The 54,091-nt window shown below is 66.7% G+C and carries 56 protein-coding genes and 1 tRNA gene (2 of these 57 running past the window's edge); 25 read left to right on the forward strand and 32 right to left on the reverse strand.

The features are described from left to right. Nucleotides 1-291: the 5' end (the start) of a Bug family tripartite tricarboxylate transporter substrate binding protein gene (locus F9K07_RS12655; RefSeq protein WP_159593577.1), read on the reverse strand. The gene continues 678 nt to the left of window position 1, outside the view; only the first 291 of its 969 coding nucleotides appear in the window; its start codon is at nt 289-291; its stop codon lies off the left edge, out of view. Between the two features lie 207 nt (nt 292-498). On the opposite strand from F9K07_RS12655, the gene F9K07_RS12660 reads away from it, so the two are divergent. Then, the gene (locus F9K07_RS12660; RefSeq protein ID WP_159593579.1) at nt 499-1,038 is read left to right on the forward strand and encodes a carboxymuconolactone decarboxylase family protein; all 540 of its coding nucleotides are present in this window, start codon (nt 499-501) and stop codon (nt 1,036-1,038) included. Between the two features lie 91 nt (nt 1,039-1,129). Next, nucleotides 1,130-2,344, forward strand: a complete 1,215-nt coding sequence (locus F9K07_RS12665) for an HD-GYP domain-containing protein (RefSeq protein ID WP_159593581.1) — start codon at nt 1,130-1,132, stop codon at nt 2,342-2,344. A 24-nt stretch (nt 2,345-2,368) separates the two neighbouring features. On the opposite strand, the gene F9K07_RS12670 is transcribed toward F9K07_RS12665, so the two are convergent. From F9K07_RS12670 to F9K07_RS12710, 9 genes are all read right to left on the reverse strand, one after another. Next, nucleotides 2,369-2,842 (reverse strand): RidA family protein, encoded by a 474-nt coding sequence (locus F9K07_RS12670; protein WP_159593583.1) that lies wholly within the window; start codon nt 2,840-2,842, stop codon nt 2,369-2,371. 41 nt (nt 2,843-2,883) lie between these two features. After that, nucleotides 2,884-4,233 carry an FAD-binding oxidoreductase gene (locus F9K07_RS12675; protein WP_159593585.1) on the reverse strand — a complete coding sequence of 450 codons (1,350 nt, stop codon included), beginning with the start codon at nt 4,231-4,233 and terminating at the stop codon, nt 2,884-2,886. Nucleotides 4,234-4,241: 8 nt separating this feature from the next. Further along, the gene (locus tag F9K07_RS12680; protein WP_159593587.1) at nt 4,242-5,054 is read right to left on the reverse strand and encodes an ABC transporter permease; all 813 of its coding nucleotides are present in this window, start codon (nt 5,052-5,054) and stop codon (nt 4,242-4,244) included. Continuing rightward, complete coding sequence (locus F9K07_RS12685; protein ID WP_159593589.1) at nt 5,054-5,857, reverse strand: ABC transporter ATP-binding protein; 804 nt, start codon at nt 5,855-5,857, stop codon at nt 5,054-5,056. The genes F9K07_RS12680 and F9K07_RS12685 overlap by 1 nt, the downstream gene beginning before the upstream one ends. A 179-nt stretch (nt 5,858-6,036) precedes the next feature. Continuing rightward, a complete protein-coding gene (locus F9K07_RS12690; RefSeq protein ID WP_159593591.1) occupies nt 6,037-7,029 on the reverse strand; it encodes an ABC transporter substrate-binding protein in 993 nt (330 codons plus the stop codon). A gap of 66 nt (nt 7,030-7,095) precedes the next feature. Further along, nucleotides 7,096-7,953 (reverse strand): creatininase family protein, encoded by an 858-nt coding sequence (locus F9K07_RS12695; RefSeq protein ID WP_159593593.1) that lies wholly within the window; start codon nt 7,951-7,953, stop codon nt 7,096-7,098. Between the two features lie 22 nt (nt 7,954-7,975). Further along, nucleotides 7,976-9,238, reverse strand: a complete 1,263-nt coding sequence (locus F9K07_RS12700; protein ID WP_159593595.1) for an amidohydrolase family protein — start codon at nt 9,236-9,238, stop codon at nt 7,976-7,978. Between the two features lies 1 nt (nt 9,239). Then, complete coding sequence (locus tag F9K07_RS12705; RefSeq protein WP_159593597.1) at nt 9,240-10,271, reverse strand: PDR/VanB family oxidoreductase; 1,032 nt, start codon at nt 10,269-10,271, stop codon at nt 9,240-9,242. A gap of 314 nt (nt 10,272-10,585) precedes the next feature. Continuing rightward, on the reverse strand, nt 10,586-11,251 hold the full coding sequence (locus F9K07_RS12710; protein WP_159593599.1) for a TetR family transcriptional regulator C-terminal domain-containing protein: 666 nt from the start codon (nt 11,249-11,251) through the stop codon (nt 10,586-10,588). Here F9K07_RS12710 and F9K07_RS12715 point away from each other — a divergent pair. Then, complete coding sequence (locus F9K07_RS12715) at nt 11,250-11,474, forward strand: hypothetical protein (RefSeq protein WP_159593601.1); 225 nt, start codon at nt 11,250-11,252, stop codon at nt 11,472-11,474. The genes F9K07_RS12710 and F9K07_RS12715 overlap by 2 nt on opposite strands. Nucleotides 11,475-11,662: 188 nt before the next feature. On the opposite strand, the gene F9K07_RS12720 is transcribed toward F9K07_RS12715, so the two are convergent. From F9K07_RS12720 to F9K07_RS12740, 5 genes are read right to left on the reverse strand one after another with little or no spacing between them, the layout of a single operon-like run. Next, entirely contained in the window at nt 11,663-12,052 is a 390-nt protein-coding gene (locus tag F9K07_RS12720) for a RidA family protein (RefSeq protein WP_159593603.1), read from the reverse strand. A 1-nt stretch (nt 12,053) separates the two neighbouring features. After that, a complete protein-coding gene (locus tag F9K07_RS12725; RefSeq protein WP_159593605.1) occupies nt 12,054-13,034 on the reverse strand; it encodes a tripartite tricarboxylate transporter substrate binding protein in 981 nt (326 codons plus the stop codon). Nucleotides 13,035-13,047: 13 nt separating this feature from the next. Beyond that, nucleotides 13,048-14,649, reverse strand: a complete 1,602-nt coding sequence (locus F9K07_RS12730) for a hydantoinase B/oxoprolinase family protein (protein WP_159593607.1) — start codon at nt 14,647-14,649, stop codon at nt 13,048-13,050. Continuing rightward, the gene (locus F9K07_RS12735; protein WP_159593609.1) at nt 14,646-16,601 is read right to left on the reverse strand and encodes a hydantoinase/oxoprolinase family protein; all 1,956 of its coding nucleotides are present in this window, start codon (nt 16,599-16,601) and stop codon (nt 14,646-14,648) included. The genes F9K07_RS12730 and F9K07_RS12735 overlap by 4 nt, the downstream gene beginning before the upstream one ends. Nucleotides 16,602-16,610: 9 nt before the next feature. Further along, nucleotides 16,611-17,849, reverse strand: coding sequence for an NAD(P)/FAD-dependent oxidoreductase (locus F9K07_RS12740; RefSeq protein ID WP_159593611.1), 1,239 nt, complete (start codon nt 17,847-17,849; stop codon nt 16,611-16,613). A 154-nt stretch (nt 17,850-18,003) separates the two neighbouring features. On the opposite strand from F9K07_RS12740, the gene F9K07_RS12745 reads away from it, so the two are divergent. Then, nucleotides 18,004-18,906, forward strand: coding sequence for a LysR family transcriptional regulator (locus F9K07_RS12745; RefSeq protein WP_159593613.1), 903 nt, complete (start codon nt 18,004-18,006; stop codon nt 18,904-18,906). A 21-nt stretch (nt 18,907-18,927) separates the two neighbouring features. Here F9K07_RS12745 and F9K07_RS12750 read toward each other — a convergent pair whose 3' ends face one another. Next, on the reverse strand, nt 18,928-20,187 hold the full coding sequence (locus tag F9K07_RS12750) for a DEAD/DEAH box helicase (RefSeq protein ID WP_159593615.1): 1,260 nt from the start codon (nt 20,185-20,187) through the stop codon (nt 18,928-18,930). Nucleotides 20,188-20,229: 42 nt separating this feature from the next. Between F9K07_RS12750 and F9K07_RS12755 the strand changes: the two genes are divergently transcribed. Further along, nucleotides 20,230-20,595 (forward strand): translation initiation factor Sui1, encoded by a 366-nt coding sequence (locus tag F9K07_RS12755; RefSeq protein WP_159593617.1) that lies wholly within the window; start codon nt 20,230-20,232, stop codon nt 20,593-20,595. Between the two features lie 227 nt (nt 20,596-20,822). Continuing rightward, nucleotides 20,823-22,052 carry an iron-containing alcohol dehydrogenase gene (locus F9K07_RS12760; RefSeq protein ID WP_159593619.1) on the forward strand — a complete coding sequence of 410 codons (1,230 nt, stop codon included), beginning with the start codon at nt 20,823-20,825 and terminating at the stop codon, nt 22,050-22,052. Nucleotides 22,053-22,070: 18 nt separating this feature from the next. On the opposite strand, the gene gcvA is transcribed toward F9K07_RS12760, so the two are convergent. After that, nucleotides 22,071-22,967 (reverse strand): transcriptional regulator GcvA, encoded by an 897-nt coding sequence (gene gcvA / locus F9K07_RS12765; protein ID WP_159593621.1) that lies wholly within the window; start codon nt 22,965-22,967, stop codon nt 22,071-22,073. 190 nt (nt 22,968-23,157) lie between these two features. On the opposite strand from gcvA, the gene F9K07_RS12770 reads away from it, so the two are divergent. The 8 genes from F9K07_RS12770 to F9K07_RS12805 all read left to right on the forward strand — a co-directional run bounded on the left by F9K07_RS12770 (nt 23,158) and on the right by F9K07_RS12805 (nt 29,912). Further along, nucleotides 23,158-23,550, forward strand: coding sequence for a Zn-ribbon domain-containing OB-fold protein (locus F9K07_RS12770; protein ID WP_159593623.1), 393 nt, complete (start codon nt 23,158-23,160; stop codon nt 23,548-23,550). Continuing rightward, the gene (locus F9K07_RS12775) at nt 23,543-24,679 is read left to right on the forward strand and encodes a thiolase family protein (protein WP_159593625.1); all 1,137 of its coding nucleotides are present in this window, start codon (nt 23,543-23,545) and stop codon (nt 24,677-24,679) included. The genes F9K07_RS12770 and F9K07_RS12775 overlap by 8 nt, the downstream gene beginning before the upstream one ends. Before the next feature lie 11 nt (nt 24,680-24,690). Beyond that, nucleotides 24,691-25,482 (forward strand): SDR family NAD(P)-dependent oxidoreductase, encoded by a 792-nt coding sequence (locus tag F9K07_RS12780; protein WP_159593627.1) that lies wholly within the window; start codon nt 24,691-24,693, stop codon nt 25,480-25,482. A gap of 48 nt (nt 25,483-25,530) precedes the next feature. Further along, on the forward strand, nt 25,531-26,508 hold the full coding sequence (locus F9K07_RS12785; RefSeq protein ID WP_159593629.1) for a Bug family tripartite tricarboxylate transporter substrate binding protein: 978 nt from the start codon (nt 25,531-25,533) through the stop codon (nt 26,506-26,508). A 12-nt stretch (nt 26,509-26,520) separates the two neighbouring features. Next, nucleotides 26,521-27,717 carry a CaiB/BaiF CoA transferase family protein gene (locus F9K07_RS12790; RefSeq protein ID WP_159593631.1) on the forward strand — a complete coding sequence of 399 codons (1,197 nt, stop codon included), beginning with the start codon at nt 26,521-26,523 and terminating at the stop codon, nt 27,715-27,717. Between the two features lie 46 nt (nt 27,718-27,763). Beyond that, nucleotides 27,764-28,537: an enoyl-CoA hydratase/isomerase family protein gene (locus tag F9K07_RS12795; protein ID WP_159593633.1), complete on the forward strand. Its 774-nt coding sequence runs from the start codon at nt 27,764-27,766 to the stop codon at nt 28,535-28,537. A gap of 182 nt (nt 28,538-28,719) precedes the next feature. Beyond that, entirely contained in the window at nt 28,720-29,286 is a 567-nt protein-coding gene (locus tag F9K07_RS12800) for an AacA4 family aminoglycoside N(6')-acetyltransferase (protein ID WP_159593635.1), read from the forward strand. 89 nt (nt 29,287-29,375) lie between these two features. Continuing rightward, nucleotides 29,376-29,912, forward strand: coding sequence for an AAA family ATPase (locus tag F9K07_RS12805; RefSeq protein ID WP_159593637.1), 537 nt, complete (start codon nt 29,376-29,378; stop codon nt 29,910-29,912). A 106-nt stretch (nt 29,913-30,018) separates the two neighbouring features. Here the strand turns inward: F9K07_RS12805 and F9K07_RS12810 are convergent, their stop codons facing one another. From F9K07_RS12810 to mfd, 11 genes are all read right to left on the reverse strand, one after another. Next, nucleotides 30,019-30,471 carry an NYN domain-containing protein gene (locus tag F9K07_RS12810; protein WP_159593639.1) on the reverse strand — a complete coding sequence of 151 codons (453 nt, stop codon included), beginning with the start codon at nt 30,469-30,471 and terminating at the stop codon, nt 30,019-30,021. A gap of 256 nt (nt 30,472-30,727) precedes the next feature. Next, nucleotides 30,728-31,009 (reverse strand): hypothetical protein, encoded by a 282-nt coding sequence (locus F9K07_RS12815; protein WP_159593641.1) that lies wholly within the window; start codon nt 31,007-31,009, stop codon nt 30,728-30,730. Between the two features lie 88 nt (nt 31,010-31,097). Continuing rightward, nucleotides 31,098-31,304 carry a hypothetical protein gene (locus F9K07_RS31840; RefSeq protein ID WP_236581939.1) on the reverse strand — a complete coding sequence of 69 codons (207 nt, stop codon included), beginning with the start codon at nt 31,302-31,304 and terminating at the stop codon, nt 31,098-31,100. Next, nucleotides 31,304-31,615: a hypothetical protein gene (locus F9K07_RS31845; protein ID WP_236581940.1), complete on the reverse strand. Its 312-nt coding sequence runs from the start codon at nt 31,613-31,615 to the stop codon at nt 31,304-31,306. The genes F9K07_RS31840 and F9K07_RS31845 overlap by 1 nt, the downstream gene beginning before the upstream one ends. Then, nucleotides 31,593-32,048 (reverse strand): cyclic nucleotide-binding domain-containing protein, encoded by a 456-nt coding sequence (locus F9K07_RS31850; RefSeq protein ID WP_236581941.1) that lies wholly within the window; start codon nt 32,046-32,048, stop codon nt 31,593-31,595. Before F9K07_RS31850 ends, F9K07_RS31845 begins: the two co-directional genes overlap by 23 nt. Beyond that, on the reverse strand, nt 32,041-33,468 hold the full coding sequence (locus tag F9K07_RS12825; RefSeq protein WP_236581942.1) for a GTPase/DUF3482 domain-containing protein: 1,428 nt from the start codon (nt 33,466-33,468) through the stop codon (nt 32,041-32,043). The genes F9K07_RS31850 and F9K07_RS12825 overlap by 8 nt, the downstream gene beginning before the upstream one ends. After that, nucleotides 33,461-34,873 carry a DUF2868 domain-containing protein gene (locus F9K07_RS12830; protein ID WP_159593645.1) on the reverse strand — a complete coding sequence of 471 codons (1,413 nt, stop codon included), beginning with the start codon at nt 34,871-34,873 and terminating at the stop codon, nt 33,461-33,463. The genes F9K07_RS12825 and F9K07_RS12830 overlap by 8 nt, the downstream gene beginning before the upstream one ends. Continuing rightward, the gene (locus tag F9K07_RS12835; protein WP_159593647.1) at nt 34,873-35,430 is read right to left on the reverse strand and encodes a redoxin domain-containing protein; all 558 of its coding nucleotides are present in this window, start codon (nt 35,428-35,430) and stop codon (nt 34,873-34,875) included. Before F9K07_RS12835 ends, F9K07_RS12830 begins: the two co-directional genes overlap by 1 nt. A gap of 9 nt (nt 35,431-35,439) precedes the next feature. Then, a complete protein-coding gene (gene serB / locus F9K07_RS12840) occupies nt 35,440-36,183 on the reverse strand; it encodes a phosphoserine phosphatase SerB (protein WP_159593649.1) in 744 nt (247 codons plus the stop codon). A 43-nt stretch (nt 36,184-36,226) separates the two neighbouring features. Next, nucleotides 36,227-37,201, reverse strand: coding sequence for a Bug family tripartite tricarboxylate transporter substrate binding protein (locus tag F9K07_RS12845; protein ID WP_159593651.1), 975 nt, complete (start codon nt 37,199-37,201; stop codon nt 36,227-36,229). Between the two features lie 127 nt (nt 37,202-37,328). Then, on the reverse strand, nt 37,329-40,820 hold the full coding sequence (gene mfd, locus F9K07_RS12850; RefSeq protein WP_159593653.1) for a transcription-repair coupling factor: 3,492 nt from the start codon (nt 40,818-40,820) through the stop codon (nt 37,329-37,331). 80 nt (nt 40,821-40,900) lie between these two features. Here mfd and ispD point away from each other — a divergent pair, with 80 nt between their 5' ends. After that, nucleotides 40,901-41,617 (forward strand): 2-C-methyl-D-erythritol 4-phosphate cytidylyltransferase, encoded by a 717-nt coding sequence (gene ispD / locus F9K07_RS12855; RefSeq protein WP_159593655.1) that lies wholly within the window; start codon nt 40,901-40,903, stop codon nt 41,615-41,617. Further along, entirely contained in the window at nt 41,614-42,108 is a 495-nt protein-coding gene (gene ispF / locus F9K07_RS12860; RefSeq protein ID WP_159593657.1) for a 2-C-methyl-D-erythritol 2,4-cyclodiphosphate synthase, read from the forward strand. The genes ispD and ispF overlap by 4 nt, the downstream gene beginning before the upstream one ends. A gap of 17 nt (nt 42,109-42,125) precedes the next feature. Here the strand turns inward: ispF and F9K07_RS12865 are convergent, their stop codons facing one another. Both F9K07_RS12865 and ompR read right to left on the reverse strand, forming a co-directional pair. Then, nucleotides 42,126-43,529 carry a sensor histidine kinase gene (locus tag F9K07_RS12865; protein ID WP_159593659.1) on the reverse strand — a complete coding sequence of 468 codons (1,404 nt, stop codon included), beginning with the start codon at nt 43,527-43,529 and terminating at the stop codon, nt 42,126-42,128. Further along, entirely contained in the window at nt 43,529-44,260 is a 732-nt protein-coding gene (gene ompR, locus F9K07_RS12870; RefSeq protein WP_137918648.1) for an osmolarity response regulator transcription factor OmpR, read from the reverse strand. The genes F9K07_RS12865 and ompR overlap by 1 nt, the downstream gene beginning before the upstream one ends. Before the next feature lie 169 nt (nt 44,261-44,429). Between ompR and F9K07_RS12875 the strand changes: the two genes are divergently transcribed. Both F9K07_RS12875 and F9K07_RS12880 read left to right on the forward strand, forming a co-directional pair. After that, the gene (locus tag F9K07_RS12875) at nt 44,430-44,729 is read left to right on the forward strand and encodes a hypothetical protein (RefSeq protein WP_159593661.1); all 300 of its coding nucleotides are present in this window, start codon (nt 44,430-44,432) and stop codon (nt 44,727-44,729) included. After that, a complete protein-coding gene (locus F9K07_RS12880) occupies nt 44,726-45,475 on the forward strand; it encodes an SIMPL domain-containing protein (RefSeq protein WP_159593663.1) in 750 nt (249 codons plus the stop codon). Before F9K07_RS12875 ends, F9K07_RS12880 begins: the two co-directional genes overlap by 4 nt. A gap of 276 nt (nt 45,476-45,751) precedes the next feature. On the opposite strand, the gene F9K07_RS12885 is transcribed toward F9K07_RS12880, so the two are convergent. After that, nucleotides 45,752-46,522 (reverse strand): 3-hydroxybutyrate dehydrogenase, encoded by a 771-nt coding sequence (locus F9K07_RS12885; protein WP_159593665.1) that lies wholly within the window; start codon nt 46,520-46,522, stop codon nt 45,752-45,754. Nucleotides 46,523-46,614: 92 nt separating this feature from the next. Between F9K07_RS12885 and F9K07_RS12890 the strand changes: the two genes are divergently transcribed. The 5 genes from F9K07_RS12890 (at nt 46,615) to F9K07_RS12910 (ending at nt 51,599) form a co-directional block, all read left to right on the forward strand. After that, nucleotides 46,615-47,535 carry an alpha/beta fold hydrolase gene (locus F9K07_RS12890; protein WP_159593667.1) on the forward strand — a complete coding sequence of 307 codons (921 nt, stop codon included), beginning with the start codon at nt 46,615-46,617 and terminating at the stop codon, nt 47,533-47,535. 20 nt (nt 47,536-47,555) lie between these two features. After that, nucleotides 47,556-49,856: a RelA/SpoT family protein gene (locus F9K07_RS12895; RefSeq protein WP_159593669.1), complete on the forward strand. Its 2,301-nt coding sequence runs from the start codon at nt 47,556-47,558 to the stop codon at nt 49,854-49,856. A 61-nt stretch (nt 49,857-49,917) separates the two neighbouring features. Continuing rightward, nucleotides 49,918-49,994, forward strand: a tRNA-Val gene (locus F9K07_RS12900). A 152-nt stretch (nt 49,995-50,146) separates the two neighbouring features. Then, nucleotides 50,147-50,851, forward strand: coding sequence for an SOS response-associated peptidase (locus F9K07_RS12905; RefSeq protein WP_159593671.1), 705 nt, complete (start codon nt 50,147-50,149; stop codon nt 50,849-50,851). A gap of 496 nt (nt 50,852-51,347) precedes the next feature. Beyond that, a complete protein-coding gene (locus tag F9K07_RS12910) occupies nt 51,348-51,599 on the forward strand; it encodes a hypothetical protein (RefSeq protein WP_159593673.1) in 252 nt (83 codons plus the stop codon). 43 nt (nt 51,600-51,642) lie between these two features. On the opposite strand, the gene F9K07_RS12915 is transcribed toward F9K07_RS12910, so the two are convergent. Then, nucleotides 51,643-52,383: a GntR family transcriptional regulator gene (locus F9K07_RS12915; RefSeq protein ID WP_159593675.1), complete on the reverse strand. Its 741-nt coding sequence runs from the start codon at nt 52,381-52,383 to the stop codon at nt 51,643-51,645. A gap of 88 nt (nt 52,384-52,471) precedes the next feature. On the opposite strand from F9K07_RS12915, the gene F9K07_RS12920 reads away from it, so the two are divergent. After that, nucleotides 52,472-53,530, forward strand: a complete 1,059-nt coding sequence (locus tag F9K07_RS12920) for a MaoC/PaaZ C-terminal domain-containing protein (protein WP_159593677.1) — start codon at nt 52,472-52,474, stop codon at nt 53,528-53,530. 38 nt (nt 53,531-53,568) lie between these two features. Beyond that, nucleotides 53,569-54,091 carry the 5' portion of a tripartite tricarboxylate transporter substrate binding protein gene (locus F9K07_RS12925; RefSeq protein ID WP_159593679.1) on the forward strand. 461 nt of this gene lie beyond the right edge of the window, so only the first 523 of its 984 coding nucleotides appear in the window; the start codon lies at nt 53,569-53,571; its stop codon lies beyond the right edge, outside the window.

Below are 54,091 nucleotides of genomic sequence, written 5' to 3' on the forward strand. Positions count from 1 at the left end.
GGCGTAAGCGGTGGAGCTGATCAACACCGTGTAGCCGTCGGCAGGGGCTTTGGCGGCGTGCTGGATCGACAGCAGAGAACCTGCGCCCGCCCGGTTGTCCACCACGATCGGCTGGCCCCAGGTCTCGCCGATCTTCTGCGCGAAGATGCGGCCCACGACGTCCTGAGGGCTGCCGACCGAGGCCGTCACGAAGCGCACCGGCTTGGCCGGATAAGCCTGCGCCGCCGCGAGGAGGGGGGCGGACAGCGTCATCGCCAGAAAGAGGGCTCGGCCCGGGCGTGTCGGTTTCATGGTGTCTCCTGTTGGAATGGGGTCTGGCCATTCTTTCGGTCGCGCTCGGCGGGTCTTTGCTGGCTTGGCGCCGTTCGTTGACTGCGGCTGCGCACGCGCTTGGGGCATGGCGGCATCATGCGCGGTCAAGTCCTGTCGCGCACGTGGCACAGGCGGCGCGGCGGCGCGCGGCCTAATCGTTGTCCGCACCAGACGTTCATCTCGATCATGCAAGACCGCCTTCCTCCCATTCCCGAGTCGCAATGGAGCGACGAACAGCGGCGCAACGCGCAGGAGATCATCGACGGCCCTCGCGGCGCGCTGGTCTCGCCCTTCATCCCGCTCATGCGCAGCCCGGAACTGATGATGCACGCCCAGCGCATGGGCGAATTCCTGCGCTACCGCAGCGCCATCGGCCTGCGCCTGTCCGAGTTGGCCATTCTGGTGACGGCGCAACATTGGAGCCAGGCGGTCGAGTGGTCGATCCACGCGCCAATCGCCGCGCGCGAGGGCATCGCCGCCGAGGCGATCGAGGCGATCCGCACCGGCGCAGAGCCTGTGGACTTGCGCGAGGACGAGGCGGTGGTGTTCGCCTTCTGCCGCGAACTGCACCGCACCCAGGCCGTGAGCGACGCCACTTGGGCGCGCGCCATCGAGTGCTTCGGCGAACGCGCCACGGTCGACCTCGTGGGCATCAACGGCTACTACGCCTTCCTCGCCATGGTGATGAACGCGGCGCGCACACCGGTGCCCGAAGCAGGGAGGTGAAAGCACCGGCCCTGGCGAGTGCCCGAATTCGCCGGGTTTTCAGCCGGTATTCCCCGTTTCTCGCACTGCGAAGACGCGTAGATTCGCGGGGATGTACAAGCCGCTTCCTCTGGACGCCATCGCCCTGCAGCAGCCGGTGCCCGTGAACGTGTGGGACTCTAAGGGCGTGCTCCTGCTGCGCAAGGGCGAGGTGATCGCGTCCGAGCAGCACCGCGGCCTGCTCATGCTGCATGGCCCGGTGGTGCACGAGGCGGATTGGAAGGCCTGGTCGTACAGCTACACCACCGAACTCGACCGCATGGTGCGCGACGACGCGCCGATCAACCGCATTGCCGGTTTGACCCCGGCGCAGGCACCCGAGGTGCCGAACGCCGTGCGAAGGGAAGAGCGGGGGCTGGCCGAGCTCTGGACCGATATGCACGCATCGCTGGGCACGCTCCTGCACCAGGGGGCGGCCGCGCCGAATTTCGTGGAACGGCTCGAACGCCTGGTGGAAACCGTGCGGGAGCGGTGGCAGGCAGCGCCCGACGGCAGCTTTCTGGTGCTGGTGCAGCTTCTGTTCGATGTCCGCATGGGCTACAGCACCACGCACGCCTTGCTGTGCGGCGGTATGTGTGCGCTGGTCTCGCCGTCCACGGACCTCTCGCCGGCCGAACGCGGCGCGTTGCTGCGCGCAGCGTTGAGCATGAACGTCGGCATGACCCGAGCGCACGACGCGATGGCGCGGCAGACCGCGCCGCTGTCTGCGGCCCAGCGCGAGACCGTGCAAGCGCATCCGTTGGCGAGTGTGGCCGTCTTGCGCCAATTGGGCGTGAACGATCCGCTCTGGCTGAAACTGGTGGCGCAGCAGCACGAGCGGCCCGATGGCAGTGGGTACCCCCTGGGTGCCTGCACCACGGACCTGGCGTCGCGCCTGCTGCAGATGGCCGACATCTATGTGGCACGCCTGAGCCCCCGCGAAGGGCGTGGCGGCCTGCAGTCGCAGCAGTTGGCCCGAGAGCTTTTCATGGGCGCGGACCAGCGGCCCGATCCCCTGGGTGCCTTGTTCGTCAAGCACGTGGGCATCTACCCGCCCGGCAGTTATGTGCGCCTGGCCAATGACGAGGTAGCGGTGGTGGTGCGGCGTGGCGTGAAGGCCAACGCGCCGCAGGTGTTTGCCATCGTCGGGCGACAAGGCATGCCGTTGGGCGAACCGACCTGGCGCGATACGCAGGACCCGAACCACGAGATCAAGGCCGGTCTCACCCCCAGCGACGTGCGGGTGGTGGTGAACGTGCCACGGCTGCTGAGCCTGAGCCGACCCTGAGGAAGATCCTCTCGCGCGAGCCCCTCAGCCCAGCCCTCTGCGCAGAGGGTCGAGGTACATGGTAGCTTCTACTTCGACCAGCACCTCATCGCCGGGCAGGAAGCGCGAGACCTCCACCACCGTGCTCACCGGCGGTTCGCCCGGAAAGAACAGGCCGCGCACGCGGTTGAAATACGCGTAGTGCGGCAGTTGGCGGAAGTACTGCACCAGCTTGACCACATCGGCCATGTCGCCGCCGTGCTCACGCGCCAACTGCCGGATGCGGTTCAGCACGAACCAGCTCTGCGCCACGATGGGCGCTTCGAACACGTCCACCGACATCTGGCCCGTCACGTAGCCCAGCTGGCGCAGCTCGGGCAGCACGTCGGAGGGAATGTCCTCGTAGCTGTTCACCGCGCGGCGAATGCCCGGGTCTACTGCCACCACACCGCTCATGAAGACGAAGTCGCCCACGCGCCGCGCGGCGGCGTAGTGGGCCATGGGAGTGCCGGTGCTCATGAAGGGTCTCCTTGAAGGGTGGGGAGGAGGGAAGGACAAACTCAGGTCGGCAGCGCCCAGGCGCGCATCTTTCCCGGGTTCAGCAGGCCGGCCGGATCCATGCGCTGCTTCATGTCGATGACGTCCTGCGGCAGATCGCCACCGACCTTGCCTTCTTCGATGATGAAGGTGTGCGGGTTGTTCACGCGGATGCCGTTGTCGCGGAAGATCTGGATGATCTCGTTCAGGCGTTCTTCGGTGGTGAAGCGCACCAGCGGCAGCGAAGTGCAGGTGGTGAAGCCGTCGAAGCTGCGCAGGAATTCGACGTGCATCAACACTTCGTCGCCGAACAGTTCGCGGATGCGGCGCACCTGGTCCAGGTGCTTGCCCGGGGTGAAGGTGGTCTGCAGGTAGGTCAGGCTCTTGTCCACCTTGAGCGCGTTGAGCGTGGTGTGGTTCCAGCAGTACTCGGCCAAGGTGTGGTGCTGGGTGCGCGCTTCCTCGGAGGTCTTGCGGTAGGTGACGGTGCCGCCGTGGTTCGCGACCACTTGCAGCGCGGCCGCTTCCGAAAATTCGGCCACGAGCAGCAGCGCCGCATGGCAGCCTCTGGGCAAGTGCTCGGCGATCGGCGCCATGTACGCGGGGATCGGATCGGCCAGCACGGCGATGTTCTTCTTCACGATGCCCGGCGCGTGTGCCAGGGCGTTGCCGAAGTCCAGCGCGCGGTCGGCGTCGTCGAAGGTGACGATCATCTCCATCCATGCGTGGGCCGGGGCGAGCGCCATTTCCACTTCCAGCACGATCCCGTTGGTGCCCCACAGGTGGTGCAGCAGCAGCGCTTCGGGGCCGCGCAGTTCCACCACCTGCGGCTCGGCCTCCACGCTCATGGCGCGCACGCCCAGGATGTTGCCGGGCGCGCCGATGGGGCCGTAGTTGATCGAGCCCACGCCCCCGAAGCCGCCGCTGAACAGGCCGCCCAGGGAGGCGCTGCGGAAGGTGGAGGGCACGCAGCGCAGTTCCCAGCCCATGGGGCGGGCCGCGTTGTCGAACTCGGCCAGGCGGATGCCGGCCTGCGCGCGGCCCACGCCGGGTTGCGACCACAGGAACTGGTTGTAGGCGCTCATGTCCAGGATCACGCCGCCGTGCAACGGGGTGGACTGGCCGTAGTTGCCGGTGCCGCTGCCACGCAGCGTGAGCGGAATTTTGCGGCGCGCGCAGGCGCTCACCACCTGACGGACTTCGTCTTCCGTGCGCGGCTTGACCACGATGTCGCCGCGCTTGCCCAGCAACTGGCGCTTGAGCACCGGGCTGAACCAGGAGAAGTCTTGCGAGAGGCGGCCGATCTTGAGCGGATCGGTGATCCAGTCGAGTGCGGGCAGTTCTTGTTGGAGTTGTTCGATGGGAGGTGTCATAGGGGTTCTCAGGATTCGATTTCACTGGCGTGCCAGGAACCCAGACTGATCTTCGTCAGCCAGGCCATCAGCACGAACAGGAACACGCCGGCCAGCGAGATGAGCAGCAGCGCGGCGAACATGCGCGGGATGTCGAGCTGGTAACCGGCCATGAGGATCTGGTAGGCCAGGCCGGCGTTGGTGCCGCCGGTGCCGGCGACGAACTCGGCCACCACCGCGCCGATCAGCGCCAGGCCCGAGCTGATGCGCAGCCCGCCGAAGAAGTAGGGCAGCGCACTCGGAATGCGCAGGCGCCACAGCGTCTGGCCGCGCGTGGCGCGGTTCATCTTGAAGTAGCTCTGCAGGTCGGGGTCGATGCTGCGCAGGCCGAGCGTGGTGTTCGAAATGATGGGAAAGAGCGCCACCAGCGCCGCGCACACCACCAAAGAAGCGGTGGGTTGCTTCACCCAGATGATGATCAGCGGCGCGATCGCCACGATGGGCGTGACCTGCAGCAGCACCGCGTACGGGAACAGCGCGGTCTCGATCAAGCGGCTCTGCACGAACAGGAACGAGATCAACACGCCGATCACCACAGCGACCACGAAGGAGAGCACGGTGATCTTCATGGTGATCAGCAGCGAGCCGAAGAGCGTGTCCCAGTCCTTGAACAGGGTCTCCATCATCAAGCCGGGCGAGGGCACCAGGTACGGCGGCAGTTCGAGGCCGACCACGAGGGTGTGCCAGAGGGTGACCAGTGCAATAGCGACGAGGATCGGGTACAGCACGCGCTGCACGCGCGGCTGTTTCAGGAACGGGGTGTTGGGGTTGGCGGTGATCATCAATATGCGCTCTCGGTCGTGTCGCGGCTGGCGCGCAGCAGGCTGTCCTGCAGTTGCTTGGCGTAGTGGCTGAATTCGGTGGAGACCATGAAGTCCGGCGTGCGCGGGTACGGCTGGTCGATGGCGAACTCTTCGACGATGCGGCCCGGGCGCGCGGCCATCATCACCACGCGGCTGGAGAGAAACACCGACTCGTGGATGGAGTGCGTGACGAAGACGACGGTGAGGTTTTTCTTCTGCCAGAGTTCGAGCAGATCGGCATCGAGCTTGTGGCGGGTGATTTCATCGAGCGCGCCGAAAGGTTCGTCCATCAGCAGCAGCGTAGGCTCGACCACCAGGCCGCGCGCGATCGACACGCGCATCTGCATGCCGCCCGACAGCGCGCGCGGCAAGGCCTTGGCGAACTTGGACAGGCCCACCAACGCCAGCGCGTCGGCCACCCGGGCATCGGCCTCGGCGCGCGGCACACCGGCCAGGTCCAGCGGCAGGCGCACGTTGGTCTGCACCGTGGCCCAGGGCATCAGCGTGGGCGCCTGGAACACGAAGGCCAGACGGTGTCCCGACGCCTCCAACTGGTTCACGCCCTGGCCCCAGAGTTTCAGGCTGCCGCTGGTGGGTTCGAGCAGGCCCGCCACCATCTTGAGCAAGGTGCTCTTGCCGCAGCCCGAGGGACCCAGCAGCGTGACGAACTCGCCCTCGCGCACCGTGAGGTCCACCGGCTGCAAGGCCACGGTGCCGTTGGGATAGGTTTTCTGGACGGCCTGGATGTCAATGGCCGTGGCGGACGGTGGGTCTGTCTTCATGGGGTTTGGGTTCAGTTTTTCATCGCGCCGAAGCGCGACCGGGACGCATGAAACAACGCCAACCAGGGGCGCCAAGGGTCCGGCTCTGCCGGCCCAAGGCGCCGTCCCCCCTCGAAGCGCCGAAGGCGCGCCACAGAGGGGGGAAGCCGCGCAGCGGCGCAGGGAGGTGTTTCACTTCTTCAGGGCAGGACTTTGGCGTCGCGCGCGATGTCGAAGCGGTAGGCCTGCTCGAAGTTGACCTTGGCCGGATCGATCATCTGGTTCTCGACCAGGAAGGCGTGTGTCTTCTGCAGGCGTTCGCGGGTGATCACGCCAATGCCTTGCTTGGCCGCGTCGCCGCTGGTGATGATGCCCATCTCCTTGAGCTTGGTGATGCCGTAGTTGAGCTGCTCGTCGGTCATGTTGGGGTTGTCCTTCTTGATCAGCGCGTTGGCGGGCGCCGGATCGGCCAGGTAGCTCTTGTAGCCCTCGGCGGTGGCTTTCACGAAGGCGGCCACGGTCTTCTCGCGTTCCTTCACGGTCTTCTCCATGCACGAGATCAGGTTGGCGTAGGGCGGGTAGCCCTGGTCGGCCAGCAGGAAGGTGTTGGCCTTCACGCCGGCCTTCTGGATCGCGAACGGCTCGGACGAGAGGAAGCCCATCTGCACCACGTTCTTGTCGGCCACGAAGGGCTGGATGTTGTAGGTGTAGGGGCGTGCTTGGGCGTCGGTGTAGCCGTACTTGCCCTTGAGCCAAGACCACATGCCGCGCATGGCGGTGGGCGCGATCAGGATGGTCTTGCCCTTCATGTCTTCGAAGGACTTCACGTCTTCGTGCGCGATCAGCACCTGCGGGTCCTTCTGGAAGATCGCGGCCACGTTGACGATGGGCAGGCCGTTGCCGCGCGCCACCATCATCTGCGTGTCGGTCGCGCCCATGATGCAGTCGGCCTGGCCGGCGGCCATGATCTGGATGATGTTGACTTGCGGACCGCCCATCTTGATGGTCACGTCCAGACCGGCTTTCTTGTAGATGCCGGTGGCGATCGCCTGGTAGTAGCCGCCGTGCTCGGCCTGCGCGTACCAGTTGGTCATGAAGGTGAATTTTTCCTGCGCGTGCACGGCGCTCAGGGTCAGGGTGCCGAGGGCGGCAGCGCCGAGGGCACGGCACAGGCGGTTCAAGGAGGAGGACATGGCAAGCCTTTCTGGTGAAGGATGTGGGTCGGAGGGGCAGGGAGGGAAGGGAACAGCGGGAAAAAATCAGCCCAGCGTTTGCTGGATGTGGCCGGTGTGGTGGCCGCGCTCCCAGGTCGCTTCCTCGCGGACGACCCAGCGCATGGTGAAGAGTTCGGTAATGGCCTTGACCCAGCTGTCGGCCAGGCTGTCGAGAATGGCTTCGCCTTGTTCGCGCGTGGCGGTGGTGGGGTCGCCGATCACGCCGCTGGGGCCGAAATCGCGCGCCACCCAGGCGCAGGCGGGGCGGCCGTCGGCCGAGAGCGTCTTGCTCGGGAAAGGCGGCGGGAAGTAGGCCGCGGCGCGCTCCATGTGCACGGTGTCGGGCGCCAGCGCGAGCATCAGCGCAGTCTCGGAATGGCCGGCGTGCATCGACAGTTTGCGTTCCTGCTCGCTGATGAACTGGCCCGAGACGTTGGGCACGCGCGAAACGCCGTAGGGCACGACCACGAAGTCGCCATGGCGCAGGCGCAGTTCGCGCGCAGCCATCTCCAGCACCTGCGGCTGGCCGCCGTGGCCGTTGGCGAACACCAGCTTGCGAAAGCCCGAGCGGTAGACCGACTCGCCCAGCTCGATCATGGTGGAGAGCAGCGTGGTGCCGGTAAGCGTCATGGTGCCGGCGAAGTGCAGGTGCTCTTCCGATTTGCCGTAGGTGATGGGCGGCAGGCCGAAGGCGCGGACCTCGGCCGGCAGGCGCTCGAACGCCTTGCCGATCACGCCAGCGGCAATGACGGTGTCGACCGAGCAGGGCAGGTGCGGGCCGTGTTGCTCGGTGGCGCCCACGGGCAACACGATGACGGTGTTCTCGCGGTCGGGCAGCGCCGTGATTTCCGTCCACGCCAGGTACGGCAGGAAGCGGTGCGGGGGAAAGTAGCCGTGCAGCATGGGGCGGTGTCCTTGTGAAGCGTCAGGGGGTGAGGGGGCGGCCATCGCGCAGCACCACGCGGGGCATGGTGCGCGAGGGCCAGGCGTGAGCGCCCGATGCCGTGAACACCACCAGGTCGGCGCGGGCGCCATCGAGCGTGGGGCGTTCGAGTGGCTGGCGTTGCAGCCAGTCGCCGCGGCACAGGGCGTCGGACCAGGTGTCGAACGGCGTGTCGAGTTGGCCCACCAGCGCAGCGGTCTGCATGGCCTCCAGCGGGTCCAGGCTGCCCGCGCGGCAGAACGGGTCTTGCACGTTGTCGCTGGCAAACAGCAGGGGAATGCCGCGCTCGCGCGCTTCCTTCACCAATGTGAGGCCGCGCAGGCGCGGAGTGCGCCCGGTGGTGGCGTCCTGCAGCAGCAGGTTGGTGATGGGCAGCGAGACCAGCGTGATGGGCGCGCGCGCCACGGCGTCGAGCGTGGCCAGCGCGCGTGTTTCGGGCATGGCGGCCAGCGCGCAGTTGTGGCCGCAGACCACACGGCCGGCGAACCCCACTTCGCGCAGCAGCTCGGCGACCAGGGCCAGGCCTTGTGCGTCGGCGTTGAGCTCTTCGTCGACGTGCAGGTCCAGATCGAGATCGGTTCTCTGTGGGGCGAGCACGAGCTCGCGCAGCGCGCCCGGATCCCAATTGCTCGAATGCACCAGGCCGCCGAGCACCGCGTGCGCGCCGGTGACGGCCACGCATTGCGCCAGCGCGCGGGCGTCGTCGGTCTTCTGGAACAGCGCGAGCCGGATCATGGCGACCTGCTCCAGCCGGATGCGCCCGCGCCATTCGCAGGCGAGTTCGTTGATCACCTCCCACGCCAGTGGCACGGTGTGCGGGTCCCACCAGTCGACGTGGGTGCGCAGGTGTGTGGTGCCGGCTTCCCAGGCCTGCCGCAGGCCGCGCTCGGCACGCTGGCGAAGGTCTTCGCGCGTCCAGTTCGCGCGATCGGCGATGGAAGCCTCGATGGCGCCGAGCAGGCCGGGCTTGACCGCGCCCATGCGCGGCAGGATGAAGGCCTTGTCCAGGTGCGTGTGGGCGTCGACCAGGCCGGGCAGCACGGGCGCGCCTTGCACGTCCCACGTCGTGCCGGCGGCATCGCTCAGGGCGGACATGGGTGACACGCGGGCCACGCGGCCATCGGCCAGTGCGATGCGCGCCAGTGCCGGCGCGGAGCCTTGCACGGGCCAGTCCGACGCCAGCAGCCAGCGCGGCAGGCGCGCGTTGGCAATGGCGTTGAAGCTGGCGGGCGGCTGCTGTGGCATTTCAGAGGTCCAGCGTCAACACCGGTGAATGGCTGCGTGCGCAACACACCGCCAGGTGGGTGGCATGTTCGTCGTCCGTCATGCACAGGTCCTGGTGGTCCGGCGTGCCGTCGAGGTAGGGCGTGAGGCAGGAGCCGCAGATGCCTTGTTCGCACACGGTATCGACCGCCACCCCGGCGGCCTGCAGCGCGTGGGCGATGCTTTGGCCTGGGGCCACGTGCAGGCGCAGCTGGCGGCGCGCGAGCACCACGTCGAAGCCCGCGCTCTCGGCCGAGGCCGCGGCTGTGGAAGGAGGGGCGCTGAAGTACTCGAAGTGCACGCGCTCCGAGGGCCAGGTCTGCGTGGCCTGGCGCACGTGGGCCATGAAGCCTTCGGGGCCGCAGAAATACACGTGGGAACCCGCCGGCGCCTGCGCCACCAGCGTGGCTGCCTTCATGGGAGCGTTCGGGGGAGATGGGGCGTCGTCAAGATGCACTTGCACCTGCGCGCGCCAGGGGGCGGTCTCCAGCACGCTCTTCAAAGCCAGGTGCTGCGCGCTGCGCGCGAACACGGCGAGCGTGAACGGCGCGCCGAGTGCGTGCAGGGCGTGCGCCATGGAGACCAGCGGTGTCACGCCAATGCCGCCGCCCAGCAGCAGGTGGTGGGGCGCGTGGGGCGACAACTGGAATTGGTTGCGCGGTTTGCCGATGCGCAGGATTTCGCCTTCGCGCACCCAGTGGTGCACCGCACGCGAGCCGCCACGGCCCGCGTCCTCGCGTTTGACCGCGATTTCGTACGCCTCGGTCGTGAGCGTGGGGTCGCCGCAGAGCGAATAGCTGCGCACCAGACCGCCGGGCAGGTACACGTCCAGGTGGGCGCCGGCCTCGCAGGCCGGCAGTGGCAGGCCATCGACACGCTGCAGCACATAGCTGTTCACCTCGCCGGTGTGGCGCACCACGCGGGACACGCGGATGGTGATGTCGCCGCGTGGAACGGCGTTGGGGGCTGCGCTGGTCTGGACCGCAGGGGCGGACGCCGTGGGGATCGAACTCAATTTCTGACCATTTAATTTGACTATTTGGTCAGTATAAGAAAAAGGCGGCGTTCCCAAACGGTAGTAACCCGCAAATTCGTCTATGAAAACCGGCGTGGCGTCTCGCATGCGCCACAGCGCACCAATGGGGTTCGCCGGCGCACCAAAGGGGCTCAGAAGGTGTGAATGGATCCGGCGTGGTCGAGCAGCCAGCCCCAATGCGCCCAATCAAGGCGCAAAGCACAGCCGTAGCTCGGGCTACGGCGCGCATTTGCAACGCGGAGTGGGTGCATTGGGGCGGGATGAGCGGCCATGGCGGATTCGTTCACACCTTCTTAGTCTTGCACCAGACCGCAGCCTCGCAGGATGAAGGGAATGAGGTCCTGGGCCACGGCTTCGCGGTCGAGCGGGCCGCAGATGTGGTGCAGCTGCAGCGCGAAATCGGCGTGGTGCTGCGTCATGGCCCAGATGTGCATGAGCAGCAGGTGGGCGTTCATCGGTTTCATCAGGCCCCGCGCCATCCAGCCGTTGATGATGCCCACCTCCTTCTGCACCCAGGTGCGCGCGTTGGGCCAGTAGCGCCCGAGGTTGTGGCCGCCGTCCAGGATCTCGCGCGTGAAGATGCGCGAGACCCGGGGCTGGTCAAAGGCGTGGTCCAGCTTGGCGCGGATGTAGTGCGCAAGGATCTCGGCCGGATCGCTCAGCCCGGGCGGCGCGAACTCGATCTTCCAGGCCTGCATGACCGAGTCGAGCAACTCGTTGTAGAGCTCTTCCTTGCCGGTGATGTAGTAGTGCAGCTGCGGCTTGGTGAGGCCGGCGCGCTCGGCGATGGCCTGGGTCGAGGTGCCTTTGAGGCCGTGCAGGCTGAACTCTTCGGTGGCTGCTTCGCGGATGGCGGACAGGATGCGTTGGCGGCTTTCCCGCACCGCGCGAGCGGGGCGCGCAGGCGTCGTGTGGTCGGCGCGCGGCTTGTGGCGTGCCGTGGATTTCGCTGCTGTCATGGTCCGGATTCGCGCCGGCCGCGGGCGGCCGCAACGCGCTGAAAAGTGGGATTTCATGATAGCAGCGGCGCATGGGGCGACTGTGGTGGAGGGGGCTGCTCTTTTCGTTGTCTTTGTTTTTGTCTTTGTCTTTTTCTTTGTCGTGGGTTTTCTTCTTTCGTGGCTGGCCGGGTCTCGGCCCGGCGGCCGACTCACTTTTCTTTGCTTCGTCAAAGAAAAGTAAGCAAAAGAAAGGCGAGCCGAAGACCGGGCCCCTTCGGGGTTCCTTGCGCTGCTCGGGGCGCGGGGAGAAGTTCGCAAACTCGCCCGCTGCGCGGACTCAAACACGCGAACTTCTTTTTCCCCGCACCCCTGCGCTGCTCAGCCCGGCCCAACGGCAGAAAACGGGAGCGGGAGCGGACTCCCCCTCCGTCAAGGTCTTACCGCGATGGCCTCGATTTCGACCAGCACCGGCGCGATCAATCCCGAGATCACGGTGGAGCGCGCGGGGGCGGTCGCGGCCGGGAAGCGCTCGGCATACGCGGCATTGAAGCCAGGGTAGTCGGCCGCGTTCACCAGCCACACCGTGGTCTTGACCACATCGGCCAGCGTGCAGCCGGCTTGCCGCAGGATGCCTTCGATAAGGTCCAGCGTGTAGTGCGTCTGGCTGGCAATGTCTTCACCCGCGGCCTTGCCTTCGCGCATGGGCACCTGGCCGGCGACGAAGACGAAGCGGTCGTCGGCGATGACGGCGGGTGAGATCGGTTGCACCACGCCGGCGCGTTGCACCGGCGGGCCCACATGTCGGATGGCAGGGTTCATGTCAATCCGGTTTCGCACCCGAGGCTTTCACGATGGCCGCCCATTTTTTCGTTTCCGATTCGATGAAGGCCTTGTACTCGGTCGCGCTGCTGCCACCGAGCTTGAAGCCGCGCGAGACGAAGTACTCCTGGATGTCGGGGCTGGCCAGCGCAGCGTTGACGTCCTTGTTGATCTTCTCCACCACGGCGGCGGGCGTGCCGGGCGGCGCGAACAGGCCTTGCCAGGACAACGCCTCGAAACCCGGGTAGCCGCTTTCGGCGACCGTGGGCACGTTGGGGAACAGCGGGTGGCGCTCCTTCGAGGTCACTGCCAGCGGGATCAGCTTGTTGGACTGCACTTGCGGCATCACCACCAGCACGTCGCCGAACATCATGTCGATCTGGCCGCCCATGAGATCGCTCAGCGCCCCCGCGCTACCGCGGTAGGGGATGTGCAGGAACGACGCCTTGGTGGCGATCTTGAACATCTCGCCTGTGAGGTGCATCGAGGTGCCGCTGCCGGGCGAACCGTAGGTGATCGATGCCGGCTTGGCGCGCGCGGCGGCGATCAGCTCCTGCAGGTTCTTCGCCGGCAGGTTCGGGTTCTTCACGATCAGCAGGGGCGCGCTCACCACGGCCGTGACCGGTGTGAAGCCCTTGACCATGTCGTACGGCAGGTTCGGGTACAGCGCGCCTGCGATGCCGTTGCTGCCGGTCACGCCGAGCAGCAAGGTGTGGCCATCGGGTTCGGACTTGGACACATAGTCCGCGCCCACCGTGCCACCGGCACCTGCGCGGTTCTCCACCAGCACGGTCTGCTTCCAGGTGGTGGTGAGTTTTTCGCCGAGCTTGCGCGCGAGCAGGTCGGTGCTGCCGCCTGGCGGGAAAGGCACGACGATGCGCACGATCTTGCTGGGGAAGGTCTGCGCCGAAGCGAGCGACGGGGCGAGCGCGGCCACGGCGAGCGTGGCGGTGAGCGCGGCGGTGAAGGCAATGCGGTTCATGGCGAAATCACTTTCATGTAGATGGGTTCAACGGTGCCGCCAGCGTGTGGTCTGGTGCACCCCAAGCGCCTCCTCCGGCCGTTTCGATGACGAGCCTGTCTCCCGCCGACCACTCGGCGCGTGCCCGGGCAGGCAACACATCGATGCGTCCATCGGCTCTTTCGATGCGGGCGGCCGACGGCGAACCATCGCCGCCGCCCTGGCTGCCGCGCGCGCGGCTGACATGGCGCTCGCCCCGGTAGGAGATGCTGCCATGGCCTTCAAGCAATTGGTATACCCGCCGCACGCCTTGCCCACCCGCGAAGCGGCCCGCGCCGCCCGAGCCTTCGCGGATGGCGTACGTGTTCACGCGCACCGGGGCTTCCGACTCGATCACCTCCACCGGCGTGTTGCGCGCATTGCCCACGTCGGTGGAAATGCCGCTGGTGCCGTCGGCGTCGGCACTCGCGCCCGCGCCGCTGGCGATGATTTCGGTGAACAGCCAGCGCTGGCCGTCGGCACGCGCGCCACCGAGCGAGAGCACCGTGGCCACGCCGGCGTTGGACGCGAGCGGGTCGCGCGAAGCGCCCAGCGACCAGGCGCTGAGCATGGCGTTGCACGCCAGCTTGACCGTGGCGGTGCGCGCGTTCAGCGCCGCGGGCAGGCGCGGGTTCACGACGCTGCCTTCAGGCAACACCCAGGTGGCGGGCGCGAGGCAGCCCGCGTTGTTGGGGGCCTGCGGCGCGAGCGAGCGCATGAAGAACAGCAGCGCCGACATCATGGCCGACGGCGATGCGTTCACCGGCCCGCGCGTCTGTGGTGAGGAGCCGCTGAAGTCGATGGCGATCGCGTCACCCTTCTTTCGCAGCTCCACCGCGATGCGCACGGGGCTGTCGTCGACACCGTCGCCGTCGAGCTGGTCTTCCCATCGCCATGTGCCATCGGCCACCTGGCGCAGCGCCTCGCGCGTCAAACGTTCGGACTGCGCGATCAGCGCATCGCACACCGCATTGAAGGGCCCGGCGGTGCGTTGCCGAAGAGCCGCGAGTTCGCTGGCGCCCTGGCTCACGGCGGACCATTGCGCGTTCAGGTCGCCGAGCAGGTTGCCAGGCGTGCGGCTGTTGGCGGTGAGCAGGGTTTCGACGTTGCGATCGATCTGCCCGCCCTGGCGCCAGCGCACCGGCGGAATGCGCAGGCCTTCCTGGTAGATGTCGGTGGCATTGGGCGGAATCGAACCGGGAGCCATGCCGCCCACGTCCTGGTGGTGCAGGATCGCGGCGGCCAGCGCGATGGTGGCGCCTTCGACCACGATCGGGCGCACCACGATCAGGTCGGGCAGGTGCGTGCCGCCGGACCAGGGATCGTTCATCAGGTAGGCATCGCCATCGGCCATCTGCTCGGCGGGAAAGCGCTGCAGCACACCCGCGATCGCGGGGATCAGCGAGCCCAGCAGCAGCGGTAGCGAGCGCGCCTGCGCGAGCAGGCGGCCGTCGGGCAGAAACACGGCGGCCGCGCAATCGCCGCCTTCGCGCGCGATCGACGAATAGGCCGCGCGCATCATGCGGCTCTGCATGCGGTCGACGATGCCCTGCAGCGCCAGGCGCACGGGCTCCATGAGGATCAGGTGCTCGTTCATGCCGTGGCTCCAGGGGTGCACTGGCTGAGCCACAGCGAACCATCGGCCTCGAGCCTCCATTGCCAGCCTGCCGGCACCCACACCGTGGTGGTGGCGGCGAACAGGGCTTGCGGTCCCAGGCCTTCGGGCGCGCAGCCGGCCCACAGCGCAGGGTCGGGCCGCAGGTGATGCGCCTGCACGCCGGGCGTGGGCACGTCCTGCTCGAACACGCCGCGCAGCAGACCCACGACCGCTTCGGCACCCGCGGGCATCTGGCCGCGCAAGGCTTCGTAGCGCGCGGCAAAGCGCGCTTGCAGGGTGGGCAGGTCATCGTCGGGCGACCAAGCCACTTCTACCGGGCTGCCTTGTCCCTTGAGCACGATCTCCAGGCTCCAGCGAATGGCGGCGCAAGCCGTTGCAGGTTGTAGCGCGTCGCGCAGGGCAACGAGTGTTGAGAGGCTCTCGCTGTCGAGCGCGAGCGCACAGGCTTTCTCCACTGTCTGCGTTGGCGGTGAGGCGAGCAAGCCGAGCGCGGCCACCACGCCCGCGTGCGCGATCACGCGCACCTGCGAGACACCGGCGAGCTCGGCCACCTCGGCCACGTGCTGCGCGCCCCCACCGCCGGCGGCGACGAGCACGCAGTCGGCGGGGTGGATGTTGCGCTGGAACGCGCGCATCTTCACGCTCTCGGCCATCGCCGTGGCGGCGGTGGCCACGATGGCCCGTGCCGCGTCATGGGCGGGAATGCCCAGGGGCTGAGCGATGTCGCGTTCGATCGCGGCTTGGGCCAGGGCCACGTCCAGCACCACGCCGCCCGAGAGCTGGCGCGGCAGGCGGTCGAGCAGCAGCAGCGCGTCGGTGAGCGTGGCGTGCGTGCCGCCCAGGCCATACGCCGCGGGTCCGGGCGAAGCGCCTTGCGAGCGTGGCCCCAGGCGCAAGCCGCCGCCCGCGTTCACGCTGGCCAGGCTTCCGCCGCCGAGGGAGAGCGACTCCACGTCGGCACAGCGCAGCCGCAGCGCGAGCTCGCCGCAGAGCAGGGTGTCGGTGAAGAGCGGGCGGCCCGCTTCGAGAATGCCGATGTCGGTGCTGGTGCCGCCCACATCGATGGACATGACCACCTGCGCGGTGTCGCCATCGGGCAGGCTCGCGGCCACGCCTTGCAACGCGGCGCAGGGGCCGGACATCGCCAGGCCGATCGGGCGTTGTGCCGCGTCCTGCCACGGCGCGATGCCGCCTTCGGATCGCATCAAGGCGGGCGCGGGCAGGCCGCGGGTGGCGAGCGCATCGCCCAGTTGCCGCAGGTACTGCTGCACCAGCGGCTTGCTGTAGGCGTCGAAGGCGGTGGCCAGAAAACGTTCGAATTCGCGCGGCTTGGGGTCGACCTCGGCCGAGAGCGAGACCATCAGTTGCGGCTCGGCTTGCAACAGCCACTCGCGCACCTGCTGCTCGTGCGCCGGGCGCAGGTGCGAGAACAGCAGGCAGACCGCGACCGCGCGCACGCCCTCGGCGGCGATGCGGTGGGCCAGGGCGGTGATCTGCTCGCGTTGCAGCGGCTCGATCTCCGTGCCTTGCGCGTCCACGCGAGCGGCGATCTCGAACCGCAGTGCGGCGGGAAACAGGCGCCGCTCGGGCGTGGGCGGCCGCACGGCGGGTGTGTACAGGTCGCGCCGGTCCTGCCGCGCGAGCGCGAGCACATCGCGCATGCCGGCGTTCGTGATCACCGCGATGGGGCCGTCGTTCTGCTCCAGCAACAGGTTGGTGACGACGGTGGAGCCATGCACGATGCGCGCGACCTGGGCGGGTTCGATGCCGCTCTCGTCCAGCATGCGTTGCACCGCCTGCAGGATCGGTTGCACCAGGTGCCCGTCTTCGCGGGGGTGTTTGAGGCTGCGCAGCTCGCCATGCGAAGAGCAGGCCACCACATCGATGAAGGTGCCTCCCATGTCGATGCCGATGGACCACTGGAGTGTCATGCCCGATCCTCAGCGAAAGCGCTGCGCGCTGAAGGGCGAGAGGTCTACCTGCGTCGCTCGGCCCGCCACCAGGTGGGCTACCTCGCGGCCGGTGGCCGCGCCCATGCACATGCCCATGTGGCCATGGCCGAAGGCCAGCCAGGCGTTCTCGGCGTCGCGGCTGCGGTCGATCACGGGCAGGCTGTCGGGCATGCAGGGCCGATGGCCCATCCACTGCGTCACCTCGGAGGTGTCCAGGTGCGGGAACAGCAACTGGCCCTGGCGCAGCAAGGCCTGTGCGCGCTCGTAGTTCGGCGCGGGCTTGAGGCCCGCGAACTCCACCGTGCCCGCCAGCCGCAGGCCCATGGCCATCGGGTTGACCATGATGTTGTTCTCCGACGCCATCACCGTGTGGCGCAGCTTCAGGTTGGAACTGCGCACGGTGACGTGGTAGCCGCGCTGCGTCTCCAGTGGCACGCGGTTGCCCAGCTGTTTCGCCAGCGTCCCGGACCAGGCGCCTGCCGCCACCACCACACCGTCGACAGCCAGGGCTTCCCCGCTGTCCATGCGCAGGCCGGTGACGCGCCTGCCTTGGCGTTCGAAGCCGGTGACCGAACGGTGGTCGTGGCGCGCGCCGTCGCGCACGCTTTGCGCCACGAGCGCCTTGACCAGTTGCGAGGGGTCCAGCGTGGAGCCGTTGTCGGGCGCGAGGATGCCGAAGCGGAAGCGTCCTTTCAAGTCCGGTTCGAGTTCTTCCAATTCGTCGCGCTCGACGTTGACCAGGTTCACGCCAAGCGACTTGCGCAGCGCCATGCCCCACTTCCACTGGTCCGCCGCTTCGCGCGAGGAATACACGTAGAGGCAGCCGGTGCGGCGCACCAGCGCGTTCGCGTCGGCGTGGTCGAGCAAGGGGCCATAACAATCGAAGATCGGGCGCAGCAAGGTCTGCAGCGCGGTGGCGATGCGCGTGACCTCCTGCGGTGTGGAGTGCTGCAGCATGCGGATCAGCCAGGGCGCCACGCGCGGCAGGTAACTGGTGCGGATGGTCAACGGGCCCAGCGGGTCGAGCAGCCAGCTGGGCACCTTCTTCCACATGTTGGGCATGCCCACGGGCAGGCAGGCGCTGGGAGAGAGCGAGCCGGCGTTGCCGAAGGAGCAGGCCTCGCCCGGTTCCAGGGGATCGACAAAGGTGATCTGGTGGCCGTCGCGCTGCAGCCAGGCGGCAGTGCAGGCGCCGACGATGCCTGTGCCTACGACGGCGATGTGCATGGGTTGCGAACGCTTTCTACAAGGGGAATCGGATGTCTCGCGGGCATTCTATGAACGCTCCTCATCATCAACCAAGCGAATTCTTTTGATACATTGATCAAGAAACCTGATGCGGGTGCACGCACCCCGCCAGGGCACCTTTTTGGACCGGACCATGAATATCAGCCTGCGACAGATGCGCGCCTTCGCCGCCGTGACCCAAAGCGGCAGCTTCACCGGCGCGGCCCGCCAGCTCAACCTCACACAGTCCGCCGTGAGCATGCTGGTGCAGCAGCTCGAACAGGCGCTGCACCTGCAGCTGTTCGACCGCAGTCGCACGGCCATCACCCTCACCGAAGCCGGCAAGAACCTGCTGCCGCTGGCGCAGCGCATCCTGGAGGACGTGCGCCAGGTGGTGGAGGGCGCCTCCGAGATCCGCGCACTGCGCCGGGGCTTCCTGCGCGTGGCGACCTCGCAGATGATGGCTTGCACCTGGGTGGCCTCGGTGCTCACCGAGTTCGGCCAGCAGCACCCGGGCATCGGCCTGCGCCTGACCGATGCGGTGGCCGACGATGTGGTCGACACCGTGCGCCACGGCGCGGTGGAGCTGGGCATCGGCCCCGAGCGCGCGACCGGCGACGACGTCACGCGCAGCTTTCTCATGAACGTGCCGATCCGTCTCGTGTGCCCAAAAGGCCACCCGGCGTATGGACGCGCCAGCGTGGCGTGGAAGGACCTGCGCGACGAACGCTGGATCAGCTACTCGCACGAATTCGGCCGCCACGTGGAGCGCGCGCTGCACACCCACGGGCACGACTTCTCGCTGAACACCGCCAGCGACGTGGGCTACCTCACCACCGCCATGGCGCTGGCCGGCCACGGCATGGGCGTGTTGCTGGCACCGGAATACGCGCGCTCCTTCGCCGACAACTTCGGCGTGCGCTTCGTGCCGCTGCGCGCGCCGGCCATCCAGCGCGAGTACTTCGTGTACCAGCGCAAGGGGCAGTCGCTCTCACCCTCGGCGCAGACTTTTCTGAAGATGCTGCGGCAACGGGGTGGGGGCGCGAAGCGCGGGTAAGCCCGCGCGGGAGGACGGCGATCAGTCCGGTTTGCCGGCCGCCGCCGCCGCGACAGCCGCAGCGCGCAGCTTGTCCTTCTTGCTCGGCCGCTTGCCCTTGATGCCGCCATCGTTCTGCGTCGGCAGCGCAGGCGCAGCCTCTTCGGTGGGCTCGAAGCCGGGCAGCACTTCCAGCGGCAGCGACAGGCCCTGGCGTTTCTCGATCACCCGCCAATGCGCCTCGGTGGCCGGTGTCACGAAGCTCACGGCCAGGCCACTCTCGCCCGCGCGCCCGGTGCGGCCAATGCGGTGCGTGTAATCCACCGGCGAACGCGGCAGGTCGTAGTTCACCACCACGGGCAACTGGTCGATGTGGAGGCCGCGCGCGGCCAGGTCGGTGGTGACCACCACGTCCCAGCGTTTTTCCTTGAACTCATCGAGCGTCTGCTGGCGCGCGCCCTGGCTGAGCCCGCCGTGGAACGAGGTGGCGAACAGATCGCCCTGGTGCAGCTTGGCCGCCACGCGCTCGGCCGCGTATTGCGTGGCCACGAAGACCAGCACGCGCTGCCCATCGTGGGTCTTGATGAGCCGGCGCAGCAACTCGGTGCGGCGCTTGCTGTCGACCAGGTAGGCCTGCTGCAGGATCACCGCTTCTTCCACCGGTGCGCTCGCAACGTCGATGCGCAAAGGCTCGCGCAACAGGCCGTTGGCCAGGGCCTGCACCGCGTTCGGAAAAGTGGCCGAGAAGAACAGGTTCTGGCGGCGCGCGGGCAAGAGGGCCAGCACGCGCGCGAGTTCATCGGCGAAGCCCAGGTCGAGCAGGCGGTCGGCCTCGTCGAGCACCAGATGCTCGACGGCGGAAAGGCGCAGGGCGTTGTGCGCCACCAGGTCGAGCAAGCGCCCCGGCGTGGCCACCACCACGTCGGCGCCGCCGCGCAAGGCCATCATCTGCGGGTTGATCGACACGCCGCCGAAGACCACCGCGATCTTGGGTTTGCGCGGCAGGTGTTGCGCCAACGAGCGCACCACCTCGCCGGCCTGTGCCGCGAGTTCGCGCGTGGGCACGACCACCAGGGTGCGTACGCGCCGTGGCGTGAGCGGCTCCGCTTGTGCCAGACGCTGCAGCAGCGGCAGGGCATAGGCGGCGGTCTTGCCGGAGCCGGTTTGCGCGGTCGCGAGCACATCGTGGCCGGCGAGCACGGCCGGAATGGCTTCGGACTGGATGGGGGTGGGCGCGGTGAAGCCGAGTTCGGCGGCGGCCTGGGCGAGTGCGGGCGCGAGGCCCAGAGAGGTGAATGGCATGGAGCAGGGCAGTGTACCGGCCCGCGGCTACGATGTGGCCCCATGAAAAACAAGCTTTCGCTCGGCGGCCTGGTCTATTCCACCGAGACCGGCCGCATGTGCCCGGACTGCCGCCAGCCGGTGGCGCAATGCGTGTGCAAACAACTGGCCAGGGCCGCGCCGGCGGGCGACGGCACGGTGCGCGTCTCGCGCGAGACCAAGGGACGGGGCGGCAAGGCAGTCACGCTGGTCAAGGGCGTTCCCCTGGACGCCGATGCATTGGCCGCGCTGGGCAAACAGCTCAAGGCCACCTGCGGGACGGGCGGCACCGTGAAGGACGGCGTGATCGAGATCCAGGGCGATCACGTGGAGAAAGTGATGGCGGCGCTGAAGGCCAAAGGCCATAGCGTCAAGCGGGCGGGTGGGTGAGGCGCCATCGAACGCAGCCGTCTCACGCAACCGCGATGGACGCCGTGTAGGTAACGCTCGCGCAAACGGCTTGGGCGTCTGCCTCGGCCCGCCTGCGCATTTATTTTTTCTAAAGCCTTTCGAAAGAATTCGAGCATTGTTGAGCAACGCGGTGGCACCTACGATGAGCTCGAACGTGCCCGCGCGCTGCGGGCAGATCCCGCAGGCCTATGGAATCAAGTCCACGCATGAATGACGCCAACCCTTCGCCCCACGATTTCGCCGCCCGCACGCAGGCGCTCAACATCTATTCCGGGCAAGACGCCCTGGCCAACCTGCCGCGCGAATTGCGCCGACACGGTGTGCGGCGGGCCCTGGTGCTCTGCGGCAAAAGCGTCAACGAGAAGACCGATCTGATCCGACGCATCGAAACCTTGGCCGAATCCGGTGTCATCGGTGTGTTCGCGGGCATCACGGAGGGTGCCCCGGCCGAATGCATCGAGGACGCTGCTCGTGTGGCGCTTGAGCTGCGCGCAGACGGTCTGATTGCCGTGGGCGCTGGCAGTGTGATCAAGGGTGCGCGCGTCGTCGCCATGCTGATGGGAGAAGGTCGTCCGTTGCAGGAGATGGCGACGCGCCATGTCGAGGGCCTCCCGCCTGTGAGCCAGCGTCTCCTGGCGCCCAAGCTGCCGATCTTCAATGTGCTGACGTCGCCCACGTCGGCCCAGCACCGCGCAGGCTCGGCGGTGCGCTACCACGGCAGTGCACACCACCTGGAGTTCTTTGATCCGAAGACGCGACCCAAGGCCGTGTTCTGGGACGCACAGGCATTGGCCACGGCACCACTGTCGCTCCAGCGCTCCACCAGTTTCGAAATCTACTGGTGGTCGCTCATGTGCATGGGCGCTGTAGACACTTGCAATCCACTGGTGCAGGCGAGCCGGCGCCAGGCGTGGCGGCTTGCGCGCGCTGCCTACCCACGCCTGGGCTCGACGGCCGCCAGTAGTGCGCAGATCGACCTGTGCGCCGCCGCCTTGCTGCAGAACCGGGACGAAGAAGACGGTGGCCGTCCCTGGTCTTGCCATTTGCTCGCGCGTGCGGCGTATGCCGTGGCGGTCGGTGTGTTCAATCATTACCGGGGTATCACGCAGTCGCATGGCTATGCCGGCATGGCGCCCGCCGTGATCCGCCACCTGGGTCCTCAAGTGCCCGATGTGCTGGTCGCTCTCGGAGAGGCGCTGGGCCTGGCCAACCTGGACCGCGATGCCGGGCTCGCGGAGCGTGTGGCCTCGGCGGTGGAGAAGGAATTCGAGGCCTTGGGCTGGCAGGGCAAGCTCGCGGGACGCGGCATACCGGGCGCGGACGCGCCGCTGCTGGTGGGCTTTGCGCTGCGCAACTACAACGCCAATCACGACCGCTTGCTCGATGCGCACGTCGATGGCCTGCAACGTGCTATCGAAGCCAGCCTTCGAGTTTGAAGCGCGGGGTCCCGGCGCTCACGGCTGTTCGGCCGCCACTTCCTCGAGCAGCCAGGCGCGAAACAGTTCGAAGGCAGGGCCTGTGGGCTGGTTGGTGGGCCAGCCGAAGAAGTAACCTTTGGAGCTCGATGCCGTCAGCGCGAACGGCGCGACCAGCGAGCCATCGGCCAGGTTGGCCGTGGCGTAGACGCGCTGGACCATGGCCACGCCCATGCCGTCCAGCGCCGCGCGGATTGACAGCGACGAGTTGCCGAAAGACAGGTTGTGTGCTGGCTTCGCATCGGGCAAGCCGGCGAGCGACAGCCATTGATGCCAATCGTCCGCGCGAGACACGGAATGCAGCAGCGTGAACTGCAAGAGGTCTGCCGGGCTTTCGAGCGGCGCCCGGTTTTCGAGCAGCTTCGGGCTGCACACGGGCATGAAGACGTCGTCGAACAGCCGGATGCCCGAGATGCCGGGGGGCAAATGCGTGCCCACGTAAGAGGCCATGTCTACTTCGTCCGAGTCGAACTGCACCGGTCGGAAGCTCGTCATCATCTGAATGTCCAGCTCGGGATGTGCGCCGTGAAAGCGCGCGAGTCGGGGCATGAGCCATTTTTCCGCGAGCGTGGGCAGCAGCGTAAGCCGCAGTGTGCGAAGTTTGGGCTGGCGCGTGATCGCATCGCAAGCCAGGCTGATCATGTCCAGCGCCTGCGTCACTTGCGGTTGCAGCACTTGTCCGGCATCGGTCAGTTCGATGGTGCGCCCTTTGCGCTGGATCAAGGCCACGCCCAGCACATCTTCGAGCAACTTGACCTGCTGGCTCACGGCTCCGGGCGTGACGCACAACTCGCTGGCCGCCTTGGTCACGCTCAGGTGCCGCGCAGCCGCTTCGAAGGCGCGCAGACCGGCCAGGGGGAGATGGGAACGGTTCATCGTGTCTGGATTTCCACGTTTTAGTCCGGCTCAATCGAGGCAGGGTGCAAAAAAGCAAGGGTTATTGCTGATGAGCGCATAAGGCTGCCTTGAATCGTTAGACATTCTAAAACGTGATGTCAGCAAACATGCATTGTTTGGCTGGGGGTGCGCTTCTACCATTTGCATCGCTTAACCACCGAGACCAACGATGCAACTGACCCAGCGCGAAGCGCCCTATATGCGCGAAACGGCCGATGGTGTGGTCCTCATGGCCGCACGTGCACGCCGCGGTGCCGACCTGCAGTTCCCGCCGCCCGCATTCGTCCACGGCCCGTCCGATGCGGCAGACCTTGCGGACGTGGAAATCGGCCCTCAAGGCTTGCTGTACACCTACAGCATCGTCCATCCCGGCCGTGACAAGCCCCCCTATGGCCTGGCGATGGTCGACTTCGAACCGGGTGTGCGCGTGTTTGGCCGGCTGCTCGTTGAGCCAGGCAGCGAGCCAGAGCTGGGCGCGCTGGTGAAGGTGGTGCCGTTCGCGCTGCAGGACGGTACACCCGACTACGCTTTTGAACCTTTGCCAGGAGCCACCCATGCGTGAGCCCTTGATCACCGGCGTTGGCATCTCCGACTTCGGCCGCTTTCCCCACCTCACCGAAGAGTCTCTGGCGCAGGCCGCCATCCTCGATGCGCTGGACGATGCCGGCATCGCCATCGGCGACGTGCAGGGGTTCTATTGCGGCAACGCCCTCGGCGGGCACCTGCCCGGCCAGCGCGCGTTGCGCGAACTGCGCACGGCGGGTCAGGCGGTGTTCAACATCGACAATGCCTGCTCCAGCGGCGCCACCGCGTTGAACCTGGCGCTGCAGGCACTCAACGCGGGTCAGCACGACACCGTGGTGGTCTTCGGCATGGACCAGTTGAGCAACCTGGGCGGCGGCGCGCTGCCCATGAACCAGAGCGACTGGAACAACCGGCGCGGCATGATCATGCCGGCGCTGTACGCCATGCGCGCGCGCCGCTACATGCACGAGCATGGCGTGGCTGCTTCGGTGCTGGCCGATGTGTCGGTGAAAAACCGCCGGCACGGGATGCTCAACCCGATCGCGACGTTCTGCAAACTCGTCACGCGCGAAGAGGTGCTGTCATCGCGCCCGATCGCCGAACCGCTGACCTTGTTGCAGTGCTGCCCGGCGGTGGTCGATGGTGCCGCCGCCATCGTGCTCACCAACCGCCCAAGCCAGGGCACAGCCAGGCCCGTGCGCGTGCGCGCCTCGGTGGTGCAATCCGGCATCTTCGAATCGGCCCCGGTGGACATGACCGAGGCGGAGATCACCGCGCGTGCCGCCCGCATGGCGTACGAGGCGGCGGGTCTGGGTCCGCAAGACCTGAACCTGATCGAACTGCACGACGCTTTCACGATCTCGGAGTTGCTGTACTACGAGGCGCTGGGACTGTGCGGGCGCGGCGAAGCGCAGCATCTTCTTGCCAGCGGCGCCACGTCGCTGGGCGGGCGCGTGCCGGTCAACCCCAGTGGCGGCTTGATCGCCAAGGGGCATCCACCGGGCGCCACTGGCGTGGCGCAAATCGTCGAGGTGTGCGAGCAGATCCAGGGGCGGGCCGGCAAGCGCCAGGTCGAAGGCGCCCGCGTCGGGCTCACGCAGGTCACGGGTGGCGGCATCTGGGGCGTCGACCACGCGGCTTGTTCCATCCACATTCTTTCTGCCTGAGGACAGTTTCCATGCATGCAACGGACACGGCCGCAGCGCCAACCCTTCCCACCAGCCTCAATGGGCTGACCGCCATCGTGACCGGCGGCGCACGCGGCATCGGCCTGGCTGTCGCGCGCGACCTGGCCTTGCAGGGTTGTCGCGTTGCGATCTGGGACATCGACCCCGATGCGCTGCGCGAGGCGGCCGCGCAGCTCAAGGCGACCGGTGCCGACGTGGTCCCGCAACGGGTGAGCGTCACCTCCGTCGAGATCGTCGAGGCTGCCGTGGCCGAACTCGTGGCCCAAACGGGCCGCGTGGACATTCTCGTCAACAACGCGGGCATTGGCGGCGACAAGCTGGTGACCAAGATGGAGCTGAACTTCTGGACACGCGTGATCGAGACCAACCTCACGTCGCAGTTCATCTGCTGCAAGGCCGTGGTGCCGCACATGGTCGCGCAGGGGTTCGGTCGGATCATCAACGTGTCATCGCGGGCGTGGTTGGGCAACCGGGGCCAGACGTCCTACGCGGCGTCAAAGGGCGGCGTGGTGAGCCTCACGCGCAGTCTCGCGCTCGAATTCGCCCGCAACGGCATTACCGCCAACGCCATCGCGCCGGGCATCACACACACACCGCTGTATGACACGCTGAGCGAAAAGGTCCGCGCCGACCTGATCAAGACCGTGCCTGTGCAACGCATCGGCCAGCCCGAGGACATGGCCAACGCCGTTCGCTTCTTCGCGCAGCCCGTGTCCAGTTACGTCACCGGGCAACTGCTGTACGTGTGCGGCGGCCGCAGCCTCAGCAGTCCATCGGTCTGATTTTTCCGCGCTTCACCGACAACCACCCCATATAACCAGGAGACAGACATGAAACACAAAAAACTCGCGGTGCTTTTTTCGGCTGCCTTGCTGAGCTTCTCGAACCTTGCCTTTGCGCAAACCGCGTACCCATCGAAGCCGATCCGCGTGATCGTTCCGTATCCGGCGGGCGGGGGCACCGACGCCGTGGCGCGTGCCGTGTTCGAGAAGGTCGGCCAGGCCCTGGGGCAGGCGGTGGTGATCGAGAACAAGGCCGGCGCCGGCACGATGATCGGACTCGGTGAGGTGGCACGTGCCGCGCCCGATGGCTACACCATCGGCATCGGCGGCACGAGCGATCCGCTGTTGCCCTTGCTCTACGAAAACGTGCCCTTCAACCCGAACACGGATCTGGTGTTCGTGTCCACGCTGGCCTCGGTGCCTTTGGCGCTGGCCGCCGGCACCAGCGTGCCGGCGAACACCATGCAGGAGCTCGTGGCCCATGGCAAGACGCAGTCTTCGAAGCCACTGTCCATCGCGACGGTCGGGTTGACCTCGCCGCACCACATGGCCGCCATTCTCCTGGGCAACATGGCCGGATTTCCCATGACGCCTGTGCCCTACAAGGGCACGGCGCCCGCCGTCACCGACCTGGTGGGTGGACACATCCCCCTGGGCATGATGGGACTGCCTTCGGTTCTGCCGTACCAGCGCACGGGCAAGCTGAAAATTCTGGGTGTGGGTTCGCCCAAGCGGTCGGCCCTTGCGCCTGAAATTCCGACCTTCGAAGAGCAGGGCGTGACCGGATACCAAGCGAGCTACTGGTTCCACGCGACGGTGCCCAAGGGCACGCCAACCGCCATCGTCGAACGTTTGCGGACCGAGATCGACAAGGTGGTGCGCAGCGCGGACGTGCGCGACTCGCTCGCCAAGGCCGGCTTTGAAACGCTGACGCTGTCTCCTCAGGAATCGGCGGCAGCACTCAAGGCCGATACGGCGCGCTGGACCAAGGTGATCCAGGACAACAAGCTCCGTGGCACCCAGTAAGGAAGCCGTCGCATGTTGACCCAGTCCCTTGTCGGCCTGAAGGTGGTCGACTTCACCCAGATCACCGCGGGCCCGACCTGCACCATGATGCTCGCCGACCTCGGCGCCGACGTGGTGAAGATCGAAGCCCCTGCAGGGGAACTCGGCCGCGCGTTCTTCCCGTTCGTGGGGGGCGAGAGCGTGCCCTTCATGTCGATCAACCAGAACAAGCGCAGCGTCTGCCTCAACCTCAAGGACCCCGCGCACGCCGAGGTCGCGCGCCAGTTGATCGCGCAGGCGGATGTGGTGGTCGAAAGCTTTCGGCCCGAGGTGATGGAACGCCTGTCGCTCGGCTACGCATCGATGCGCGCGCTGAACCCGCGCCTGGTGTATTGCTCGGTGACGGCCTATGGGCAGGACGGCCCCTGGAAGGATCGACCGGGTGTCGACGGCGTGGTGCAGGCCGTGTCCGGCCTCATGAGCGTGACCGGCGACACGGGGGCGGCGCCGTGCAAGGTGCAGGTGCCGGTGGTCGACCTCGTCACAGGCTATTGGGCCGCTGTGGCCGTGCTCGCCGCGGTGCAGCAGCGCGATCGCGAAGGACATGGACAGCACATTGAGGTGGACATGTTCTCAAGCGCTCTGGCACTGCAACTCAGCGCGTTTGCCACCTACTTCGCTGATGGTGTGATCCCCACGCGCTTGGGCAGCGCCGCGCCGTATGCCGCGCCCAACGAGGCGCTGCGCTGCGCCGATGGCTGGATCATGGTGGCAGCCTACCACCCCGAGCGGTGGGCAGCGCTGTGTGCCGTGATCGGCAGACCCGAACTGGTGTCAGATGCGCGGTTTGTCGACTCGCGGTCGCGCGTGGCTCATCGCGGGGAACTGATCCAGGTGCTGGAAGACGCCATGAGGTCGCGCACGAAACGCGAATGGCTGCAGGCCTTCACTGCGGCGGACATCATCTGTGGGCCGATCAACGACTACGGGGAAGTGGTGGCGTGCGGGCAGTTCGTGCAAAAGCAAATGGGCGAAACGGTGACGCATCCCACCGCCGGCTCTCTGACCATGCTGCGCTCGCCGTTCGCATCACCTGGCGCGTCCGCCGCACGCACGCCGGCACCGCTGCTGGGCCAGCACACGCGTGAAGTGCTGGCAGAAATCGGCTACGCATCGGATGCCATTGATGTATTGATGGCGGCATCCGTGGCACATGGCGTTCCGGTTTGACGTCGCCCTTGCCCTCTCTCATCACCCGACATCCAAGGATTGACGCATGCCCGTGACACTTCATGTTCGAGACTTCGTGGCCACCATCACGCTCGACCGGCCCGAGGCGATGAATGCCATCGATCCCGAATCCAGCGCACAGCTGGTCGAGGCGTGGGCCGAGGTCTCGTCCCGCGACGACATCCGGGTGGCCGTTGTGACCGGCGCAGGGGAGCGGGCCTTTTGCACCGGCGCCGATCTCAAGAAGACCATGCCACCGGCGGCGTCGTTTGCGCAGTTGCACTACGGGTCGACCAAGCCACCTTCTGTGGCCACATTGCAGACCGACAAACCCCTCATCGCCGCCATCAACGGGTACTGCCTGGGAGGCGGGCTCGAACTGGCACTCATGTGCGACGTGCGCATCGCCTCCAGCACGGCCACCTTCGGCTTGCCCGAGGTCGCCATTGGCAGCATTCCTGGCGGGGGCGGCACGCAGCGCCTCGTGAGGGCGGTGGGCCAGTCCGATGCCATGTTGATGCTGTTGTCCGGCGAAAGAACGGATGCCGCTGAGGCGTTGCGCATCGGCCTCGTGAGCCGTGTGGTGGCTGCGGATGCGCTGATGGCCGAGGCGCAGAAGATCGCGCAGCGGATCGCATCCAATGCGCCCCTGGCGGTGGTGGCGGTGAAACGGTTGGCCATGCAGGGCGGGGAGTTGTCGCTGGCCGCCGGGCTGGAGCTGGAGCAGCAAGCCTTCGGTATTCTTCGCGACAGTGAGGATCGGTTGGAAGGGCGGCGCGCGTTCGCGGAAAAGCGGCCTGCGCAGTTCAAGGGGCGCTGAGAGCTTTGCCTTGTCGGCTGGCCCGGATCATCGAGCGCAGTGGTCATGTGCAGCTCGCAGGGTGCGGAGCTAGACTTCGGCTTTCGGTCACTGGCAGAGATACGACTTGCGCTGGACTATGTCACGTCGCACACGAGCATCTCTTTCAGATGGACCGCCCGACTTGTTTGAGCTAGCTGCATATGCCTTTGACATCACACCGTGTCGTTCTGCGTCTCATGACGGCAGGGGATTTGCCCATGCTTCACGAGTGGCTGAACCGTCCCCATATCGTCGAGTGGTGGGGCGGCGACGAAAACCGACCTTCCCTTGAGGACGTGCAGCGGGACTACATGCCCGAGCACCTGGCCCGGGAAAACACGACGGCGTACATCGCCCTGCTGGACGGCGAACCGATGGGTTACGCACAGTCGTATGTCGCGATGGGAAGCGGTGGCGGTTGGTGGGAAGCGGAGACCGACCCAGGCGTGCGAGGGATAGACCAATCGCTGGCCGATTCAGAGCAACTGGGCAAAGGGCTGGGCACCTTGCTGGTTTGTGCACTGACCGAACTGTTGTTTGCCGATCCGTCCGTCACGAAAATTCAAACGGACCCGGCGCCCGAAAACCATCGAGCGATCCGTTGCTACGAGAAGGCGGGCTTTGTTCGGCAGGGCACTATTACTACGCCCGACGGTCCTGCGGTCTACATGGTGCAGACAAGACGAGATTTTGAGCGAGCACGCGGTGCGGCCTTGCTCGCACCTTGAGTCAAAGCTTTGATGGTTTGAACTTCCGCTTTGGGCCCCAAGCTGTCTTCTGCCCCTGGCTACGACGCCATACGAAAATCCAGTTTTCAATGAATCAGGCGAATGAAATCCTCGTTCTTACCGGTGCTCCTGGCGCAGGAAAAACGACCACATCCAAGGCGCTAGCAGCGACATCAGGCTCGCCCAAGGTACATCTTCATTGCGACGACTTCTGGCACTTCATCAAGCACGGAGCGATCCCTCCCTTTCTGAAATCGGCGCACAAACAAAACGATACGGTCGTGAAGGTGCTGGCCCAGGCGGCGGAGGGCTATGCGAAGGGAGGTTACTTTGTGATCGTGGATGGCGTCGTCGGGCCCTGGTTTCTAGACGCCTTCACTGGACTTTCGGCGCGCCTTCACTACATCGTGCTTCAGATCGACGTCGAAAGCGCAATTGCGCGATGCCAAGCTCGTGGTGGCGACACACTTACCGACGCGAAAGTTATTGCATCCCTGCATCACCAGTTGTCATCCCTTGGGGTGCTGAGCAAGCATGTACTGGACGTACGAGGCCTGTCGCCAGAACTCACATTGGCTGCCGTGGTTGGCGCAGTTGAAAGCGAAATGTTTCTTCTGAAGGCCTAAGCGTCTGAGTTGTCACCGCCGTGGTTGAGGAGAGTCCGCTTCTGGCCGAAAGCCGAAGTCTACGTCGCCGGGTGGCGGGAAGGTGAGGCACCATTCACCGCAAGCCTCACGCCGTTGCGATCGACTCCGTATAGATGAAGCTATCGCAAGCAGCCACGAAAGGCCTCGGCGTCTGCCGCCCGCCAAAGCCATACACCCGCAGGCCCTCGCGCCGGATGCAGTAGGCCAGTGGTGTGAGATCGCTGTCGGACGACGCAATGCAGACACCATCGAACTGGCCCGTGTTCACGAGTTCCATCGCCTCCAGGCTGAGCATGATGTCGGCGGCGTTCTTACCCTTGGTGTACGGGAACAGCTGCACCGGCTCAATCGCGTTGTGCAGCAACACGCTGCGCATGCGGCTCATACCCGGCAGTGACCAGTCGCCGTATGCGCGCTTCACGGTGAGCACGCCATAGTTGGCTGCGCGTTGCAGGATGGGGCGGGTGAGGGTGTAAGAGATATTGGCCGAGTCGAATAACACGGCGAGCCTCTGTTGCTTGTGCTGCAGTCGGGTCATGCTGCGCCTTCCCTGGTCGTTCGGTGTGATGGACTGCCGCCGCCACGTGACAGAGTGGCGGCGGCCCGAACGGGTTGAGAACCGGTGACCTCTTGCGAAAGCCGGCAGGCCTTGCGACCTCCCGCCCGAGCCGCCAAAAGCATGCACGAACGAAGAAGGCCACTATTCAAGCGGTTCATAGCGGCCTTCAGGCCGCAACAGGTCAACGGGTTCTCAAGCCCGGCTCACCTTTTGCGTGAGTGGCGCAGACTTTACCTCAACGCGTGGGCTGTGCGCATCTTGGAACCTCAAGAGAGGGATGTTCCCATTGCTGCGCGATCCTGTTGCGTGCCGGTCTCGAGCAGTCCCCGCCATCCGCGAGCGCACGTCCCGCCGCCACGAGCTTCGTGTCCTCGTGAACGAAGCACTTGAACATGCTGTTCGAAAAGACCTTCTGCAGGTGAAGCGGTGGCTTCTCGCCCAATGGCGCCGCCCGATACAGGGCAGACAGTTCTTCCCAGTCGACGTCATCGGTGGCGTGTTTCCATTCGAGTGTCACTTGTGGCTCCTATGCCTGCTTCTGACCGAAAGCTGGGATGTGCGGGCCGACTCAGTCCGGTGCAGCGTCCAGCACCCGCAAAGCCTCTTCATACCCCTTCTGCACCGTGCTCTCGTACCGGGCCCACTGCAGCAGTCATCAACGAGGGCAGGCGGTAACGCCGCAGCCGGCTCGGCCGCAGCCGGTCGCGCAACAAGGCCCAAGGGCCGGGCAGTTGCTCAAGGTCGATGCGAGTTGGTGCTTCAAAACTCAGGTCCACCCCGATCACCTTGCCCACGCCCCACTGGAGGCGCATCACGTCAACGGGAAAGTTGTTGAAGGTGCCGCCGTCGCACAGCAGGTGGCCACGCAGTAGTAGCTCCGCCAGGTGTCTTCCAGGCCCCGGCCACGGCGGCCGGCAAGTGCGTGTTCGGTGCGCTGCATCCTGTCGCGCAGGCGCACGCCCTTGATCAGCGAGAGCATCGGCAGCAGCGCGGCGTCGCCCGTGGGATTGTCGGCGTAATGCAGCTTGAACATGTCGATCACCTTCTGGGGCGTTGCATCCAGCCCGATCAGCGCGGCGAACACCGCACCCATGCTGGTGTCACCGGCCACGTCGACCGGCATACCGCGGGCTTTGCAAGCGCCGCACGATTTGCCGCGTCAACGCGATGGACACCGCGGCGCTGGTGGCCAGCAACTGGTTGAACTCGGATTTGCCCAGGCGCACCAGCACCGAGTCGCGCGCCGCTACCACGGAGGCCGAGCGCGGGTCGTCGGTGAGCAGACTCATCTCGCCCACCACCTGGCCGCGGGTGAGCTCGCGCACAGCGCGCTCTTCGCCATCCTCGCCCGTGATGGTCACGCGCATGCGCCCGCTGACCAGCACATACATCGCGTCGCCCACCTCGCCTTGCGTCATCAGCGGCTGTCCACCAGGCAGCTCCAGCCAGGTCAGTTGCTCGATGAGCCGCGCCATCGCGGTGGGTTCGAGATCGCCGAGGAAGTCGTGCAGGTGCTTGCGCAGCAGGGCGTCCAGGTAGGCCGGGCGGTCAGACATGCTTGGGCTCCCTCGACACCAGGGCCTCGATCTCCTGAGCCAATGCCAGGCCCAGTGCTTCGCGCTGACGGCTGTGATCGCGGGCGTGCCCCGAGCGGTGTTCCCATTCCGGGTGTGCACGCGCTGGCTGCAGCGCCCGCAGCAGCAAGCGTAGCGCTTCGTTGTACGACCCCGATGGGGCCAGGCGCAGCTCGATGGTGTCTTGCGCGGCATGGCCGCGGGCCTGCAGCACCTGGCACAGGTGGATGAGGCGGTCGGCCAGCACGACGAGCACATCGTTGTCGAGCGTCAGTTCCTCGATGCCCCGAAGCCGGTTGAGTGCCATGCGCGGTGCCTGGCCCCAACCCTGACCGAGCGCACCCCCAATGGCCGCACCAATGGCCGTGCCCGCGCCCAGCGAAAGGCCCGCCAGCGCGATGTCCAGCGTGAGGCCCACGGCCGCACCGGCCGCCGCGCCTTTGCCGAGCAGACGACCGGCCACGGCCAGGGTTTCGGGGTTGAACAGGTCCGATGCCCAGCGGTCGTGGGTCCAGGGCAAGACGTCCAGCCTGGCGTCGTCGTGCTCGAAGCCGTGCATTTGCAGCAGATCGTGCACGCATTGGCGCACATGGTTCCCCAGCTCGGTGCGGAAGGCTTCCACGAACGCTCGCTTGGCCTGTGGGTCGGCCAGCGTTTGCGGCGATATCTCGCGCCTCATCGCCGCTGCGGAGATGAGCGTGTCGGCCACGCGCTGTGCGCTGGCGCTGCGGCGCTCGGCGGCGTGCCGGTCCAGATCCAGCAGCACCGTCTGCAGCGTGGGCTTGTGCTGGCGCATGAGCACGCTCAGGTCTTCGTAGAGCTGGCGCTCGGCACCCACGAAGGGCGCCACCGCGTCGAACAGTACCGCGGTGTGCAGGCCGTAGGCGGCCAGCATCTCGCGCCACTCGGCTTCGCGGCTGCGCTCGGCGCGCACGAAGTTGAGCACCGGCATGAGGGGGCGGGCGCAGGTGTTGAGCGTTTCGATTTCGCTGCGGTATTTGGGCAGCACGGGTTCGCGGCAATCGATGACCACGATGGCGGCACTCGACGCCAGCACCTGGCGCAGCACCTTGGCCTCTTGCTCAAACACGCCATGCGCTTCGGGTCCGTCAAGCAGGGCGCGCACGCGTTCGGGTGGCGTGAGCGTTTCGTTCATTTGCTTCAGGTGGTGCTGCAGGGCGACCGCATCTTCCAGGCCTGGCGTGTCGAAATAGCGCAGCAGCGTCTGGCCACCGATGTCGAGGTCGATCGACTCGACATGCCGCGTGGTGCCGGGCCGGTCGGACACCTCGCCGAAGTGCCGCTGGCGCGTCAGCGTGCGCAGCAGCGAGGTTTTGCCGGCATTGGTGTGGCCGACGACGGCGATGTCGATCGGGCCGGCGGGCTCGCTGCGCTCAACCACGGTGCTGCTCCATCCATTGGCGCGCATCGCCCGGGGAGGCGCAGAACGCCACGGCTTGCAGATCGCTGTCGGCCAGCCAGTGGGCCCAACGCTGGGGCTTGTTGTCCATGGTGCCCACGGTCTCGATGCCCAGCGGCAGCAGGGCGCAGTCAACGGCCTCGGCACAAACCTGTCGCAGAAAACGCGCGGTGCCGCGGTCGGGGCTGGCGGCGGCCGAGCAGACCACCAGGGCGCGCATGCCGGGCGCTGCCGCCAGCGCCGTCAGCAGACCCAGCCGTTCGCCCATGCTGCCTCGGATGGTGTGCACGTGGTCGGCGCGTTCGGCCAGCGCCTGTGGCGGCCAGGGCAGGTTGTCGGGCAGTTCAAAACCGATCAACACCGTGGGCGGGGTCTGGCCGGGTGTGCGCGGGTGAAACAGGGGCGCGTGATCGCTCGGGGGGGCATGTTCAGCGTCCACCACCGAGGCCTTGGCCATCGATGCAAAACGGGTGGCGAGCTGTCGAAAGTAAGGGTCGCGGGTGTCCAGGCCGAGATGGCGGGCGCGCCGGGCCCAAACGGCGGCACAGACCACCAGCGCGATCAAGCGCGGCACCAGCCCGTAGAGCAGGCCGCAGGCCAGCAGCCACCAGGCGATGGCCTGGGAGTCGGCCGCGCTGGGCGCTGCGTGCACGACCGCTGCTTGTGGCACCACAACGCCCAGCGCGCGCGGCAGCCAACTGGTGATGCGCAAAAAGCCGTCAAAGAAAGCCGGGCTCAGGATGGTGGTTTCCCAGGTCAACTGGTAGGCCTGGAACGAGAACAGCACGAGCAGTGTGAGCAGCGCCAACACGAACGCCAGCGCCCACAAGCCATGGCTGATCGCTCCGAAGACCCAAAGCGAGAGCCGCTGCTGGCGCAGTGCGGCATGGGCACCGCGCAGCAGCGCCAACGAATGGGGGCCGTGCAGCCCCGGCATGCGCGCGGCCAGCGCCAGCAGGGTCTGCCCGAGCGACCACGGTGCCGAGCCCTGGCCGAACAGCCACGAGCCCACCGCCCACAACAGCCACACCAGCAAGGCCAGCAGCGGCATGCCCAGCATGGCGAGAAAGGCGAACGCGGCGTTCACCGTTTGCCCGCTGCCCAGCACGCGGGTGAGCAGGCCGCCGGCCAGCAGCCAGGCCAGCACCACCAGCAGGCCGGCGGCGATCCACAGCCCGGTGGTCAAACGCGCCCAGTCGTCCAGCAGCCCCAGGCGGCGTGCGAGCAGGCGGGCCCGCTCCAGCAGTCGGCCCTGTTCGTCGCGTGAGCGGGCGTGGGCCAGCGCCATCTCGCTGGCATCGTCGAGCGCACCGGCTTCTTCCAAGAGCCGCAGGGTGTGGGCCAGGGTGAGGTCGCGAAACGTGGGGGCGGACGGGCTCGCGGGCATCACCACCACCGTGCCCACCAGAGCCGAAGGCGCATGCCGATTTCGGTGGTGTAGCCCACCGTGGCACCGCGCAGATCGCCTTGCGCGTCCACGACGACGAAGGCGGGTACGGCCTTGAAGCCGAGCTGGCGCGCCGTCGCGCCGCGCGGATCGATGGCCGTGGCCCAGGGCAATTGCCGTTGCGCCAACACGCCTGCCACCTGCTCGGCGCGCCCGGACTGCATGGCGATGGTGAGCACGGGCCAATCGCGCGACAGGCGCGTCACGCTGCCTTCTTCCGCGCGGCAGATCGGGCACCACTCGGCCCACACGTGCAAGGCCACCGGCTGCCCAGGGTGCTGGGCGCGCCATTGGCTCAGCGTGGTTTGGCCGAAGCTGCCGTCGGGCTGCACCACGGTCGCGGTGAAATCGGGCGCGGAGCCACTGGGCACGTCGCGCGTTTGCCAGGCCTGCACGCCGAGCAGTACCGCCAGCAAGAGGCCCAGGCTGAGCAGGTGGCTTTTCCACCGCTGGCGTAGAGACCGGGCGAAGGCCGACAGGCGTGCGGTGACAGCCATGGGGCGGGCTCAGCGCAAGATGTCGAGCAGGCGGTCGAGCCCACCTTCGTTGATCGCGACCATGGCCTGGGCGCGCACCGTGGGTTTGGCGTGGTAGGCCACCGAGAGGCCGGCCGCGCCCATCATGGGCAGGTCGTTGGCGCCATCGCCCATGGCGATGCATTGCGAGGGCTCGATGCCCAGCAGCGAGGCCACTTCGAGCAGCGTGCGGCGTTTCTCGGCGCCGTCGCAGATGTCGCCCCAGGCCTGGTCGACCACGCGGCCGGTGAGCAGGCCGCAGTTCGGGCCGCTTTCCACTTCCAGGATGTTGGCGCGCGTGAAATCGATGCCCAGCGTTTCGCGCACGCGCTCGCTGAAGAAGGTAAAGCCCCCCGAGACCAGCAGCACTTTCATGCCGACGGCCTTGCAGGCGCGGATGAGCTCGGCCGCACCCGGGTTGATGCGCAGGCGCTCGGTGTAGACCTGCTCCATGTCGGCGATGGTCACGCCGCGCAGCAGGGCCACGCGGCGGCGAAGGCTGTCTTTGAAGTCGGTGATTTCACCGCGCATCGCGGCTTCGGTGATGGCGGCCACCTCGGCCTTGCGACCCACCGCGTCGGCAATTTCGTCGATGCACTCGATGCTGATGAGCGTCGAGTCCATGTCGAAGGCGATGAGCTTGAAGTCGCTCAGTTTCAAGGGTGGCGTGAAGCCCTGGACCATGAGGCCCGGGGCGAATTCGATGGCGGTGGCGGCGGCAGGAGCGGGTGTCATGGGTCGGGATTATCCCCGTCCATGGCCCCGCACGTGACCGGCCTTATTGCGGTGTCAGGCCGGCGGCTTTCACCAGCTCGGCGTGCAGCTTGATGTCGGCGGCGATGATGCGCTGCAATTCTTCCGGCGTGCTGGTCGCCACCTCGATGCCGCTGCTGGCCAGCTTGGCCTTCACCTCGGCGTCCATCGCGGTCTGCACCGCGCGGTTGAGCTGGTCGATGATGGACTTGGGCGTCTTTGCGGGGGCGAGCAGGCCGACCCAGGCCGAGAGGTTCAGATCGGCCAGGCCGCTCTCGGCCATGGTCGGCACGTTGGGCAGGGTGGGCGAGCGCTGCGGGCTCATGAGGCCCAGCGCGTGCAGCTTGCCGGCCTGGATGTGCGGCAGGGCTTCGGGCAGCACGGCGAACAACGCGTCCACGTTGCCGGCCAGCGTGTCGTTCACCGCGAGCGCGCCGCCCTTGTAGGGCACGTGCAGCATGCGCGCCTGGGTGCGGGTTTCGAACATCAGGCCGGCCAGGTGCTGCGGGCTGCCGTCGCCGGACGAGGCAAACGTGATCTTGCCGGGCTCGGCCCTGGCCGCGGCGAGGAAGGCGGCGGCGGTCGGGTACTTCTGCTTGTTGTTGACCACCAGCACCATGGGCTGGTTCACCAGGCGCGAGACCGGCTTGAAGTCAGCCTCGGGGTCGTAGGGTAGGGACTTGAAGATCGCCTTGTTGGTCGTGAGGAAGGAGGCGGGCGACACCGTGAGCGTGTAGCCGTCGGGTGGTGACTTGGCCACCACCGGCATGCCGATCTGGCCCGAAGCGCCGGCGCGGTTGTCGATGACCACCGGTTGGTTGAATTGGGTATTGAGCTTCTGGCCCAGCGTGCGCGCGATCATGTCCGCGCTGCCGCCGGCCGGCAGGCCGACGATGATCTTCACCATCTTGTCGGGGTAGGTCTGGGCCAGTGCGGGCCCGGTGAGGGCGAGCGCCAGGAGGGCGCTGGCGGTGTGCAGGGCAGTGCGGCGGTTCGGCATGGTGTGCTCCGTATCAGGGCTGGTGTGTGGTGAAGACCGGTCGCCATCGAAGGCGACCTCGCCTTTCCACGCAAAAACCATGCCGCTGAACAGCGGGCCTGCCCGCCCTTTGCAGCTGCGGGGCGGTCTACCGTGCCATGGCGGGCGTTGGCGTCGGCACCGGCTGGCCGAGCGAGCGCAACACGTCGCGCACCATCTGCACGCGGTCTTTCACCTCGGGCAGGGGGCGTTCGATGCGCAGCTTGTCGTTGCCCGCCAGCTTGATGTGCTTGTTCTTCTGGATCATCTCGATGATGCGCATCGGCTCGAACGGCGGGTTGGCCTTGAAGGTGATGTTCGTCACCCCGGGCGCCGCATCCACCTTCACCACGCCGTAGGGCATGCTGATGCAGCGCAGGCGGTGCACGTCGATCAGCGTCTGTGCCTGCGGCGGCAGCTTGCCGAAGCGGTCGACGATTTCTTCCAGCAGTGCGTCGACCTGGTCGGTGTTCTTCGCCGTGGCCAGTTTCTTGTAGAACGACAGGCGCAGGTGCACGTCGCCGCAGTAGTCGTTGGGCAGCAGCGCGGGCGCGTGAAGGTTGATGTCGGTGGTGACGGAGAGCGGCGCGAGCAGGTCGGGTTCGCGTCCGGCCTTGAGCGAGGCCACGGCTTCGCTCAGCATCTCGTTGTAGAGCTGGAAGCCCACCTCCAGCATGTTGCCGCTCTGGTTCTCGCCGAGCACCTCGCCCGCGCCGCGAATCTCCAGGTCGTGCATGGCGAGGTAGAAGCCGCTGCCGAGTTCTTCCATCTGCTGAATGGCGTCCAGGCGTTGCGCGGCCTGCTTGGTCAGGCCTTCGATGTCCGGCACCATGAGGTAGGCATATGCCTGGTGGTGGCTGCGGCCCACGCGCCCGCGCAACTGGTGCAACTGCGCCAGGCCGAACTTGTCGGCGCGGCTCATCACGATGGTGTTGGCCGTGGGCACGTCGATGCCGGTCTCGATGATGGTCGAGCACAGCAGCACGTTGAAACGCTGGGCCACGAAGTCGCGCATCACGCGCTCCAGCTCGCGCTCGGGCATCTGCCCATGCGCGATGGCGATGCGCGCCTCGGGAAGGATTTCCTCCAGCTTCTGGCGCCGGTTCTCGATCGTCTCCACCTCGTTGTGCAGGAAGTACACCTGCCCGCCGCGCTTGAGTTCGCGCAGCACGGCCTCGCGGATCACGCCGTTGCCTTCGTTGCGCACGAAGGTCTTGATGGCCAGGCGGCGCTGCGGCGCGGTGGCGATCACCGACAGGTCGCGCAGGCCTTCGAGCGCCATGCCCAGCGTGCGCGGGATCGGCGTGGCGGTGAGCGTGAGCACGTCGACCTCGGCGCGCAAGGCCTTCATCTGCTCCTTGTGGCGCACGCCGAAACGGTGCTCCTCGTCGATGATGAGCAGGCCCAGGTCCTTGAATTTCACGCTCTCGCTCAGCAGCTTGTGTGTGCCGACCACGATGTCCACCGAGCCGTCGGCCAGGCCTTTGGCGGCGGTTCCGATCTCCTTCGCGGAGCGAAAGCGGCTCATCTCGGCGATCTTCACCGGCCACTTGGAAAAGCGATCGGACAGGGTCTGGAAATGCTGCTCGGCCAGCAGCGTGGTGGGCGCCAGGAACGCGACCTGCCGCCCGCCGGTGACCGCGACGAACGCGGCGCGCAGCGCGACCTCGGTCTTGCCGAAGCCCACGTCGCCGCACACCAGGCGGTCCATCGGGCGCGGGCTGATCATGTCCTGAATGACGGCGTGGATCGCGGCCTTCTGGTCGGCCGTTTCCTCGAAGCCGAAGTCGTTGGCGAACACTTCGTAGTCCTGCGCCGAATAGCGGAACGCGTGGCCCTGGCGCGCGGCGCGGCGGGCGTAGATGTTGAGCAGTTCAGCGGCCGCGTCGCGCACCTGCTCGGCCGCCTTGCGCTTGGCCTTTTCCCATTGGCCGCTGCCCAGCTTGTGCAGCGGCGCCTCGTCCGCGCTCACGCCGGTATAGCGGCCGATCAGCTGCAACTGGCTCACGGGCACATAGAGCACGGCCTTGTCGGCGTATTCGAGGTGCAGGAACTCCATCAGCGCCGGTGTGCCGTCGGGGTTCTTCTCGCCCATGTCCATGTTCACGAGGCCCCGGTAGCGGCCGATGCCGTGTGCGTTGTGCACCACCGGGTCGCCGAGGTTGAGCTCGGACAGGTCCTTGATCAGCGCGTCGACGTCGCTCACCTGTTCCTGTTTCTTGCGCCGGCGCGTGGTCGGCCCGGCGGCGAAGAGTTCGGTCTCGGTGACGAAATCGATGCCGTCTTCGAGCCAGGAGAAGCCGGTGGTCAGCGCTGCGGTAGCGATGCCGGTTTTCTCGTCGCTGTCCTGGAACTCGGCCAGCGAGTCGAAGGCGGGCGGGTTCAGGCCGCTGGCGCGCAGGAAGTCGAGCAGGCTCTCGCGCCGGCCGTCGCTCTCGGCCAGCAGCAGCACGCGGTGCGCGGTGTTGCGGATGTGGGCCTGCAGGCGCGAGAGCGGATCTTCTGCGCCACGCACCACGGAGAGGTCGCCCAGCTTCTGCACCTGCGCGCCGTGTTCGATCTCCTGCTGCGGCGGGCGCACCACGAACAGCGCATGCCCATTGGCCTGCGTGTAGAACTGCTCGGCATTGAGGAACAAGGCCTCGGGCGGCAGCACCGGCCGCTCGGGATCGCCCTTGAGCAGGCGATGGCGGTCCTTCGTGTCTTGCCAGAAGCGCTGGAAGGCCGGTTCGAGGTCGCCGTGGAGCACCACAGTTGCACCTGACCCAAGGTAGTCGAACACCGTCGCCGTGTCGTCGAAGAACAGCGGCAGGTAGTACTCGATGCCGGCGGTTGCCACACCGTTGCCGATGTCCTTGTAGATCCGGCTCTTGGTCGGGTCGCCCTCGAGCAGTTCGCGCCAGCGGCTGCGGAATTTCGCGCGCGCCGCGTCGTCCATCGGGAACTCGCGCCCGGGCAGCAGGCGCACCTCGTTCACCGGGTACAGGCTGCGCTGGCTGTCGGGGTCGAAGGTGCGGATGCTGTCGATCTCGTCGTCGAACAGGTCCACGCGGTAGGGCACCAGGCTGCCCATGGGGAAGAGGTCGATCAGGCCACCGCGCACTGCGTACTCGCCCGGGCTCACCACCTGCGTGACGTGCTGGTAGCCGGCCAGGGTGAGCTGGCCCTTGAGCTTGGCCTCGTCGAGCTTTTGCTTGACCTTGAAGTGGAAGGTGTAGCCCGCCAGGAACGAAGGCGGCGCGAGACGGTAGAGCGCGGTGGTGGCCGGGATCAGCACCACGTCGGCGCCGGTGTCCTTGTCGCGCTGCGAGATGCGCCACAGCGTGGCCAGGCGTTCGCTGATCAGGTCCTGGTGCGGCGAGAAGGTGTCGTAGGGCAGGGTCTCCCAATCGGGAAACATGGCGCAGCGCAGCCCGGGCGCGAAGAAGGCCACTTCTTCGATCAGGCGCTGGGCGTCGTTGGCATCGGCCGTCACGATGGCGGTGAGGCGGCCGGCGGCCTTTTCGCGCGCACCCAGCTGGGCGAGCAACAGGGCATCGGCCGAGCCGCCGGGGTGGGGCACGGTGTGGCGTTTGCCAGGGGAGAGTTGGGGCAGGTCCATGGAAGGCTCGCAGGCGCCGAACACCCCCTTCCAGGGCTGGGAGGGGGTGCGGGGCACTGATTCTAGAATGCGGGCACACCATGCCCGACGCCACGCCCGAATCGCCCCGCACGCCCCGTTGCCATGCGCTCTTGCCCTGTGCGGGCAGCGGCTCTCGCGCCGGCACCGAAATGCCCAAGCAATACCAGCCCATCGCCGGCCAGGCCATGGTGATGCACACGCTCGATGCCTTGCGCGCCGTGGCGCGGCTCGATCGCTGCGTGGTCGTCATCGCGCCCGGTGACGTGTTCTGGGCCTCGCACGCGGGTGGCGTCACGCTCGCGCGGTGCGGGGGTTCCACGCGCGCCGAAACTGTGTTCAACGGCTTGCAGGCACTGCGCGACCAGGGGGCCGACGACCACGACTGGGTGCTGGTGCACGACGCCGCGCGTTGCCTGGTCACCCCTGCCCAGGTGGACGCGCTGATCGACGCCTGCTGGCCCGATGCCGTGGGCGGCTTGCTCGCGCTGCCCTTGCCCGACACGCTCAAGAGCGAGGCCGATGGGCGTGTGTGCGCCACGGTAGACCGCGCGCACAAATGGCTGGCGCAGACGCCGCAGATGTTCCGCCTGGGCGCCTTGCACGCCGCGTTGGCCGCCACCGCGGCGAGCGGCTTTGCCGGCGTCACCGACGAGGCCAGCGCGATGGAAATGGCAGGCCACCGGCCTTTGCTGGTGCGCGGCAGCGCGCAGAATTTCAAAGTCACTTATCCGGAAGACTTCGCCTTGGCCGAAGCCGTCCTCAGGAGTCGCCCATGAGCGCCACCATTCCGTTTCGCATTGGCGAGGGCTGGGACGTGCACGCACTCGTGCCGGGCCGCCCGCTCATCATCGGCGGCGTGACCATTCCCCACAACCAGGGCCTGCTCGGCCATTCCGATGCCGACGTGCTGCTGCATGCCATCACGGACGCGTTGCTGGGCGCTGCCGCGCTGGGCGACATCGGCCGCCACTTCCCCGACACCGATGCCCGGTTCAAGGGCGCCAATTCCAGCGTGCTGCTGGCCGAAGCGGCGCGGCGCGTGCGCGCGGCCGGCTTCGAGATCGGCAACGTCGACAGCACCGTGGTCGCGCAAGCCCCCAAGCTCGCGCCGCACATCGGCGCGATGTGCGAAGGCATCGCCCGCACCCTGGGCCTGGCCCTGAACCAGGTCAACGTGAAGGCTAAGACGGCCGAGAAGATCGGGCCGGTGGGACAGGGCCTCTCGATTGAGGCGCGCGCCGCGGTGCTCCTGGTCGCAACGGGCTGAGGCCCGATGCGACCGCCTCAGTTCGGCGCGCGAACCAGCTTCATGTGGGCGGCCAGGCCGCCGGTGCTGCTGTTGGCCAGCGCGAAGCGTCCACCCATGCGCGAAATCGCGCGCTCCACGATGGCCAGCCCGAGCCCCGTGCCGGTGGCCGCGCTGCGCGAGACGTCGCCACGGAAAAAGGGTTGCGTGAGCTGCTTCAACTGGTCCGGGGCAACGCCATTGCCATGGTCGCGCAGCTTGACCAGCACCGCATCGTCCTTGGACTTCGCAGCGATGTCGATGCGCACGATGCCGGTCTGAGGATTGCGTCCGTAGCGGTTGGCGTTCTCGATCAGGTTGGTGAACACGCGTTGCAGTTCCACCGCATCCCCCATGACCACCGTGTTGGCCGGAATGTGGGTGGTGATGTGCGTGCTGGGATCCTGCCCGGTGGAGAAGATCGCGGCGTCGATGATCTGGTTGAGGTTCACGCGTTCGGGCGTTGCGTGGTCGGGCCGCGCGTAGTCGAGGAATTTGTCGATGATGGCGTTGACCTGGTCGATGTCGGCGGCCATGTGCTCGCGCGCCGCCGCATCGCTCACGCTCAGCTCGGTCTCCAGGCGCAGGCGCGCCAGCGGTGTGCGCAGATCGTGCGAGATGCCGGCGAGCATCAGGGCGCGGTCCTGTTCGATCTTCGAGAGGCGCTGCGCCATGCGGTTGAAGCCGATGTTGACCTCGCGGATCTCGCTCGTGGCCACGGCTTCGTTGAGCTGGCTGGCGTCGAAGTCGCCTTCGCGCACGCGCCCGGCGGCGAACGACAGTTTTTTCAGCGGGCGGTTGATCAAGCCGGCGATCACGGCCGCGCCGGTGAGCGAGAGCAGGGCGGCCGTGCCAAGCCAGATCAGCCAGGTCGTGCCCGTCACCGCGCCAATGCGCGAAGGGTCGGTGAGCAGCCAGTACGGGTCGTCGTCAATCGTGAAGCCGATCCACAGCCCGGGCACGCTGTTGACCTCGCGCGCCACCAGGGTGTCGGGCCCCAGGCGGGCGCGCAGCTGCTCCGACACGTTGCGGCTGAGCGCGTCCACGTTGTAGAGCCGGAAGGTGTCCGTGGGCTCGCGCGGCGCGATGCGCAGATCTTCCTCGTTGGCCAGCGTCTTGATCAAGGACACGCGCGCGATCGCATCCGAGTGCACCAGCGCCGCCCGGCTGAGGTTGACCAGCGAGGCGAGCTGGTTCGCGCTTTGCAGCGCGCGCGGCTCGTATTCCAGCGAGCGGTAGGTCTGCAGCCAGGCCACCGTGCAGCCGATGAGCAGCAGGGACAGGAAGAAGAACGTGCGCCAGAAAAGACTGACACTGCGCGCGGGGCGCATTTCAAGGGGCGCGGGCAGGGTCTCCAGTGAGGCCGGCTCGGTCTCGAACGGAACACGCGATTCGTCGGACATCAGGCATTGCCGTCCGGTACGAACACATAGCCCACACCCCACACGGTTTGCAGATACCGCGGGGACGCGGCGTCTTCTTCGATCAGCTTGCGCAGGCGCGAGACCTGCACGTCCAGGCTGCGGTCGAAGGGCTCGAACTCCCGGCCGCGGGCCAGTTGCGCCAGCTTCTCGCGCGACAGTGGCTGGCGCGGATGGCGCACCAGGGCCTTGAGCATGGCGAACTCGCCCGTGGTCAAGGGCAGGTCGGCGCCGTCCTTGCGCAGGGTGCGCAGGCTCAGGTCGAACTCGAACGGACCGAACTTCACCACCTCCTGGTCTTGCGACGGTGCGCCGGGCACCTCGGTGGGCGGGCGGCGGCGCAGCACCGCGTGGATGCGGGCCAGCAGTTCGCGTGGGTTGAAGGGCTTGCCCAGGTAATCGTCGGCGCCGACTTCCAGCCCGACGATGCGGTCCACGTCCTCGCTCTTGGCGGTCAGCATGATGATGGGGGTGCGGTCGCCGTTGGCGCGCAGGCGCCGGCAGATGGACAGGCCGTCTTCGCCGGGCATCATCAGATCGAGCACGATGATGTCCACCGAATCGCGCTGAAGCACCCGGTTGAGGGCCTTGCCGTCCTCGGCCAGCATGACCTCGAAGCCTTCCTGCATGAGGTAGCGGCGCAGCAGATCGCGGATGCGAACATCGTCGTCGACCACCAGAACCTTGTTGGGGCGGACTTGGGTTTGTGGCATGGCAGCAACTCTCCGAATATGTAACAAACGCGATTGTGGCAGCGCCAAGTGCTTGTCACGCCTCGTTTTTTATTTTTCTGACATGCTGTTACAGATGTTGCCCCGGCTGTCCGCAGCTTCACCCGAAGCACATCACACAATCGCTGGATTCTCCATACTTGAGTGCACCATGAAATCGTACTTGTCGGGTGGTTTGTTGCTGATGGCATTGGGTTCCGCCCACGCCGGAGCGGAAGACGTCCGCGTCGTTCCCGCGCCGGGCGTGATCGATGGACCGGTGGCCGTCTTGCCCATCACCGCGGACGACAACGACTCGCGGGGCCCGATGCGTTTGCGCGATGCCCTGCGCCGGCCGGTCGATGACATGAACGACAGCCGCAAGCCCTACCGACTCTCGGTGGAGGAGCGCCAGCGTCTGCGCGAACAGCTTCGCGATCAGCCGCCCTACGACTTCAAGTTCAAACCATGACCCTGTTTTCTTCTCTGCAACGTCCTTCGTTCTTCGCTTCCCGTTTTCTCGCCCCTTCCTTGCTGGCCGTCGGACTGGCCCTCAGCGCTCCCGCCATGGCCCAAGTGACCGCTCCCGTGCCCGCCAACGTCGTCAACATCGCCGCCAGTGGTTTCCTGGAAGTGCCCCAGGACTGGTTGAGCATGCAACTGAACACGACCCGCGAAGGCAGCGATGCCGTGACCGTGCAGAACCAGCTCAAGCAGGCGCTGGACGCGGCATTGGCTGTAGCCAGGGCCAACGCCAAGCCTCAGCAGCTCGAAGTTCGCACGGGGCAGTTCAGCCTGTACCCGCGGTACGACAGCAAAGGGAAGATCAATGGCTGGCAGGGCAGCACCGAGCTGGTGCTCGAAGGCCGCGATTTCGCGCTGATCAGCACCACGGCCGGCAAGATCCAGACGCTCACCATGTCGGGCACCAGTTTCTCGCTGTCGCGCGACGCGCGCCGCAAGCTCGAATCCGATGTGCAGGCCATGGCCATCGAGCGCTTCAAGGCGCGAGCCGACGAAGTCAGCAAAGGGTTCGGTTTCTCGGGTTACAGCCTGCGCGAGGTATCGGTCAGCTCGGCCGACCAGGAAGCCCGCCCCCTCCAGCCGCGCACGATGGCGATGGAAGCCAAGGCCGCCATGTCGGACGCGCCGGTGCCGGTCGAAGCCGGCAAGTCCACGGTCAACGTGACCGTGTCAGGCTCGATCCAACTCAAATAGGTACACCCCCCTGCGCCGCTGACGCGGCTTCCCCCCTCCGTAGCGCGCCTGACGGCGCTTCGAGGGGGGACGGCATCTCGGGCCGGCTGAGCCGTCCCTTGCTGCCCTTTGAATGAGGCACGCGATCCGGAGATCGAGTGGCAACGAGCGAGGGGAAGTCCGACCAGGGGCACCGAGGGTCCGGCTCCGCCGGCCCCAGGTGCCGTCCCCCCTCGAAGCGCCGTCAGGCGCGCCACAGAGGGGGGAAGCCGCGTCAGCGGCGCAGGGGGGAGTTCTCTACTGCGCCGCCCAGCCGCCGTCCATGTTCCACGCAACGCCGCGCACATTGTTGCCTGCGGGCGAGCAGAAGAACACCGCCAGTTCACCGAGTTCTTCGGGCGTGGTGAATTGCATCGAAGGTTCCTTTTCTCCCAGCAATTGCTTCGTGGCTTCCTCGTTCGAAATACCCTGCGCGGCGGCCTTGGCGTCCACCTGCTTCTGCACCAGAGGCGTGAGCACCCAGCCGGGGCAGATGGCGTTGCAGGTGACGCCCGAGGTGGCGTTCTCCAGAGCCGTGACCTTGGTCAGGCCGACGATGCCGTGCTTGGCCGCGACGTAGGCCGCCTTCTCTGCCGAGGCCACCAGTCCATGCACCGACGCCACGTTGATGATGCGGCCCCAGTTGGCCTTCTGCATGGCCGGCAGCGCCAGCCGTGTGGCGTGAAAGGCGCTGCTCAGGTTGATGGCGATGACCGCGTCCCAGCGCTCCACGGGGAAGTTTTCAACCCGCGCCACATGCTGGATGCCTGCGTTGTTCACCAGAATGTCGACTTGCCCGAAAGTGCTGGCCGCAAACGCCATCATGTCCTCGATCTCGGCCGGCTTGCTCATGTCCGCACCGTGGTAGGCCACCTTCACGCCGAGCGCGGCAATCTCCGCTTTTGGGCCCTCCGCGTCGCCAAAACCATTGAGCACGATGTTCGCGCCCTGGCGTGCCAAGGCCTTGGCAATACCCAGGCCGATGCCGCTGGTGGAGCCGGTGACGAGGGCGGTTTTGTTGGCAAGCATGCTTGGATCTCCAGTTCCAGTACGATGGGTTGAAAAGCGCTCGAGGCATTATCACGGACGGCTTCCCGCGTCCGTTCCACACCACCACGCATATGCAAGAACCGAACCTCCAATTCCTCCCCGTCAGCGGCCCCACGGCCAAATCGGGCGCACCGCGGCGCATGGCGTATTGGGACTGGGCTTGCACCGCCGGCAAGAACGATCACACCGTCGTGTGCGTCCATGGACTTTCGCGCCAGGGCCGCGACTTCGACACGCTGGCGCGCGCGCTGACCGAGCGCTCGCGCGTGATCGCGGTCGACGTGGCCGGACGTGGCCACAGCGACTGGCTGGCCGACCCGATGAAGTACGAGTTGCCGGTCTACGCGGCCGATCTCGCCGCCTTGCTGATGCACCTGCGCGAACAAACGCCCAGCGCGGCGATCGATTGGGTGGGCACCAGCATGGGTGGCCTGATCGGCATGGCAGTGGCGGCGCAGCCTGCGCTCGCGCCGCGGCGGCTGGTGCTCAACGATGTGGGGCCAACCGTGCAGTGGGAAGCGCTGCAGCGCATCGCGGCCTATCTGGGCTTGAACCCGTCCTTCGACAGCGAGCAGGCGGCGATCGACTACCTGGCTTCGATTTCGGCCAGCTTCGGCCCGCACACGCCCGCGCAATGGCGGGCCCTCTCCGTGCCCTTGCTGCGCGAGCGCGATGGCCGTTGGTGGTTCCACTACGACCCGGCGATCGCACTGCCCGTCAAAGCTCTGGTGGGCCTGGAAGACCAGGCCGCCGCCCAGCAAGTGGTGCGCGCGGGCGAGGCCACCCTGTGGAGCCTTTACGACGCGATCACCGCGCGCACCTTGTTGCTGCGCGGCCAGCAGTCGGATCTGCTCTCGCAGTCTACTGCGGCAGAAATGGGGCAGCGCGGTCCCAAAGCCCGGTGTGTGGTTTTTGAAGGCGTGGGCCATGCGCCGACGCTGGTGGCGGATGATCAGGTGCGCGCGGTCAAAGAGTTTCTCTGGTCGGAGTGAGCGCAGCGATCAAACGGTTCATGAAGCGATTGAGTCCATCCACCTTGTCGGAGACAGCCGACACGACAGTGCTTGCCGAGCGGGCAGCACCGACGCCGTCGGCGATCGTCGCCGCCACGTCGGACAGCCTGCCTCAGCAGGCGAACGCGCTGGCCCGCGCCCGGGCATTCGCCGAGCCGCTGCTCAGCAGCGAGCAACTCGGCACCGGCGAAAACACTTTGGCGCACGCGGATGCGGTCGCCCAGGTGGTGCGCGACATCGGCGGCTCCGAGGCCATGCAGGCCGCCACCTACTTGGTGCACGCTTGCCAGCACCTCAACCGCCCGCAGGAAGTGATCGCCAAGGCGTTTGGCGACAGCTATGCCGCGCTGGCCATGGAAACGTCCAAGCTGGTGCACCTGCAGCACCAGGCGCGCGAGAAGTCCGAGCAGGCGCAGGCCAAGAAGGAAGAGGCCGCGGTCACCGCGCCATCGGGCAAAACGCCCATGTCGGAACTCGCCGCGAGCCAGACCGAGAACGTGCGCAAGATGTTGCTCGCGTTCTCGCGCGACCTGCGCGTAGTGATGCTGCGCCTGGCCTCGCGCCTGCAGACGCTGCGCTACTTCGCGGGCATCAAGGGCGACCCCGGTGCGGGGATCGCCAGCGAGGCGCTGCATGTTTTCGCGCCGCTGGCCAACCGCCTGGGCATCTGGCAGATCAAATGGGAAATGGAAGATCTGGCCTTCCGCTTCCTGGAGCCGCAGACCTACAAGGAGGTCGCGCGGCTGCTGGATGAGAAGCGCGCGGAGCGCGAAGCCCATGTGGAGCAGGTGCGCCAGGAGCTTGAGTCCGAACTGAAGCGCCAGGGGATCGCTGCTTCCGTGCAAGGACGTCCCAAGCACATTTACAGCATCGTCAAGAAGATGCGCGGCAAGTCGCTCGACTTCGACCAGGTGTTCGACATCCGCGCGCTGCGCGTGATCGTGCCCGACGTGGCCGATTGCTACGCCACATTGGCCTACGTGCACGCCCATCTTTCGCCCATCGCCGAGGAGTTCGACGACTACATCGCCAAACCCAAACCGAACGGCTACCAGTCGCTGCACACGGTGGTGCGCGACGAGCAGGGGCGGGCCTTCGAGATCCAGATCCGCACCCAGGCCATGCACGACCACGCCGAGCATGGGGTGGCCGCACACTGGGCCTACAAGGAAGCGGGCGCCAAAGGCTATGCCGGCGTGACCGCGAGTTCGGACTACGACGCCAAGATCGCGGTCCTGCGCCAGCTGCTGGCCTGGGAGCGCGACCTGAGTGGCGCGGCCGAGGGCTTGTTCGACGACCGCATCTACGTGCTCACGCCCGATGCCGCCATCGTGGAACTGCCCCAAGGTGCGACGCCGGTGGATTTCGCCTACACCGTGCACACCAGCCTGGGCCACCATTGCCGTGGCGCGCGCGTGGACGGCGCGATGGTCACGCTCAACACGCCCTTGCAGAACGGCCAGACGGTGGAGATCACCGCGGTCAAGGAAGGTGGCCCGTCGCGCGACTGGCTCAACGCCGAGCTGGGCTATCTCGTCAGCCACCGCGCGAAGAGCAAGGTGCGCGCGTGGTTCAACGCCCAGGCCATGGCCGAGACCGTGGCGCGCGGGCGCGAAGCGGTGGAAAAGCTGCTGCAACGCGAGGGCAAGACCGCGCTCAAGCTCGACGAACTGGCGGTGGGCATGGGCCTGGCATCCGCGCAGGAATTGTTCGAGCAGGTTGGCAAAGACGAACTCTCGTTGCGGGCAATCGAAACGTACCTGCGGCCGCCCGAGCCGCAAGCGCCCTCCGAGGTGCCGACGTGGTTGAAGAAGCCGCGCAAACCGTCGAGCTCGCCGAATGGCGGCGTGCTGGTGGTGGGCGTGGAATCGCTCATGACGCAGTTGGCCAAGTGCTGCAAACCGGCGCCACCCGACGAGATCGGTGGGTTCATCACACGGGGCAAGGGCGTGAGCATCCACCGCGCCGACTGCAGCGACTTCGCGCACTTGCAGCGCAAGAACCCGGACCGCGTCATCGAGGTGCAGTGGAGCGGCCAGCACGCGCCCGACAAGGACGGGCGCGCCGCGGTGTACCCGGTGGACGTGGCGATCGAAGCGCAGGACCGGCAGGGACTGCTGCGCGATATTTCGGAAGTGTTCGCGCGCGAGAAGATGAACGTGATCGGCGTGCAGACCCAGTCGGTGAGGGACGTGGCCTGGATGACGTTCACCATTGAAGTGACGGACGCGCGGCAAGTGGCGCGCGCGATGTCGGTGGTGGGCGACGTAGCGGGCGTGCGGGTGGTGCGGCGCAAATGATTGCGTCGGCGGCAGAAACGCTCAATTCCGCTGCTATACTCCGAGGCTTCGAATCGTTTGTAGGCGCGTAGCTCAGCTGGTTAGAGCACCACCTTGACATGGTGGGGGTCGTTGGTTCGAGTCCAATCGCGCCTACCAAAATGCCCTTGTAATTCTTTGAGTTACAAGGGCATTTTGCTTTTGGGGACAGCTTCAAGCTGTTCCAGCGGAAACGACGAAGCTTCTGCCAATGCAGACAGCTTTGTGATGGTGTTTTCGTGGGCCGAAGCGCTCGGCATACCATCCTCGCCATGAGCTCCGAATACGAATGCCTGCGTCCAGACCACCTGTACCGGGACATTTTTGACGTCGACGCGCCCAGCGACACCGTGCTGGGGCGCCAGGTTTGGCCCCGCCGCCCCGGGGTGTTCATCCGCAATCAACCGGCACCGCCTTCGGTCGAAGGCGCCGAATGCCCGTACCCAGGCGGGATCGAGCGCGAGCTCGTGGTGGGGCAGTTCGGCTTGGTCCCGCCTTGGGTGAAATCCGCTTCCGACGCAAAGCTGCGTTCGACCAAGCTGGTCAACGCGCGCTCGGAAACCGCGAGCACGTCCAACAATTTTCGCGGCGCGTGGCTGGGTGCGCAGCGTTGCATCGTGCCCATGATGGCGTTTCAGGTCGATGACTTGCGCAGCGGCAAGGCTGTGCCCACGCGTGTCGCGCGGGTGGACACCAAACCCATGGGCGTGGCCGGTCTGTGGGAGTGCTGGACCGGTGCGCAGGGCGAGGTGATCGTCAGTTTCTGCCTGCTCACGGTGAACGCCAACAGCCACGCGCTGATGCACCGCTACGGGCAACCGGGCAGCGAAAAGCGCATGTTGGCGATCTTGAACGAAGGTTCGTATGGCGCCTGGCTGAACGCGGCCCATCCGGAGAAAGCGCGCGAATTCATGAGGGCGTATTCGGCCGAGGGGCTCACAGCCAACCCCATCGAGAAGAAGCGCTCGGCCGCTTGATCCACTTGCGGGAAGCCCAGGTCCATCATGCAAGGGGCTCTGGGCATCATGGGGGAATGGCTCCTCGAGGCGACGGCAGGACCTTGTTCTTGGACGTTGCATGCATTCGAGACACCAACTTGCAGGCAAGTCGCCATCGGTACACGTGCGCTCCAGCGAGAGCCACCGGCGATGCGGGTGCTGGGAGACTTTCTCAACATGTGGGCTCTCTCTAGCTTGGCAAGTCCAAGCCATCGAAAGAATCGCCGCCAGCGGGGGGATGCTTGAACCGCATGCATGCGGTCAACTGATGTCAATTTGAGCGACGAGCCTTGCGCGCAGCCAGTCTTGGTTTGCTCCAGGTTTCCTCATCCTGTGAGTTACTGCGGTGATCACCCGAGAGAACAGGATCGACTATCTTCCGTTCAACAGAAGGCCGAGAATCCGATGGCCGAACAATGCGCGGGTTGCGTTTTGGGTAGTTCCCAATGTTGAACACTACGAGTATGTTCCCCCGGTGCATGCCGTCAAACGTGCGGGACGGTACGACAACCCCGATTTCCCGACGCCGAATATTCCGGTGACGGTCCGTCGAGACTACGGCAACCGAATCGGGTTCTGGCGCATGTTGAAGTCGCTGGACAGATTCGGCATCCGTTGCACGGTCAATATCAACATGGCCGTGCTCGATCATTTCCCCGAGGTGCGCGATGCCATGGTGGATCGCAACTGGGATTTCTGTTGCCACGGCATGTACAACACGAGGTGAGGTGCCGGCGGGCTGACGATCTCGGCCCGGGTGAACGCGCTTCTTACCGCACCCCCACGCCCCGCCTCAACCGCGACCGGTACGCATACCGATCCCCCGGAAATACACTCGCCGACACCAGAAACGGTTGCTCGTCCCGCCCGTAGTACCAGCGCCGCGAGCGCAGCGCCGGCGCGCCCACTTCGCAACCCAGGTGCTCGGCTTCTTCGGCACCCAGCGCGATGGCGCGGATCTCCTGGTCGATGCCTTGCACCTCGTGTCCGTGCTCCTGCGCCAGCCATTGGGCGAACGAGATCTTCACGTTCGCCAGCTGCGCGCTCGTGGGCGCTGACAGGCTGGGCACGTAGTGATGGCTGTACACCGTGGCGGGCGCGCGCGCCTTCTTGCGGACCGCTTCGAAGCGCACATAACTTTCGCCCAAGCCCAGGCCCAGATCGTTGGCCAGGGCCGGTGTGACCAGCAACTGGGTGCGCGACAGCACCTTGAGCGGGATGTCCTTGGTGAACTCGAGCACGTCGTCCACCGTGTCGCCCAGCGCTGCAAACGGCGCCTGGCGGGGCGGTACCTGCACGCGGCTGCCAATGCCCGGCCGGCGGTCGATCAGCCCCTGCAGTTCGAGTTCGCGCAGCGCACCACGCACCGTGATGCGGCTGACACGGAATTGCTCGCCCAGGCTTTGTTCGGTCGGCAGCAGACTGCCCGGCGGCAATTCGCCCGACGTGATGCGCTGGAGGAGGTGATCGGCCAGCAACCGGTATTGAGGGACGACATTCCTGGAAGCCATGGCGAGCGATTGTAGGGAGTGAAAATTTGTCGTGCCATTTCGGTGTTGGGCTTCCAATTGTTATAACAATAAGATAAAGTAGTCGTCCATGCCAACTCTTCACCACAGCGCCTACGCCCGCGACCCCGACGGCCTCCTGCACGAACGCTTCGGCCTGCCTTTCGAAGCCCTGGAAGCGGGCCAGATCTTCGAACACCGCCCAGGCATCACGTTCTCGCAGCAGGAGAACGTGGACGAAGCGCTCTCCACCTTCAACGCCGCGCAGATCCACACCGACGAAGCCTATGCGGCCCGCACGGCCTGGCAAGGACCGTTGATGGTGAGCACCTGGACCTTGCAGCGTCTGATCGGCATGACCTGGAAAACCTTCGGCCTGGGACGGCGGCGCATCGAGATCCTGCACGAGGTGCGCATGAGCACGCCGGTCTTCGCCGGCGACACGCTGTGCGCCCGTACCGAGGTGCTCGCGGTGACAGACGATGCCCGCGTGCGCCTGCGCACCGAAGCCTGCAACCAGCGCGGCGACACCGTCGCATGGGCGGACTACACGGTGCGCATGTGGCGCGCCTCGGAGCTGCCCGAGCGCCCCGGCCCGGCGGTGGACGAAGCGCGCTTCGCCTCTCACGTGGCGGCTGGCCCGCACACCTGGGTGGAAACCTACGGCCTGTGTTTCGAGGATTTGCGCGCGGGCGAGACGTTCGTGCACGCCTTGCGCCGCACGGTGGAGGCGCACGAGATCGCCGCGATCGCGCGTCGCGCGCTCGAGTGGTCGCCGCAGCACCACGATCTGGCCTGGTGCGAGGCTTTGGGCGAGTCCGGCTGCGCGATCCCGCAAGCGTGGCTGGTCGGGCTGGCCACGGCGCTGACCACCTTGACCTTGGGCCGGGTCTCGGCCAACCTGGGCTGGACCGAGGTGCGCTTCCTGCGCGACGCGCGCGCAGGCGACAGCCTGCAGGCGCGCTCGACCATCCGCGAATTGCGCAGCTCGCGCTCAAGGGCCCACGAAGGCATTGCCCATGTGCACACGACCTTGATGAACGGACAGGCGCAGCCCGTCCTGGATTTTCAGCGCGCGCTGCTCGTGTACCGGCGCGGCTTCGAGCCCGCGCCGCGCAGCGCGCCAGACCACACCGCCGCGCCGATCTGATCTCCCTTGCTCCACACCAATTGAAGAAAGGAATTTCCATGCAATGCTTTAAAACGATGCTGGCCGCCCTGTTGTGGGGTGTCTGCCAACTGGTGGCCGCACAGTCGCCATCCATCGCCGGTCCGGTGTCGCTGGTCGTGCCCTATCCGGCGGGCGGGGCCAGCGACATCACGGCCCGCATCTTCGCCGAGCCGATCGGCAAGGAGCTGAAGACCACGGTGGTGGTCGAGAACATCGCAGGCGCCACCGGTGGCATCGCGGTGCAGAAAATGCTCAGCGCGCCAGCCGACGGGCGCATGTTCTTCCAGGGCTCGCAGAACGAGGTGTTCCTGCCGCCGCTCACGATCAAGAGCACGCGCTACCAGATCTCGGACTTCGAGGTCGTGCACCCGATCACCACCACGCGTCTCGTGCTCGTGGTCCGCAAGGGCTTGCCGGTGCAGAACCTGCAGGAGTGGATGAACCTGGCGCGGACCCGAAGCGCGAGCGAGCCGCTGACCTACGGCAGTCCGGGCGTGGGTTCGCTCTACCATCTGCTGCCCGACAGCATGGGCAAGCTGA

Origin of the sequence: Hydrogenophaga sp. BPS33, assembly GCF_009859475.1 — a bacterium.
Taxonomy (GTDB): domain Bacteria; phylum Pseudomonadota; class Gammaproteobacteria; order Burkholderiales; family Burkholderiaceae_C; genus Hydrogenophaga.

What these genes read in the sequence shown, in the direction of transcription:
- F9K07_RS12660 (WP_159593579.1), top strand. Translation starts at nt 499, where the DNA reads ATGCAAGACCGCCTTCCTCCCATTCCCGAGTCGCAATGGAGCGACGAA.
- F9K07_RS12665 (WP_159593581.1), top strand. Translation starts at nt 1,130, where the DNA reads ATGTACAAGCCGCTTCCTCTGGACGCCATCGCCCTGCAGCAGCCGGTG.
- F9K07_RS12670 (WP_159593583.1), bottom strand. Translation starts at nt 2,842, where the DNA reads ATGAGCACCGGCACTCCCATGGCCCACTACGCCGCCGCGCGGCGCGTG.
- F9K07_RS12675 (WP_159593585.1), bottom strand. Translation starts at nt 4,233, where the DNA reads ATGACACCTCCCATCGAACAACTCCAACAAGAACTGCCCGCACTCGAC.
- F9K07_RS12680 (WP_159593587.1), bottom strand. Translation starts at nt 5,054, where the DNA reads ATGATCACCGCCAACCCCAACACCCCGTTCCTGAAACAGCCGCGCGTG.
- F9K07_RS12685 (WP_159593589.1), bottom strand. Translation starts at nt 5,857, where the DNA reads ATGAAGACAGACCCACCGTCCGCCACGGCCATTGACATCCAGGCCGTC.
- F9K07_RS12690 (WP_159593591.1), bottom strand. Translation starts at nt 7,029, where the DNA reads ATGTCCTCCTCCTTGAACCGCCTGTGCCGTGCCCTCGGCGCTGCCGCC.
- F9K07_RS12695 (WP_159593593.1), bottom strand. Translation starts at nt 7,953, where the DNA reads ATGCTGCACGGCTACTTTCCCCCGCACCGCTTCCTGCCGTACCTGGCG.
- F9K07_RS12700 (WP_159593595.1), bottom strand. Translation starts at nt 9,238, where the DNA reads ATGCCACAGCAGCCGCCCGCCAGCTTCAACGCCATTGCCAACGCGCGC.
- F9K07_RS12715 (WP_159593601.1), top strand. Translation starts at nt 11,250, where the DNA reads ATGGTCCGGATTCGCGCCGGCCGCGGGCGGCCGCAACGCGCTGAAAAG.
- F9K07_RS12710 (WP_159593599.1), bottom strand. Translation starts at nt 11,251, where the DNA reads ATGACAGCAGCGAAATCCACGGCACGCCACAAGCCGCGCGCCGACCAC.
- F9K07_RS12720 (WP_159593603.1), bottom strand. Translation starts at nt 12,052, where the DNA reads ATGAACCCTGCCATCCGACATGTGGGCCCGCCGGTGCAACGCGCCGGC.
- F9K07_RS12725 (WP_159593605.1), bottom strand. Translation starts at nt 13,034, where the DNA reads ATGAACCGCATTGCCTTCACCGCCGCGCTCACCGCCACGCTCGCCGTG.
- F9K07_RS12730 (WP_159593607.1), bottom strand. Translation starts at nt 14,649, where the DNA reads ATGAACGAGCACCTGATCCTCATGGAGCCCGTGCGCCTGGCGCTGCAG.
- F9K07_RS12735 (WP_159593609.1), bottom strand. Translation starts at nt 16,601, where the DNA reads ATGACACTCCAGTGGTCCATCGGCATCGACATGGGAGGCACCTTCATC.
- F9K07_RS12740 (WP_159593611.1), bottom strand. Translation starts at nt 17,849, where the DNA reads ATGCACATCGCCGTCGTAGGCACAGGCATCGTCGGCGCCTGCACTGCC.
- F9K07_RS12745 (WP_159593613.1), top strand. Translation starts at nt 18,004, where the DNA reads ATGAATATCAGCCTGCGACAGATGCGCGCCTTCGCCGCCGTGACCCAA.
- F9K07_RS12750 (WP_159593615.1), bottom strand. Translation starts at nt 20,187, where the DNA reads ATGCCATTCACCTCTCTGGGCCTCGCGCCCGCACTCGCCCAGGCCGCC.
- F9K07_RS12755 (WP_159593617.1), top strand. Translation starts at nt 20,230, where the DNA reads ATGAAAAACAAGCTTTCGCTCGGCGGCCTGGTCTATTCCACCGAGACC.
- F9K07_RS12760 (WP_159593619.1), top strand. Translation starts at nt 20,823, where the DNA reads ATGAATGACGCCAACCCTTCGCCCCACGATTTCGCCGCCCGCACGCAG.
- gcvA (WP_159593621.1), bottom strand. Translation starts at nt 22,967, where the DNA reads ATGAACCGTTCCCATCTCCCCCTGGCCGGTCTGCGCGCCTTCGAAGCG.
- F9K07_RS12770 (WP_159593623.1), top strand. Translation starts at nt 23,158, where the DNA reads ATGCAACTGACCCAGCGCGAAGCGCCCTATATGCGCGAAACGGCCGAT.
- F9K07_RS12775 (WP_159593625.1), top strand. Translation starts at nt 23,543, where the DNA reads ATGCGTGAGCCCTTGATCACCGGCGTTGGCATCTCCGACTTCGGCCGC.
- F9K07_RS12780 (WP_159593627.1), top strand. Translation starts at nt 24,691, where the DNA reads ATGCATGCAACGGACACGGCCGCAGCGCCAACCCTTCCCACCAGCCTC.
- F9K07_RS12785 (WP_159593629.1), top strand. Translation starts at nt 25,531, where the DNA reads ATGAAACACAAAAAACTCGCGGTGCTTTTTTCGGCTGCCTTGCTGAGC.
- F9K07_RS12790 (WP_159593631.1), top strand. Translation starts at nt 26,521, where the DNA reads ATGTTGACCCAGTCCCTTGTCGGCCTGAAGGTGGTCGACTTCACCCAG.
- F9K07_RS12795 (WP_159593633.1), top strand. Translation starts at nt 27,764, where the DNA reads ATGCCCGTGACACTTCATGTTCGAGACTTCGTGGCCACCATCACGCTC.
- F9K07_RS12800 (WP_159593635.1), top strand. Translation starts at nt 28,720, where the DNA reads ATGCCTTTGACATCACACCGTGTCGTTCTGCGTCTCATGACGGCAGGG.
- F9K07_RS12805 (WP_159593637.1), top strand. Translation starts at nt 29,376, where the DNA reads ATGAATCAGGCGAATGAAATCCTCGTTCTTACCGGTGCTCCTGGCGCA.
- F9K07_RS12810 (WP_159593639.1), bottom strand. Translation starts at nt 30,471, where the DNA reads ATGACCCGACTGCAGCACAAGCAACAGAGGCTCGCCGTGTTATTCGAC.
- F9K07_RS31840 (WP_236581939.1), bottom strand. Translation starts at nt 31,304, where the DNA reads ATGCGCCTCCAGTGGGGCGTGGGCAAGGTGATCGGGGTGGACCTGAGT.
- F9K07_RS31845 (WP_236581940.1), bottom strand. Translation starts at nt 31,615, where the DNA reads ATGCCGGTCGACGTGGCCGGTGACACCAGCATGGGTGCGGTGTTCGCC.
- F9K07_RS31850 (WP_236581941.1), bottom strand. Translation starts at nt 32,048, where the DNA reads ATGTCTGACCGCCCGGCCTACCTGGACGCCCTGCTGCGCAAGCACCTG.
- F9K07_RS12830 (WP_159593645.1), bottom strand. Translation starts at nt 34,873, where the DNA reads ATGCCCGCGAGCCCGTCCGCCCCCACGTTTCGCGACCTCACCCTGGCC.
- F9K07_RS12835 (WP_159593647.1), bottom strand. Translation starts at nt 35,430, where the DNA reads ATGGCTGTCACCGCACGCCTGTCGGCCTTCGCCCGGTCTCTACGCCAG.
- serB (WP_159593649.1), bottom strand. Translation starts at nt 36,183, where the DNA reads ATGACACCCGCTCCTGCCGCCGCCACCGCCATCGAATTCGCCCCGGGC.
- F9K07_RS12845 (WP_159593651.1), bottom strand. Translation starts at nt 37,201, where the DNA reads ATGCCGAACCGCCGCACTGCCCTGCACACCGCCAGCGCCCTCCTGGCG.
- mfd (WP_159593653.1), bottom strand. Translation starts at nt 40,820, where the DNA reads ATGGACCTGCCCCAACTCTCCCCTGGCAAACGCCACACCGTGCCCCAC.
- ispD (WP_159593655.1), top strand. Translation starts at nt 40,901, where the DNA reads ATGCCCGACGCCACGCCCGAATCGCCCCGCACGCCCCGTTGCCATGCG.
- ispF (WP_159593657.1), top strand. Translation starts at nt 41,614, where the DNA reads ATGAGCGCCACCATTCCGTTTCGCATTGGCGAGGGCTGGGACGTGCAC.
- F9K07_RS12865 (WP_159593659.1), bottom strand. Translation starts at nt 43,529, where the DNA reads ATGTCCGACGAATCGCGTGTTCCGTTCGAGACCGAGCCGGCCTCACTG.
- ompR (WP_137918648.1), bottom strand. Translation starts at nt 44,260, where the DNA reads ATGCCACAAACCCAAGTCCGCCCCAACAAGGTTCTGGTGGTCGACGAC.
- F9K07_RS12875 (WP_159593661.1), top strand. Translation starts at nt 44,430, where the DNA reads ATGAAATCGTACTTGTCGGGTGGTTTGTTGCTGATGGCATTGGGTTCC.
- F9K07_RS12880 (WP_159593663.1), top strand. Translation starts at nt 44,726, where the DNA reads ATGACCCTGTTTTCTTCTCTGCAACGTCCTTCGTTCTTCGCTTCCCGT.
- F9K07_RS12885 (WP_159593665.1), bottom strand. Translation starts at nt 46,522, where the DNA reads ATGCTTGCCAACAAAACCGCCCTCGTCACCGGCTCCACCAGCGGCATC.
- F9K07_RS12890 (WP_159593667.1), top strand. Translation starts at nt 46,615, where the DNA reads ATGCAAGAACCGAACCTCCAATTCCTCCCCGTCAGCGGCCCCACGGCC.
- F9K07_RS12895 (WP_159593669.1), top strand. Translation starts at nt 47,556, where the DNA reads ATGAAGCGATTGAGTCCATCCACCTTGTCGGAGACAGCCGACACGACA.
- F9K07_RS12905 (WP_159593671.1), top strand. Translation starts at nt 50,147, where the DNA reads ATGAGCTCCGAATACGAATGCCTGCGTCCAGACCACCTGTACCGGGAC.
- F9K07_RS12915 (WP_159593675.1), bottom strand. Translation starts at nt 52,383, where the DNA reads ATGGCTTCCAGGAATGTCGTCCCTCAATACCGGTTGCTGGCCGATCAC.
- F9K07_RS12920 (WP_159593677.1), top strand. Translation starts at nt 52,472, where the DNA reads ATGCCAACTCTTCACCACAGCGCCTACGCCCGCGACCCCGACGGCCTC.